This window comes from Solirhodobacter olei, assembly GCF_004010155.1.
GTDB classification, from domain to species: Bacteria; Pseudomonadota; Alphaproteobacteria; order Rhodobacterales; family Rhodobacteraceae; genus Solirhodobacter; species Solirhodobacter olei.
In genome coordinates this window covers 223,242-278,825 of the sequence record NZ_RRYH01000005.1, presented here as the reverse complement: position 1 = coordinate 278,825, position 55,584 = coordinate 223,242, and the positions used below count along the sequence as shown (strand labels likewise).

At 68.4% G+C, this 55,584-nt stretch carries 53 protein-coding genes and 1 pseudogene (2 of these 54 running past the window's edge); 19 read left to right on the top strand and 35 right to left on the bottom strand.

The window, feature by feature from the left end; genetic code table 11:
- Positions 1–426 carry the 5' portion of a helix-turn-helix domain-containing protein gene (locus tag EIP85_RS05485; protein WP_127901149.1) on the bottom strand. It extends 273 nt beyond the left edge of the window, so the window shows 426 of its 699 coding nt (coding positions 1–426); its start codon is at positions 424–426; its stop codon lies beyond the left edge, outside the window.
- A 246-nt stretch (positions 427–672) separates the two neighbouring features.
- Here EIP85_RS05485 and EIP85_RS05480 point away from each other — a divergent pair, with 246 nt between their 5' ends.
- From EIP85_RS05480 to EIP85_RS05450, 7 genes are read left to right on the top strand one after another with little or no spacing between them, the layout of a single operon-like run.
- The gene (locus tag EIP85_RS05480; RefSeq protein ID WP_127901148.1) at positions 673–3,402 is read left to right on the top strand and encodes a nitrate/nitrite transporter; all 2,730 of its coding nucleotides are present in this window, start codon (positions 673–675) and stop codon (positions 3,400–3,402) included.
- A 13-nt stretch (positions 3,403–3,415) separates the two neighbouring features.
- Positions 3,416–7,144, top strand: coding sequence for a nitrate reductase subunit alpha (locus EIP85_RS05475; RefSeq protein WP_127901147.1), 3,729 nt, complete (start codon positions 3,416–3,418; stop codon positions 7,142–7,144).
- A 1-nt stretch (position 7,145) separates the two neighbouring features.
- Positions 7,146–8,666, top strand: a complete 1,521-nt coding sequence (narH, locus tag EIP85_RS05470) for a nitrate reductase subunit beta (RefSeq protein ID WP_127901146.1) — start codon at positions 7,146–7,148, stop codon at positions 8,664–8,666.
- On the top strand, positions 8,663–9,373 hold the full coding sequence (gene narJ, locus EIP85_RS05465) for a nitrate reductase molybdenum cofactor assembly chaperone (protein WP_127901145.1): 711 nt from the start codon (positions 8,663–8,665) through the stop codon (positions 9,371–9,373). The genes narH and narJ overlap by 4 nt, the downstream gene beginning before the upstream one ends.
- 11 nt (positions 9,374–9,384) lie before the next feature.
- Complete coding sequence (gene narI, locus EIP85_RS05460) at positions 9,385–10,143, top strand: respiratory nitrate reductase subunit gamma (RefSeq protein ID WP_127901144.1); 759 nt, start codon at positions 9,385–9,387, stop codon at positions 10,141–10,143.
- Positions 10,144–10,148: 5 nt separating this feature from the next.
- The gene (locus tag EIP85_RS05455; protein WP_127901143.1) at positions 10,149–10,985 is read left to right on the top strand and encodes a peptidylprolyl isomerase; all 837 of its coding nucleotides are present in this window, start codon (positions 10,149–10,151) and stop codon (positions 10,983–10,985) included.
- A 25-nt stretch (positions 10,986–11,010) separates the two neighbouring features.
- Positions 11,011–11,532 (top strand): DUF2478 domain-containing protein, encoded by a 522-nt coding sequence (locus EIP85_RS05450; protein ID WP_127901142.1) that lies wholly within the window; start codon positions 11,011–11,013, stop codon positions 11,530–11,532.
- 245 nt (positions 11,533–11,777) lie between these two features.
- Here the strand turns inward: EIP85_RS05450 and EIP85_RS05445 are convergent.
- From EIP85_RS05445 to EIP85_RS05415, 7 genes and pseudogenes are all read right to left on the bottom strand, one after another.
- A pseudogene (locus tag EIP85_RS05445) lies at positions 11,778–12,632 on the bottom strand (aminomethyltransferase family protein); the annotation flags it as partial.
- Between the two features lie 295 nt (positions 12,633–12,927).
- Entirely contained in the window at positions 12,928–15,576 is a 2,649-nt protein-coding gene (locus tag EIP85_RS05440) for an ABC transporter permease (RefSeq protein ID WP_127901141.1), read from the bottom strand.
- Positions 15,573–16,250 (bottom strand): ABC transporter ATP-binding protein, encoded by a 678-nt coding sequence (locus EIP85_RS05435; RefSeq protein WP_127901140.1) that lies wholly within the window; start codon positions 16,248–16,250, stop codon positions 15,573–15,575. Before EIP85_RS05435 ends, EIP85_RS05440 begins: the two co-directional genes overlap by 4 nt.
- Complete coding sequence (locus tag EIP85_RS05430; RefSeq protein WP_127901139.1) at positions 16,243–16,905, bottom strand: ABC transporter ATP-binding protein; 663 nt, start codon at positions 16,903–16,905, stop codon at positions 16,243–16,245. Before EIP85_RS05430 ends, EIP85_RS05435 begins: the two co-directional genes overlap by 8 nt.
- Position 16,906: 1 nt before the next feature.
- The gene (locus tag EIP85_RS05425; RefSeq protein ID WP_206615467.1) at positions 16,907–17,509 is read right to left on the bottom strand and encodes a hypothetical protein; all 603 of its coding nucleotides are present in this window, start codon (positions 17,507–17,509) and stop codon (positions 16,907–16,909) included.
- 89 nt (positions 17,510–17,598) lie between these two features.
- A complete protein-coding gene (locus EIP85_RS05420) occupies positions 17,599–18,963 on the bottom strand; it encodes a sensor histidine kinase (protein WP_127901138.1) in 1,365 nt (454 codons plus the stop codon).
- Positions 18,950–19,627, bottom strand: coding sequence for a winged helix-turn-helix domain-containing protein (locus EIP85_RS05415; protein WP_127901137.1), 678 nt, complete (start codon positions 19,625–19,627; stop codon positions 18,950–18,952). The genes EIP85_RS05420 and EIP85_RS05415 overlap by 14 nt, the downstream gene beginning before the upstream one ends.
- A 283-nt stretch (positions 19,628–19,910) precedes the next feature.
- Here EIP85_RS05415 and EIP85_RS05410 point away from each other — a divergent pair, with 283 nt between their 5' ends.
- A complete protein-coding gene (locus EIP85_RS05410) occupies positions 19,911–20,084 on the top strand; it encodes a DUF1328 domain-containing protein (protein WP_127901136.1) in 174 nt (57 codons plus the stop codon).
- A gap of 59 nt (positions 20,085–20,143) precedes the next feature.
- Positions 20,144–20,335 (top strand): PLDc N-terminal domain-containing protein, encoded by a 192-nt coding sequence (locus EIP85_RS05405; RefSeq protein WP_127901135.1) that lies wholly within the window; start codon positions 20,144–20,146, stop codon positions 20,333–20,335.
- Positions 20,336–20,414: 79 nt separating this feature from the next.
- On the opposite strand, the gene EIP85_RS05400 is transcribed toward EIP85_RS05405, so the two are convergent.
- The 4 genes from EIP85_RS05400 to EIP85_RS23175 all read right to left on the bottom strand — a co-directional run bounded on the left by EIP85_RS05400 (position 20,415) and on the right by EIP85_RS23175 (position 23,369).
- Positions 20,415–20,612: a CsbD family protein gene (locus EIP85_RS05400; protein WP_127901134.1), complete on the bottom strand. Its 198-nt coding sequence runs from the start codon at positions 20,610–20,612 to the stop codon at positions 20,415–20,417.
- Positions 20,613–20,707: 95 nt separating this feature from the next.
- Positions 20,708–22,510: a sensor histidine kinase gene (locus EIP85_RS05395; RefSeq protein ID WP_127901133.1), complete on the bottom strand. Its 1,803-nt coding sequence runs from the start codon at positions 22,508–22,510 to the stop codon at positions 20,708–20,710.
- A complete protein-coding gene (locus tag EIP85_RS05390) occupies positions 22,510–23,118 on the bottom strand; it encodes an RNA polymerase sigma factor (protein WP_127901132.1) in 609 nt (202 codons plus the stop codon). The genes EIP85_RS05395 and EIP85_RS05390 overlap by 1 nt, the downstream gene beginning before the upstream one ends.
- A complete protein-coding gene (locus tag EIP85_RS23175; protein ID WP_241559897.1) occupies positions 23,115–23,369 on the bottom strand; it encodes a NepR family anti-sigma factor in 255 nt (84 codons plus the stop codon). Before EIP85_RS23175 ends, EIP85_RS05390 begins: the two co-directional genes overlap by 4 nt.
- On the opposite strand from EIP85_RS23175, the gene EIP85_RS05380 reads away from it, so the two are divergent.
- Positions 23,368–24,180 (top strand): response regulator, encoded by an 813-nt coding sequence (locus EIP85_RS05380; RefSeq protein WP_127901131.1) that lies wholly within the window; start codon positions 23,368–23,370, stop codon positions 24,178–24,180. The two genes, EIP85_RS23175 and EIP85_RS05380, sit on opposite strands and share 2 nt — an antisense overlap.
- A gap of 96 nt (positions 24,181–24,276) precedes the next feature.
- Here the strand turns inward: EIP85_RS05380 and EIP85_RS05375 are convergent, their stop codons facing one another.
- From EIP85_RS05375 to EIP85_RS05360, 4 genes are all read right to left on the bottom strand, one after another.
- On the bottom strand, positions 24,277–24,660 hold the full coding sequence (locus tag EIP85_RS05375; protein WP_127901130.1) for a hypothetical protein: 384 nt from the start codon (positions 24,658–24,660) through the stop codon (positions 24,277–24,279).
- Positions 24,661–24,851: 191 nt separating this feature from the next.
- Positions 24,852–26,567, bottom strand: coding sequence for a thiamine pyrophosphate-dependent enzyme (locus tag EIP85_RS05370; RefSeq protein ID WP_127901129.1), 1,716 nt, complete (start codon positions 26,565–26,567; stop codon positions 24,852–24,854).
- Positions 26,568–26,569: 2 nt separating this feature from the next.
- Positions 26,570–28,216 carry an FMN-binding glutamate synthase family protein gene (locus EIP85_RS05365; RefSeq protein WP_241559896.1) on the bottom strand — a complete coding sequence of 549 codons (1,647 nt, stop codon included), beginning with the start codon at positions 28,214–28,216 and terminating at the stop codon, positions 26,570–26,572.
- A gap of 128 nt (positions 28,217–28,344) precedes the next feature.
- The gene (locus tag EIP85_RS05360; protein WP_127901127.1) at positions 28,345–29,448 is read right to left on the bottom strand and encodes an NAD(P)/FAD-dependent oxidoreductase; all 1,104 of its coding nucleotides are present in this window, start codon (positions 29,446–29,448) and stop codon (positions 28,345–28,347) included.
- A 246-nt stretch (positions 29,449–29,694) separates the two neighbouring features.
- Here EIP85_RS05360 and EIP85_RS05355 point away from each other — a divergent pair, with 246 nt between their 5' ends.
- A complete protein-coding gene (locus EIP85_RS05355; RefSeq protein WP_127901126.1) occupies positions 29,695–30,954 on the top strand; it encodes an MFS transporter in 1,260 nt (419 codons plus the stop codon).
- Between the two features lie 99 nt (positions 30,955–31,053).
- Here the strand turns inward: EIP85_RS05355 and EIP85_RS05350 are convergent, their stop codons facing one another.
- The 12 genes from EIP85_RS05350 to EIP85_RS05295 form a co-directional block, all read right to left on the bottom strand.
- Positions 31,054–31,281 carry a sulfurtransferase TusA family protein gene (locus EIP85_RS05350; protein WP_127901125.1) on the bottom strand — a complete coding sequence of 76 codons (228 nt, stop codon included), beginning with the start codon at positions 31,279–31,281 and terminating at the stop codon, positions 31,054–31,056.
- Between the two features lie 23 nt (positions 31,282–31,304).
- On the bottom strand, positions 31,305–31,799 hold the full coding sequence (dsrE2, locus tag EIP85_RS05345; protein WP_206615465.1) for a sulfur carrier protein DsrE2: 495 nt from the start codon (positions 31,797–31,799) through the stop codon (positions 31,305–31,307).
- Positions 31,800–31,869: 70 nt separating this feature from the next.
- Entirely contained in the window at positions 31,870–32,307 is a 438-nt protein-coding gene (locus EIP85_RS05340; protein ID WP_127901124.1) for a biotin/lipoyl attachment domain-containing protein, read from the bottom strand.
- 16 nt (positions 32,308–32,323) lie between these two features.
- The gene (locus tag EIP85_RS05335) at positions 32,324–32,797 is read right to left on the bottom strand and encodes a hypothetical protein (protein WP_164871645.1); all 474 of its coding nucleotides are present in this window, start codon (positions 32,795–32,797) and stop codon (positions 32,324–32,326) included.
- Positions 32,794–33,723 (bottom strand): CoB--CoM heterodisulfide reductase iron-sulfur subunit B family protein, encoded by a 930-nt coding sequence (locus EIP85_RS05330; protein ID WP_241559895.1) that lies wholly within the window; start codon positions 33,721–33,723, stop codon positions 32,794–32,796. Before EIP85_RS05330 ends, EIP85_RS05335 begins: the two co-directional genes overlap by 4 nt.
- Positions 33,723–34,469 carry a 4Fe-4S dicluster domain-containing protein gene (locus EIP85_RS05325; RefSeq protein ID WP_127901122.1) on the bottom strand — a complete coding sequence of 249 codons (747 nt, stop codon included), beginning with the start codon at positions 34,467–34,469 and terminating at the stop codon, positions 33,723–33,725. The genes EIP85_RS05330 and EIP85_RS05325 overlap by 1 nt, the downstream gene beginning before the upstream one ends.
- A complete protein-coding gene (locus tag EIP85_RS05320) occupies positions 34,469–35,305 on the bottom strand; it encodes a hypothetical protein (protein ID WP_127901121.1) in 837 nt (278 codons plus the stop codon). The genes EIP85_RS05325 and EIP85_RS05320 overlap by 1 nt, the downstream gene beginning before the upstream one ends.
- Positions 35,306–35,346: 41 nt before the next feature.
- Complete coding sequence (locus EIP85_RS23390; protein WP_127901120.1) at positions 35,347–36,399, bottom strand: FAD-dependent oxidoreductase; 1,053 nt, start codon at positions 36,397–36,399, stop codon at positions 35,347–35,349.
- Complete coding sequence (locus EIP85_RS05310) at positions 36,396–37,766, bottom strand: heterodisulfide reductase-related iron-sulfur binding cluster (RefSeq protein ID WP_127901119.1); 1,371 nt, start codon at positions 37,764–37,766, stop codon at positions 36,396–36,398. Before EIP85_RS05310 ends, EIP85_RS23390 begins: the two co-directional genes overlap by 4 nt.
- Before the next feature lie 43 nt (positions 37,767–37,809).
- The gene (locus tag EIP85_RS05305; RefSeq protein ID WP_206615463.1) at positions 37,810–38,586 is read right to left on the bottom strand and encodes a 4Fe-4S dicluster domain-containing protein; all 777 of its coding nucleotides are present in this window, start codon (positions 38,584–38,586) and stop codon (positions 37,810–37,812) included.
- A 25-nt stretch (positions 38,587–38,611) separates the two neighbouring features.
- On the bottom strand, positions 38,612–38,998 hold the full coding sequence (locus EIP85_RS05300; protein WP_241559894.1) for a DsrE family protein: 387 nt from the start codon (positions 38,996–38,998) through the stop codon (positions 38,612–38,614).
- Between the two features lie 128 nt (positions 38,999–39,126).
- Complete coding sequence (locus tag EIP85_RS05295) at positions 39,127–39,828, bottom strand: type 1 glutamine amidotransferase family protein (protein WP_127901117.1); 702 nt, start codon at positions 39,826–39,828, stop codon at positions 39,127–39,129.
- Positions 39,829–40,055: 227 nt separating this feature from the next.
- Here EIP85_RS05295 and EIP85_RS05290 point away from each other — a divergent pair, with 227 nt between their 5' ends.
- From EIP85_RS05290 to EIP85_RS05270, 5 genes are all read left to right on the top strand, one after another.
- Complete coding sequence (locus EIP85_RS05290) at positions 40,056–41,177, top strand: acetoin utilization protein AcuC (protein WP_127901116.1); 1,122 nt, start codon at positions 40,056–40,058, stop codon at positions 41,175–41,177.
- A gap of 24 nt (positions 41,178–41,201) precedes the next feature.
- Positions 41,202–42,248, top strand: a complete 1,047-nt coding sequence (locus tag EIP85_RS05285) for a radical SAM protein (RefSeq protein ID WP_127901115.1) — start codon at positions 41,202–41,204, stop codon at positions 42,246–42,248.
- Between the two features lie 94 nt (positions 42,249–42,342).
- On the top strand, positions 42,343–43,458 hold the full coding sequence (locus EIP85_RS05280) for a geranylgeranyl reductase family protein (RefSeq protein ID WP_127901114.1): 1,116 nt from the start codon (positions 42,343–42,345) through the stop codon (positions 43,456–43,458).
- Positions 43,455–44,747 (top strand): radical SAM protein, encoded by a 1,293-nt coding sequence (locus EIP85_RS05275; RefSeq protein WP_206615461.1) that lies wholly within the window; start codon positions 43,455–43,457, stop codon positions 44,745–44,747. Before EIP85_RS05280 ends, EIP85_RS05275 begins: the two co-directional genes overlap by 4 nt.
- Positions 44,748–44,920: 173 nt before the next feature.
- Positions 44,921–46,006, top strand: a complete 1,086-nt coding sequence (locus tag EIP85_RS05270) for a lipoyl protein ligase domain-containing protein (protein ID WP_127901113.1) — start codon at positions 44,921–44,923, stop codon at positions 46,004–46,006.
- 34 nt (positions 46,007–46,040) lie between these two features.
- Here EIP85_RS05270 and EIP85_RS05265 read toward each other — a convergent pair whose 3' ends face one another.
- The 3 genes from EIP85_RS05265 to EIP85_RS05255 form a co-directional block, all read right to left on the bottom strand.
- Complete coding sequence (locus EIP85_RS05265; RefSeq protein ID WP_127901112.1) at positions 46,041–46,574, bottom strand: adenine phosphoribosyltransferase; 534 nt, start codon at positions 46,572–46,574, stop codon at positions 46,041–46,043.
- Between the two features lie 67 nt (positions 46,575–46,641).
- A complete protein-coding gene (locus tag EIP85_RS05260; protein WP_127901111.1) occupies positions 46,642–47,508 on the bottom strand; it encodes an S-methyl-5'-thioadenosine phosphorylase in 867 nt (288 codons plus the stop codon).
- Positions 47,509–47,617: 109 nt separating this feature from the next.
- A complete protein-coding gene (locus EIP85_RS05255; protein WP_127901110.1) occupies positions 47,618–48,586 on the bottom strand; it encodes a ketopantoate reductase family protein in 969 nt (322 codons plus the stop codon).
- 207 nt (positions 48,587–48,793) lie between these two features.
- Here EIP85_RS05255 and EIP85_RS05250 point away from each other — a divergent pair, with 207 nt between their 5' ends.
- The 3 genes from EIP85_RS05250 (at position 48,794) to EIP85_RS05240 (ending at position 52,707) form a co-directional block, all read left to right on the top strand.
- Entirely contained in the window at positions 48,794–50,608 is a 1,815-nt protein-coding gene (locus EIP85_RS05250) for a chloride channel protein (RefSeq protein WP_241559893.1), read from the top strand.
- Between the two features lie 161 nt (positions 50,609–50,769).
- Positions 50,770–50,994 carry a hypothetical protein gene (locus EIP85_RS05245; protein WP_127901109.1) on the top strand — a complete coding sequence of 75 codons (225 nt, stop codon included), beginning with the start codon at positions 50,770–50,772 and terminating at the stop codon, positions 50,992–50,994.
- 75 nt (positions 50,995–51,069) lie between these two features.
- A complete protein-coding gene (locus EIP85_RS05240; protein WP_127901108.1) occupies positions 51,070–52,707 on the top strand; it encodes an FMN-binding glutamate synthase family protein in 1,638 nt (545 codons plus the stop codon).
- Positions 52,708–52,851: 144 nt separating this feature from the next.
- Here the strand turns inward: EIP85_RS05240 and EIP85_RS05235 are convergent, their stop codons facing one another.
- The 4 genes from EIP85_RS05235 to puuE form a co-directional block, all read right to left on the bottom strand.
- Positions 52,852–53,856: an LLM class flavin-dependent oxidoreductase gene (locus tag EIP85_RS05235; RefSeq protein ID WP_127901107.1), complete on the bottom strand. Its 1,005-nt coding sequence runs from the start codon at positions 53,854–53,856 to the stop codon at positions 52,852–52,854.
- Between the two features lie 220 nt (positions 53,857–54,076).
- Positions 54,077–54,565, bottom strand: coding sequence for an ureidoglycolate lyase (locus EIP85_RS05230; protein ID WP_127901106.1), 489 nt, complete (start codon positions 54,563–54,565; stop codon positions 54,077–54,079).
- Between the two features lie 67 nt (positions 54,566–54,632).
- Entirely contained in the window at positions 54,633–55,475 is an 843-nt protein-coding gene (locus tag EIP85_RS05225; protein WP_127901105.1) for a bifunctional allantoicase/(S)-ureidoglycine aminohydrolase, read from the bottom strand.
- Positions 55,472–55,584 carry the 3' end of an allantoinase PuuE gene (puuE, locus tag EIP85_RS05220; RefSeq protein ID WP_127901104.1) on the bottom strand. 1,303 nt of this gene lie beyond the right edge of the window, so only the last 113 of its 1,416 coding nucleotides appear in the window; its start codon lies off the right edge, out of view — the gene reads right to left on this strand; it ends in the stop codon at positions 55,472–55,474. Before puuE ends, EIP85_RS05225 begins: the two co-directional genes overlap by 4 nt.

The window sequence follows — 55,584 nt, the reverse complement described above, 5'->3', positions numbered from 1 at the left end:
CTTGGTGTGCTTCACCACGCCCCTGTAGCGTTCGGCCAGTTCGGTCACCACGGCACGGGCGAAGGCCGGATCGGCGGCGAAGACATTGCGCACGTCCTGCGACGGGATCAGGACGATCCGGGATCGCAGGACCGTCCGGGCCGACATCAGGTAGGGCGCGTCGCGGACCGTGGCCGCGACGATGAAGGCGGCTACCGGGCTGACCGTTTCCATCACCGTCTCCCGCCCGTTCCAGGCGGCAAACATTTCGACCATCCCCTCAACGACGATATGCAGGAAATCGCTCGGATCGCCTTCGCGGATCAGCTCGACCTGAGGGGGGAAGGTCTGCAGATAGGCGCCGCGCATCAGCGCCTCGAAATGCGCCTCCTCGATCTCCCGGAACAGCGGGAGCTCTCGAATCTCCGGAAAATCTCGCGATAGCACGTCGGCCCCCAAGCCCTTGATTGACAATTATCAAGCCGACCTCACGAGCTTGTCAACCCTCCGATAAACGGATGTTGTCCGGGGCTTGACCGATGCTTTTGCCGCGCATGATGTTTTTTGCTAAGCCATTTATTTTACATGGTTTTATTCCATTTCTGATCCAAATCAAGTCCGCCCCCGGCGTTCCCGGCGAGTGAGGTGCCAGCTGGCCCGGCCTCCCCGGGCGGCCCTTACGGAGGGACGGACATGCATAACGCTGGCCAGATTCCACGCGCGGATCAGAACCGCGCCCTGGGACTGAGCACGATCGCCTTCACCATCTGCTTCGCAGTGTGGACGATCTTTTCCATCATCGGCATCGAGATAAAGAAGGAGCTGTCGCTCGACGAGCTGCAGTTCGGCATCCTGGTGGCGACGCCGGTCCTGACGGGCTCGGTCTCGCGCATCTTCCTCGGCATCCTGACCGAGCGCTTCGGCGGCCGGATCATCTTCACGCTTCAGATGCTGCTGACGGCGGCGGCGACATGGGCGCTGACCTACGTCTCGACCTATCCGATGTTCCTGGTGGCCGCGCTGGGCGTGGGCCTCGCCGGCGGGTCGTTCATCGTCGGCATCGCCTATGTCAGCCGCTGGTTCTCCGCCGCCCGGCAGGGTACCGCGCTCGGCATCTTCGGGGCGGGCAACGTCGGCGCCGCCCTGACGACCTTCGCGGCGCCCTTCGTCATGGTGGCGATGGGCTGGCATGGCGTGGCGCATGTCTGGGCGGGCGTGCTGACGGCAATGGCCGTGGCGTTCTTCCTTTTTGCGAAGGACGATCCGGAGCACCTCGCGCGCCGCAGCACTGGCGCCCGCGGCCCGAGCCTGGCCGAACAGCTGGCGCCGCTCAAGAACCTGCAGGTTTGGCGCTTCTCGCTCTACTATTTCTTCGTTTTCGGTGGCTTCGTCGCGCTCGCGCTCTGGACGCCGCACTACCTTGTCGCCGTCTACCACGTCGACATCCGGACCGCCGGCCTCGGCGCCGCGCTCTTCGGTCTCTCGGCCTCGATCTTCCGCGCCTATGGCGGGCATCTGAGCGACCGGTTCGGCGCGCGGGCGGTGATGTACTGGAGCCTCGGCTTCGGCGCGCTCCTTCTGTTCATGCTGTCCTACCCGTCGACGGATTACGTGATCCACGGCGCGACCGGGCCGATCTCCTTCTCGACCCGGATCGACCTGGTGCCGTTCCTGCTGGTGCTGTTCGTGCTCGGCTTCTTCATGAGCCTGGGCAAGGCGGCGGTCTACAAGCACATCCCGGTCTACTATCCCGATCACGTGGGCGCGGTCGGCGGCCTCGTCGGGATGATCGGTGGGCTTGGTGGCTTCGTCCTGCCGATCCTCTTCGGCGCGGCGCTGGACCTGACCGGCATCTACACCTCCTGCTTCGCGATCATGTTCCTGATCGTAGGTACGGCGCTCGTCTGGATGCACTTCTCGATCCGCGCGATGGAGCGTAAGGCGCACGGGACGGAGCTCTCGGCCCTGCCGGAGCTGCCGGAGATGCAACCGATCCATACCGCCGAGACGGCCGAGGCGATGGGCCACGGGGCGCTGGCCGACTGGCAGCCCGAGGATCCGGTCTTCTGGCAGGCGAAGGGCCGACGGATCGCCCGGCGCAACCTCTGGGTCTCGATCCCGGCGCTGCTTCTGGCCTTCTGCGTCTGGATGGTCTGGTCGGTCGTCGTCGCCAAGCTGCCGGCCATCGGTTTCGACTTCACGCCGGGGCAGCTGTTCTGGCTGGCGGCGCTGCCGGGGCTTTCGGGCGCGACGCTGAGGATCTTCTACAGCTTCATGGTTCCGATCTTCGGCGGCAGGTTGTGGACGACCCTCTCCACCGCTTCGCTGCTGCTGCCGGCTATCGGCATCGGCTACGCGGTGCAGAACCCGGCGACGCCCTACGTCATCTTCCTGGTCCTCGCGCTGCTCTGCGGCTTCGGTGGCGGCAACTTCGCCTCGTCGATGGCCAACATCGCGTTCTTCTTCCCGAAGGCGGAGAAGGGCAACGCGCTGGCGCTCAACGCGGGCCTCGGCAACCTCGGCGTCTCGGTGATGCAGTTCCTCGTCCCGATCGTCATCACTGCCGGCGTCTTCGGCACGATGGGCGGCGCACCGCAGACGCTGACAAAGGGCGGCGAACTGTTCATGCAGAACGCGGGCTTCATCTGGGTGCCGTTCATCCTGATCTCGACCGTCGCGGCCTGGCTGGGGATGGACGACATCGCGGATGCGAAGGCGAGCTTTGCCGAGCAGGCGATCATCTTCTCGCGCCGCGACAACTGGATCATGTCGATCCTCTACACCGGCACCTTCGGCAGCTTCATCGGCTACTCGGCGGGCTTCCCGCTGCTGACGAAGCTGATGTTCCCCGACGTGAACGCGCTGCAGTTCGTCTTCCTCGGCCCGCTCGTCGGCGCGCTGAGCCGCGCGGGCACCGGCTGGATCTCCGACCGGTTCGGCGGCGGGCGGGTCACCTTCTGGACCTTCCTCGGGATGATCGCGGCCACCGCCTCGGTGATCTTCTTCCTTGGCATCCGGACGCAGCCCGGCGCCTTCTGGGGCTTCTTCAGCTCCTTCATGGCGCTGTTCTTCCTGACCGGGGTGGGCAACGCCTCCACCTTCCAGATGATCCCGATCATCATGGGGCGCGAGATCCCGAAGCTGATGCCGAACCTCACCGGCGCCGCCCGCCAGCGGCAGGTGGAACGCGAAAGCGCGGCCATCATCGCCTTCACCAGCGCGATCGCGGCCTATGGGGCGTTCTTCATCCCGAAGGCCTACGGATCGTCGCTGGCCATGACCGGCTCGCCGGTGGGCGCGCTCTGGGCCTTCCTCGGCTTCTACGTGCTCTGCCTGGTGCTGACCTGGGCCTTCTACACGCGGCGCGGCGGGCTGCTGCACGACATCGAGCGCGGGCGCGGCCTCGCGACCCCGGCACAATGAGAAAGGAAACGCGATGAGCCATCTTCTGGACCGGCTGAACTTCTTCCAGTCGAAGGAACTGGAGCAGTTCGCCGACGGCCATGGCCAGGTAACGCGCGAGAGCCGCGCCTGGGAGGAGACCTACCGCTCGCGCTGGCGGCACGACAAGATCGTCCGCTCCACCCACGGGGTGAACTGCACCGGCTCCTGCTCGTGGAAGATCTACGTGAAGTCCGGGATCGTCACCTGGGAGACCCAGCAGACCGACTACCCGCGGACGCGGGTGGGCCTGCCCAACCACGAGCCGCGCGGCTGCGCGCGGGGGGCGAGCTACAGCTGGTATCTCTACTCCGCAAACCGGGTGAAGACGCCGCTGATCCGCGGCCGGCTGCTGAAGCTCTGGCGCGAGGAGCGAAAGACGAAATCGCCGGTCGCAGCCTGGGCCGCGATCCAGGCCGACCCGGCGAAGCGGGCAAGCTATACGAAGATCCGGGGCAAGGGCGGCCTGGTCCGTGCGAGCTGGCAGGAGGCGACCGAGATCGTCGCCGCCGCCAATGCCCATACCGCGAAGACCTGGGGGCCGGATCGGATCTTCGGCTTCTCGCCGATCCCCGCGATGTCGATGGTCTCCTATGCCGCCGGCGCGCGCTACCTGAGCCTTCTGGGCGGCACGTGTCTGTCGTTCTACGACTGGTACTGCGACCTGCCGCCGGCCTCGCCCCAGACCTGGGGCGAGCAGACCGACGTTCCCGAAAGCGCGGACTGGTATAACGCCGGCTACCTGATCCTCTGGGGCTCCAACGTGCCGCAGACGCGGACGCCGGATGCGCATTTCTACACCGAGGCGCGCTATCGCGGCACCAAGTCCACGGTCATCAGCCCTGACTATTCGGAGGCGGCGAAGTTCGGCGACCTCTGGCTGAATCCCAAGGCCGGGACCGACGCCGCGCTCGGCATTGCCTTCGGCCACGTGATCCTGCGGGAGTTCCACCTCGACCGGCAGGCCGAGTATTTCGAGAACTACTGCCGCAAGTATTCCGACATGCCGATGCTCGTCCGTCTTGACGAGCAGGACGGCCGCCTCGTCCCCGGCCGTTTCCTGCGCGCCGCCGACCTCGACGGCACGCTGGGCGAGACCAACAACCCCGACTGGAAGACGCTCGCCTTCAACGAAGGCACCGGTGAACTCGTCGCGCCGAACGGCTCTGTCGGCTTCCGGTGGAGCGAGAAGGGCAAGTGGAACCTGGAGGAAAAGGCCGCGGGCAGGGAGGCGCGGCTGCGGATGACGCTGGTCGGCGACACCGACCATGACCAGGTCGTCGGCGTCGATTTCCCCTATTTCGGCGGCAAGGCCACGGCGGCCTTCACCACCGGCGACACCCGCCCGGATGTGCTGACCCGCAACATCCCCGCCCGCCGCATCGCCACGAAGGATGGCGAGGCGCTTGTCACCACCGTCTTCGACCTCTTCTGCGCCAACTACGGGCTCGACCGCGGCCTCGGCGGCGACTGGGTGACGGACGACTTCAACGCCGACGTGCCGGGCACCCCGAAATGGGCGGAGAAGATCACCGGCGTGCCGGCGGACCGGATCATCCACGTCGCCCGAGAGTTCGCGGAGAACGCTGAGAAGACCCAGGGCAAGTCTATGGTGATCATCGGCGCCGGGATGAACCACTGGTACCACATGGACATGAATTACCGTGCCGTCATCAACATGCTGGTGATGTGCGGCTGCGTTGGCCAGTCCGGCGGAGGCTGGTCGCACTACGTGGGGCAGGAGAAGCTTCGCCCGCAGACCGGCTGGCTGCCGCTCGCCTTCGCGCTGGATTGGAGCCGGCCGCCGCGGCAGATGAATGGCACATCGGCCTTCTATGCCCATGCCGACCAGTGGCGCTACGAGACGGTGACGGCGGATGAGATTCTCTCGCCCACCGCGCCCAAGGGCGATTGGAACGTCAGCCTGATCGACTACAACATCCGCGCCGAGCGGATGGGCTGGCTGCCCTCTGCGCCGCAGCTAAAGACCAACCCGCTGGAGGTGGCCAGGGCCGCGAAGGCGGCGGGGCAGGAGGTGAAAGACTACGTGGCGGCCGGGCTGAAGTCGGGTTCGCTGCAGATGTCCTGCGAGGATCCCGACGCGCCGGAGAACTGGCCGCGGAACCTCTTCGTCTGGCGGTCGAACCTGCTTGGCTCCTCCGGCAAGGGGCACGAGTATTTCCTGCGCCACCTGCTTGGCACCGACAACGGGGTGCTCGGGAAGGACCTCGGGCAGGAGGGCCGGCAGAAGCCGAAGGAAGCCGCCTGGCATGATGCGGCGCCGGAGGGAAAGCTGGACCTCCTCGTGACGCTCGATTTCCGGATGAGCACGACGGCGGTCTATTCCGACATCGTGCTGCCGACGGCGAGCTGGTACGAGAAGAACGACCTCAACACCTCGGACATGCACCCGTTTATCCACCCGCTGCAGGCGGCGGTGGACCCGGCCTACGAAAGCCGGTCGGACTGGGAGATCTTCAAGACCATCGCGAAGACCTTCCAGGAGGTCGCGCCCGAGGTGCTGGGCAAGGAGACCGACGTGGTCGCCCTGCCGATCCAGCATGACACCGTGGGCGAGTTGGCCCAGGGCGAGGTGCGGGACTGGAAGGCCGGCGAGTGCGAGCTGATCCCCGGCACGACCGCGCCGGCCTACATCGCCGTCGAACGCGACTACGGCGCGATCTACGACCGCTTCGTGGCGCTCGGGCCGCTGATGGACAAGCTCGGCAACGGCGGCAAGGGCATCGGCTGGAAGACCCAAGCCGAGGTCGAGGCGCTCCGCAAGCTCAACGGCGAATGGCTCGACGGGCCGGCCAAGGGCTGCGCCAAGATCGTCTCCGACATCGACGCGACCGAGGTCATCCTGATGCTCGCGCCGGAGACCAACGGCGAGGTCGCCGTGAGGGCCTGGGACGCCCTCGGCCAGACGACGGGGCGTGACCACAAGCACCTCGCCGAGGCGAAGGAAGACGAGAAGATCCGCTTCCGCGACATCGCCGCCCAGCCGAGGAAGATCATCTCCTCCCCCACCTGGTCGGGGATCGAGAGCGAGACGGTCTGCTACAACGCGGGCTATACCAACGTCCACGAGCTGATCCCGTGGCGGACGCTGACCGGACGCCAGCAGCTTTACCAGGACCACCTTTGGATGCGGGCCTTCGGCGAGGGGTTCGTGGCATGGCGGCCTCCGGTGGACCTCAAGACCATCACCGCCGAGGTGAACCGCGACGCGAAGGAAGATACGCCGCACGTCGTGCTGAACTTCATCACGCCGCACCAGAAATGGGGCATCCACTCCACCTACACCGACAACCTGCTGATGCTCACGCTGAACCGCGGCGGGCCGGTGGTGTGGATTTCGGAAAATGACGCCGCCAGGGCGGGGATCGCCGACAACGACTGGATCGAGCTTTACAACGCCAACGGCGCGCTGACGGCGCGGGCAGTGGTGAGCCAGCGGATCAAGGACGGCACCACCTTCATGTACCACGCGCAGGAGAAGATCGTGAATACCCCCGGCTCGGAGAGGACCGGCAAGCGGGGCGGCATCCACAACTCCGTCACCCGCGCGGTGCTGAAGCCCACCCACATGATCGGCGGCTACGCCCAGCTGGCCTACGGGTTCAACTATTACGGCACCGTCGGCTCCAACCGGGACGAGTTCGTGATCGTCCGCAAGATGCAGAACGTGGACTGGCTGGACCGGCCGGCGAAGGAGGCCTGAGATGAGGATACGCGCACAGATCGGCATGGTGCTGAACCTCGACAAATGCATCGGCTGTCACACCTGCTCGGTCACCTGCAAAAACGTGTGGACCAGCCGTGATGGCGTCGAATACGCCTGGTTCAACAACGTCGAGACCAAGCCCGGCACCGGCTATCCCACCGACTGGGAGAACCAGAAGCGCTGGAACGGCGGCTGGGTCCGCACGAAGTCCGGCAAGCTTCAGCCCCGGCAGGGCGCCAAGTGGCGGATCCTTGCGAACATCTTCGCCAACCCCGACCTGCCGGAGATCGACGACTACTACGAGCCGTTCGACTACGACTACGACCACCTGAAATCGGCCCCCGAGATGGAGGCCTTCCCGACCGCGCGCCCGCGTTCGAAGATTACCGGCGAGCGGATCGAGAAGATCGAGAAGGGACCGAACTGGGAGGAGATCCTGGGCGGCGAGTTCTCGAAACGCTCGCAGGACTACAATTTCGAGGGCGTGCAGAAGGAGATCTACGGGGAATACGAGAACACCTTCATGATGTATCTCCCCCGGCTCTGTGAGCACTGCCTGAACCCGGCCTGCGCCGCCTCCTGCCCCTCGGGCGCTATCTACAAGCGCGAGGAGGACGGCATCGTCCTGATCGACCAGGAGAAGTGCCGCGGCTGGCGGATGTGCGTTTCGGGCTGCCCCTACAAGAAGGTCTACTACAACTGGTCTACGGGCAAGTCGGAGAAATGCACCCTCTGCTATCCGCGGATCGAGAGCGGCAACCCGACCGTCTGTTCGGAAACCTGCGTCGGCCGGATTCGCTACCTCGGCGTGATGCTCTATGACGCCGACAGGATCGAGACCGCGGCCAACGCGCCGACCGAGCAGGAGCTCTACGACGCCCAGCTTGGCGTCTTCCTCGACCCGAATGACCCGGAGGTGATCGCCGAGGCGCGGGCACAGGGCATTCCCGAGGACTGGCTCCGCGCGGCCAAGGCCAGCCCGATCTGGAAGATGGCGATGGAGTGGAAGGTCGCCTTCCCGCTGCATCCCGAATACCGGACGCTGCCGATGGTCTGGTACATCCCGCCGCTGTCGCCGATCCAGAACGCGGCAGAGGCGGGCAAGCTTGGCGCGAACGGCATGCCCGACGTGAAGAGCCTGCGCATCCCGGTCCGCTACCTCGCCAACATGCTGACGGCGGGCGACGAGGCGCCGGTCGTCTCGGCACTGGAGCGGATGATGGCGATGCGGGCCTACATGCGCGCCAAGACAGTGGACGGGGTGATCGACGAGGGCATCGCAGCCCGCGCCGGCCTGTCCGGCCGGGTGATCGAGGAGATGTACAAGGTCATGGCGTTGGCGGATTACGAGGACCGCTTCGTCATCCCCACCACCCACCGCGAGCAGGTGGAGAACGCCTACGACATTCGCACCGGCGAAGGCTTCACCGATTGCAACGGCTGCTCCACCGGCATGTCGAAGGGCTCGCTCTTCGGCAAGCAGAAGCGGCCCCTGAACATGGCGGAGGCGATGAAATGAGCGTGGTCATCCGGGATCGCACGCTGAAGGCCCTGTCGCTTGTCCTCAGCTACCCCACGGCCGAGCTGCAGCAGGCCATGTCCGAGATCGGCGGGGCGCTGGCCGCCGAGACCCGGCTGACCGGCCAGGCTAGGCGCGAGCTGCGCCCGCTTGTCGAGGCGCTGGGGCAGGGGGACCTCTACGAGCTGCAGGAACGCTACGTCGCGCTTTTCGACCGCTCGCGCACGCTCTCGCTCAATCTCTTCGAGCATATCCACGGCGAAAGCCGCGACCGCGGCGGCGCAATGGTCGACCTGCTGGAGATGTACCGCGCCGGCGGCTTCGAGCCGACAGGTTGGGAGCTGCCGGACCACCTGCCGCTGCTGCTGGAGTTCCTGGCTACGCGCTCCGAAGCCGAGGCGCGGGACACGCTGGCGGAGGCCGCGCATATCCTCGAGGCATTGGACGCCCGGCTCACCCGGCGCGAGAGCGCCTATGCCGCCGTCTTCGCCGCGCTGCTGCAGATCGCCGGCCCCGCCGCTGACCGCGAGGCGGTGGCGGAGCTGGTTGCCGAGCCGGAGACCGACCCCGACGACCTCGCCGCGCTCGACGCGGTGTGGGAAGAGACGGAGGTCACCTTCGGCCCCGACCCCAATGCCGGCTGTCCGGCGAGCCGCGACATGCTCGCCCGGATGGACATTCCCGTAACCCCCGCGCCCGCGGCATGACGGAGGCGGACATGCACAACTTCATCTTCGGCATCTATCCCTACATCGCGCTTTCGGTGCTGCTGATCGGCTCGGTCGCGCGCTATGAACGCGACCCCTTCACCTGGAAGAGCTCCTCGTCGCAGCTCCTCAGGCGGCGCCAGCTCATCCTCGGCTCGATCCTGTTCCACGTCGGCGTGCTGACGATCTTCGTCGGCCACTTCTTCGGCCTGCTGACCCCGCTCTGGCTGCTGGAGGCGCTGCACATTCCGCACGAGGCCAAGCAGATCCTCGCCATGGCCGTCGGCGGTGTCGCGGGCGTCATGGCGCTGGCGGGCGGGGCAATCCTGATCCACCGCCGGCTTTACGATCCGCGCATCCGCGCCACCTCGAACCCGATGGACATCCTGATCCTGGCGCTGCTTCTGGTGCAGATCACCCTCGGCCTCTCCACCATCTTCGTCTCCGCCCAACATATCGACGGAACCGAGATGGTGAAGTTCATGCGCTGGGCGCAGGGCATCTTCACCCTCGACCCGAACGCGGCGAGCTACACGGCCGGCGCGTCGCCGATCTTCCAGGCGCATATCTTCCTGGGCCTGACGATATTCATCCTGTTCCCGTTCTCGCGCCTCGTTCACATGCTCTCGGCTCCCGTCCGCTACCTCTGGCGGCCGGGCTACCAGATCGTGCGCTCGCGCCGGACGGTGCCGCTTGCCGCCCGCCCCGATGCTTCGCGGCCCAAGGCGCACAGGGCGGCGGTCCGCCCCGCTGCGAAACCGGCGGAGTGACTGTCATGGGTGCCGCATTCTTTCCCGAAGTGACCGTCAACGGCGAGGTGGTGCCGCAGGCGCTCATCGCCGCCGAGGCGCAGAACCATCCCGCGCCGCGGGAGAAGCCGGGTCTGGCCTGGCGCGCCGCCGCGCGGGCGCTTGCCGTCCGTGCCCTCCTTCTGCAGGAGGCGCGGCGGCGCGGTCTCGTGGCCGAGCCCGAGGCGCTGGGCGCCGGACTGCATGAGACCGAGGAGGAGGCGCTGATCCGCGCCCTCGTCGAGGCCGAGGCCGCCGCCCCGACGGAGGGCGAGATCCACGCCGCCTGGGCCCGCGACCCTTCGCGCTTCCGCTCCGCGCCCCTCTGGGAGGTCTCGCACATCCTCTGCGCCTGCGACCCACAGGACGAGGCGGCCCGCGCCGCGGCGCAGGCCCGGGCCCAAGCGCTGGCCGCGCGGCTCTCGGCCGAACCGGGGGCCTTCGCCGGCCTTGCGGCAAAGGAAAGCGACTGCGGGTCGCGCAGCGCCGGCGGCGCGCTGGGCCAGCTTGGCCCGGGCGACACCGTGCCAGAGTTCGAGGCCGCGCTGCGGCGGCTCGCTGAGGGCGAACTGACGGCCGAACCGGTGCTGACCCGCCACGGCTGGCACCTGATCCGGCTCGACGCACAGGCCGAGGGGCGAGAGCTGCCATTCGAGGTCGTCCGCCCGCGTCTTGCCGAGGCGCTGGAGAAGGCCGCCTGGGCCCGCGCGGCGCGCGATCTGGTCGCCCGGCTCGTGGCGGCGGCAGAGGTTCGCGGGGTCGACGGGCTCTCCGTCTCTTCGGGCAGTGACGAAGCCGCGCCACGACCCAGCGCAAGCAACTGACATCCGGCAGGGAAGGACCGCCCCCATGAAGATCGCCTGCACCAAGTCCCCCGGCCGGGGCGACACCGACCTCCTGCTCTCCCGGCTCGCCGAGCGGCTGGAGGCGCGGGGCCTGCGCCTTTGCGGAACGGTGCAGACCAATTCCGAACGGGCCGACAGCGGCCCCTGCGACATGGACGTGAAGGTGCTGCCCGATGGTCCGGTGATCCGCATCTCGCAGGCCCTGGGCCGGGCGTCCCGCGGGTGCCGTCTCGATCCGCAGGCGCTTGAGACGGCGGTCGGGCTGACCGAAGCGCGGGTCGGCGGTGCCGACGTCCTCATCGTCAACAAGTTCGGCAAGCATGAGGCAGAGGGGCGGGGCTTTCGCGCCGTGATCGCCGAGGCGCTGGGCCGGGGTATCCCTGTGCTGGTGGGGCTGAACGGGTTGAACGAGCCTGCGTTCGAAGCGTTCACCGAAGGTGTGGCCACGCAGCTGGAGCCGGATCTTGATACCCTTTGCGCCTGGGTCTGCGATGCCGCGGACTGTGCCCTCGCGGCCGGGGGCTGAAGATCGGGAACGCAGGCGGGGCCGGTGACGCGGCGGCCCCCTACCAACCGGGAGCCGTCCGCAAGGGCATGGTCTGGCCGCTGCCGCGGTCGGCCGCAGTGCGCCCCAACCCGGCCCCCAACCCCGCCGCTGACCGCTACGCGATGAAGGGCAGTCCGGTCAGTTCTACCCGGCGCGCCGTCGGGCAGAGCGATTGTCAGCCCGGTCGCATCGTCGCCGATCCCGGCACGCACCAGCCCCACGCCGATCGTCCGGTCAAGGCGGTGTGACCAGGCGATCTCGCTCACGAAGCCCACAAGCTCTTCCCCCCGTCGCAGATCGACCGGATGGCCGGGGGGCAGGGGCGCCCCCTCGACGAAAAGCCCGGTCCGGCGCCGTGCCGGGCCGGTTGCCGCCTGCGCGGTCAGGGCAGCGCGTCCGATGAAGTCGTGCCCCGCTTCGAGGTCGATCAGCGGCCCGAAGCCCATCTCGTAGGGCGTCACGGGCCGGTCCTGCACCCGCATGTCGGCCCCGTAGGAGATCAGCCCGCTTTCGAGACGCTCTATGTCGTTGGGGGCGCCCGGCCCGATGCCGAAGGGCGCGCCCGCCGCCTTCACCCGGTCCCAGAGCTCGACGCCGCGGCAGCGGTCCTGAAGGTAAAGCTCATAGCCCCCCTGCTTCGACCAGCCCGACCGCGCCAGCACCAAGGGAATGTCCCCCAGCGCGGTCTGGCGGAAGCCGAAATACTTCAACTCGCGCACCCAGTCCCCGAAGAGCGCGGCCGCCACGCCCACCGCCTTCGGCCCCTGGATCGCCAGCGGCGAGACGTCGGGTTCCCGAACCGCAACGTCGAGCCCGGCGCCGCGGGCGACGGCCAGCGCCCAAAGGTGGATGTCGCTGTCGGCGACCGACAGCCAGTAGCGGTCCTCGGCCAGCTTCAGAAGGACGGGATCGTTGATGAGCCATCCGTCATGGTCGCAGAGCGGCACGTAGCGCCCCTGGCCGATCCGCGTCGTCGCCAGGTTGCGTGGCGTCAGCATCTGGGCCAGGCGCCCCGCATCGGGGCCTGCCAGCTCGACCTGCCGCTGCGCGGCCACGTCCCACATCGCCACGCCGTTCATCAGCCGGTCGTATTCGCCATCGGGGTCTCCGAAGTGGCCGGGGATGTACATGTGGTTGTAGACCGAGAAGCTGCGCACCCCATCGCGCAGCGTGGCGTCGAAATAGGCCGACTTGCGGATGTTCGGCCCGATGGCGATCTCGAATGCCATGATGTGTTCTCCTGCTGGCGTTGCGCGATGGGCTATCACGCGCGCCGCGCCTTCGCACCCGGTATCGGTCGGGGCGAAGGGCCCGGGCGCGTCAGGCAGGGCGCGCCCGGGCTTGGGGGGGCGGGATGGGTGCCGCCCCCCGCCCTCAAAGCTCTCGCAGCATCTCGGTGACCTGCTTGCGCTCGCCCGCATGGGTCAGCCGGACCGCCGCGATGACGGAGGCCCCGACCGCGAGGAGCATCGCCCCGATATAGGCCAGCGGCAGGATCAGCGTCTCCGGCGGCGGGTCGAAGACCCCGGTCAGCAGTTTCACCAGCATCCAGGCCACGATCGTGCCGATCAGAAGGCCCAGCAGGCTGCCGAGCCAGAACACCAGCCCGCCCTCGGCCCAGAGAAACGCCCTGAGCTGACGCGGCCTGGCGCCGATCGCGGTGAGGATCGCGAAGGCGCGCCGCCGGTCATTGAAGCCGAGCGCCAGCATCAGCCCGGCGGAGGCTGCCGCCATCAGCACAGCGAAGGCGAGTTCGATCGTGGTCAGGCTGGCGAGGTTCACCGAGGTGAGGCTGGAGCCGATGATATGCGTCACGCTTCCGATATCCTTCACCGTGAGACCGGGCTGGCCGGCGAGCCTGGTGCCGATCGCCCGGGCAAGCGCTGCCGAATCCCCGCTGGCACGGACCAGCAGATCCTCTGCCGCCGGATCCGCCGTCATCTTGGCGACATAGGACGCATTGGCGACAAGGAAGCTGTCCTTCGGTGCCGTGGGGAATTCGCGGGCAACGCCGATGAAATGGAAGGGCACCGTGTGGTACTGGTGGTCCTTCGCATTCATCAGCCGCAAATTGATGCGGTCGCCGAGGGAAAGCTGGAAGTCCTTGACCGTTTCCTCGGACACGAGGACGCCATCGGGCGTGCTTTTCAGCCGCTCCATGATCCGGCGGGCGCTAGCGCCGCGGAAATAGGCGTTCGACAGGTGCGTGGCCTGGTTGATCGTGGCCGGGTTGATGCCGAAGAGGTCCTGCAGGTCGGTGCCGACATAGGCGTAGCGGTGCTGCATGGGCACGATGGCGCGGATGCCGGGAAGGTCCTTGATCGCGTCGCGCTGGGGGCTGGCCGGATGCGCCATGGTGCCGAAGACGGTGACGTCGGCCCCGTTGGTGAGTTCGGCATCGACGCGGGCCTGGCCGGCATAGGTGGCGTTGAAGATCGCCGTGGAGGTGCCGAAGGCGATGGCCAGCGCCGTCATCGCGACGCCAAGCGTGATCCGGCGGCGCTGATGGGTCAGCGCGCGGCGGACGACCGGGGCCAGCGGGCCCGAGGTGGCGATCGTGATCCACCGCACGGGGCCAAGGCCGCGGGCCAGCGCGACCGAGACGATCCGGCCCAGGAAGAGCGCGGAGCCCGCCCAGAACAGCGTCGGCGCGATGAAGGCCTTGTAGTCGACCGAGGTCGCCGGCACGCCCTCGGGGGCCAGCACGATCTGGTAGCCCGTGTTGGCCGTCTGCCAGAACAGAAGGCCAGCCGCGGCCAGAAGGAGCAGGTCGAGCCAGGCGCGCTGCCACCACGGGGTGTCGGGCCGTCCGACCGATCGCCGGTCGCCGGTGACGTCCCGGCGAAGCGCGCGGGCCACCGGCAACAGCAGGACGGCGAACGCCAGGGCAAAGCCCGCAGCCAGCGCGCCGAGGCCGGAGCCAAGGGCCGCGCCGGCGGAGAAGGATGGAAGCGCCAGCCGGGCGAAGCCCGCGGCGGCGGCCAGCGCGATGGCCCCGCCCGCGACGGCCGCAAGGATCGGCTCGACCGCGGCGAGGCCGAGGATCCGGCGCGACGTCGCGCCGCGGATGCGCAGAAGCGCCCGGTCTGCCCGCCGCCGGTCCGCCCCGCTGGCGCCGACGCCCGCGGTGACGGCGGCGGCGATGGCGATCCCCGGCAGTCCAAGGAACAGGAACAGGACCATCGCGTAAAGCGAGTCGCCCCGCACGGCATCGAGACGCGCCCCGAGGTTATTGGCGACCAGCGCCTGTCCGGCCACCCGCGCCTCCAGGTTATGGGCGGCGGCGGTGACATCGGTGAAGGCAGCCGTCGGCTGCGACGGCAGCCGGCCGTGTTCGAGGCGAACGTGAAACTGGGTACGCGTGGTGCCGGGCCGTGCGGCCGACTGCGCATCGAAGACCTGGTGCCACTGCGCGCTGGGAAGGAGCAGCACGTTGTCCGGCGGGGCCTGGGGCTTGGCCTGCTTCGGCAGGCCGATGCCCTGGAACAGGGAATCGGCATCCGGCAGGTCGACCACGCCGGTGACGGTCACGCTGACCGGGGTCAGCCCGGGACGCAGGATCGAGACCTGGTCGCCGGGCCCGACATGCAGGTTTGATGCAGTCTGCTGCGCGATCAGGACCCCTTTTAGCGACCCCGAGAGAAGGCGGATTTCCTTCGGAAAATCAGCCTGGTAGAGCGCGCCGATGCCAAGGGCCTTGCCCGGTCCGGTGGTCTGTACCGTCTGGCCGGTGGTGGCCTGGAAACCGGCCGTGCCGGCATAAAGCACCTTGTCGACCGTCGTGACCGGCGCGGCCTTGTCGATCGCGGTCCGGATGGCGGCAAGATCTGCGCCGGGGACGGCTTCCACCTGCCAGTCGATCGGAACGCCTGCGACGGCGCGCGATGTCATCGAGGCCGAACTGCCGACGAGGAAGAAGCCGAGCACCGCGATCAGCGCGACAGTGAGGGCGATGCCGAGGGTGGTCCCGGCCACCCGGGCGAAGCGATGCCGGAACAGGCCGGCGAGCCAGAGGCGCATCATGCGGTTTCTCCGTCGGATTGGGAGCGAACGAAAAGGGAGCCGTGGTCGATCATCCAGACCCGGCTCATCCGGCCTGCGACCGCCGGATCATGGGTGGCCAGCACAAGCGCGGTGCCGGCCTCGGCGGCAATCTCGAAGACGGTGTCGAGGAAGCGCTGCGCGGTAGCGCTGTCGAGCTGGCCGGTGGGCTCGTCGGCCAGGACCATCTCCGGCGCGATGGACAGGGCGCGGGCCATCGACACCCGTTGCGCCTGGCCGCCCGAAAGCTCCTCGGGAAGCTTGGTGGCAAGTTCCTCGATGCCGAAGCGTGCAAGCAGGTCCATCGCCTTCGCGCGCGCGCCCTCACCGCGACCTGCCAGCAGCAGCGGCAGGGCGATATTGTCGGCGACGTCAAGCGGCGGGAACAGGCTCGGCGATTGAAAGACGACTTGGACGCGGGCCGGCATCAGCACGTCGCGGATACCCAGGAGCGGCCATGTGACCGTGCCGCGGCTTGGCGCGGTCAGCCCGGCCAGGATGTGAAGCAGGGTCGACTTGCCGCTTCCGGACGGGCCGGCGACGGCAATCCGGTCGCCGGGCAGCACCCTGCAGGAGATGTCACGAAGAACTTCGGGCGCTTCGCCACCGTCGTAAGTTTTCGCGATGTTCTCGGCCTCGACGAGTGAATCAAGCATGCTGAATCTTTCCATCTTGCAGGCGGATGATGCGGTCGGCCCGGCGCGCCAGCGCCTCGCTATGCGTGGCGATGAGGGTAGCCAGCCCGTCGTTCCTGCGGGATTCGAACTGCGCGATCAGCCGGCCCTCGGTGGCGGCGTCGACCTCTGCCGTGGGCTCGTCGGCGATCAGGATTGGCGGGTCGGCGGCAAGGGTCACGGCAAGTCCGGCGCGTGCGGTCTCGCCGCCCGAAAGCCGGGCGGGCGTCGCTGTGGCACGATGGGCAAGGCCTACGCCAAGAAGCAGGCGCGAGCTGCGTTCGGCGTCGAACTTGCCTGCCATCTGCATCTGGAAGCGAAGGTTCTCTGCCACCGTGAGATGGGGGAAGAGATTGCCCGACTGCATCAGGATGCCGAGGGCGCGGCTCCGCAGACGGGTCTTCTCCGCCTCTGGCCGGCGGGACATGCGGGCGTCTTCCACCGTGACGTGCCCGGCGTCGGGCTCGTCGAGTCCGGTAAGGCAGTTCAGAAGGGTCGACTTCCCGCTGCCCGAGGGGCCCATGACAGCGACGATCTCCCCCGGCTTCAGGGTCAGGCTGACGCCACGCAGCGCCGCCGTCTCCTCGTCGCCCACGTGATAGAAGCGGTAGAGCTCATGTGCTTCGAGAACCGCCATGTCACCGCCACCGGAAGGAGCGCGACATCAGACGCCACTGGTCGACATTGTCCGAGCCGTAGGGGGCGGTGAGGTCGAGCGCGGCGCGTTTCCCGCCCTTGAAGAAGAGGTAGCGATTGGCCTCGAGCCGCACCTGTTTCGAAGTCACCGGGTTCGGTTCGGAGTTCACGGCATAGGCGATCCGGACGGCGTTTCCGCCGGGCAGGTGGACCGCGGAGACCGCGCTGACCTTGACCGCGCGGCCGGCCTTTATCATCGCCGGGACATAGGCCGATTTCACCCAGGCGACGGTCGGCGCGGTGGCGGTCGGCTCCACGTTGACCGCGACGGCGTCGAGCTTGGCGGCGAATTGCACGTCGGCACCGGCCTCGCGGCGGGCCCAGCCCTCGGGCACCTTCAGGGAATAGCCGCCAGCGGCGCTGTGGTAGGTGATGAAGACCTGCGTGTCCGGAATGTCGCCCGGAGGGTTCCTTTCCGGGGCCACGGCCTTCTCCGCCTGGGCGGGAAGGGCGGCCACGAGGGGCGAGACGCCGACCGATGCGATTGCCGCGGCGAGAAGGGCGGTGCGGCCCATGCGGCGGGGCGGGTTCTGCGGCTTGGTCATGGGGTTCTCCTTGCTTCCATGCAAGGCCATATGGAGAACCGGATTGGCCGGGGCTTTGCGCAGGACTTACATCTCTGTAAGTGCCGGCCTCAGGACTGCGGGGAGGGCCGAAAGACGATCCGCACCGCCAGGCCCGGTGCCGCGTCGTCCAGCCGGAGGTCGGCGTCGTGCAACTCTGCGACGGCCCTGACAAGGCTCAGGCCGAGGCCCGAGCCGGGCGTGGTCCGGCTGCGCTGGAGCCGGTAGAGCCGCTGCAGTACAAACGACCGCTCTTCCTCCGGAATGCCGGGGCCGTCATCGGCGACGAGGACGATGATCTGCTGCCCCGAGCGTTCAAGGCTCGCCCGAATGGTTGTGCCGGCCGGGCAGTGGCGGATCGAGTTCTCGATCAGGTTCGCGACGCACTGCACGAGAAGTTCGGCGTCGCCCCGGACCCAGGCGGGCCGGTCCAGTCCGGAAGACACAAGCACCATCCCTGCGTCTTCGGCGACGTCTTCATAGACCTCCACGACGGAGGCCAGCAGGTTCGAGAGGTCGACCGCTGCAAACCGCTCCCGTCGGGCCCCGGCCTCGATCTGCGCAATCCGGAGCAGGGCGGAAAACGTATCGCCTATGGCGTCGCTTTCCTGCAGCGCCGCCTCCAGCACGGCGCGGGGGTCCTCGCCCCGCTCCACGGCCTCAAGCGCCTCGGACACGCGCATCCTGAGACGGTTGAGCGGGGTTCTGAGGTCATGCGCGATATTGGCGCTGACCTGCCGCATCCCGTCGACCACCGTGGCAAGACGCGCCAGCGTGCCGTTGACCTGGCGGGACACGCGGTCGATGTCGTCGTCCGCGGCGCTGAGCGGAAGCCGCGCGGCCAGATCGCCATCGGCGACGCGGTCGAGCGTGCGCTTCACCACGGCGAGCCTGCGGCGCACCCGCATCGCGATGAACCCACCGCCGCCGATGGCTGCAAGCAGCGCGAACAGCGACGACCAGAGCATCGCGGTCTGGATCGTCTCGCGCAGGGCATCGACGTCGGAGTAGTCGAGCCCGACAAGCAGCTCGTCCGCGCCGATCCTGCCGACCCGCACGCGGAACGGCACGTCGCCAGAGCGGCCGAAGACACTCGGGTTCTGGTCGGACCACCCCAGGGGCAGCGTGACGGGGGGGATATTGCCGGCAAGCACCGCCCCGTGCGGCCCGCGCAGCTGGTAGACGCCGCTGTTGTCGCGCGCGGCTTCGATCTGGGCATTGACCGCCTCGACCAGATCCGGTGGCGATCCCTGGTCCGTGTTGGCCGAGATCAGGGCGAAGATGTCGTTAATGCGCTGGTCCTGACGCCGCATCAGCTCCGACCGCATGAGACCGTAGGTGGTCGCCGCAGCCAGCAGATAGGCCACCACCACAAGGAGCGTGATCGCCAGCGCCAGGCGGACCGGCGTTCTGCGAAGAAAGCTATCGCGGAGCACGGAGGCTGTATCCGGCGTTCTTGATCGTCTGCAGAAGCGCGACCGGGAAGGGCTTGTCGATCTTCGCGCGCAGGCGGCTGATATGGGTCTCCACCACGGTAGTCTTCGGGTCGAAATGGAAATCCCACACCCGTTCCAGAAGCATCGTGCGGGTCACCACGCGCCCCGCGTTGCGCATCAGAACCTCGAGCAGCGTGAATTCCTTCGGCAGCAGGTCCAGCTCCTGTCCGGCCCGCCGCGCCGTGCGGCGGACGAGGTCGAGTTCCAGATCCGCCACCTTCAGCAGGGTCTGCACCTGCTGCAGGGGCGGGCGCCGGGCGAGGGCGTTCACGCGGGCCATCAGCTCGGCAAAGGCGAAAGGCTTCACCAGGTAGTCGTCCCCGCCCGCCTCCAGCCCCTCGACCCGATCATCGACGCCTCCGACGGCTGTCAGGAACAGGACCGGCGTCCGGTTGCCGGCCCCCCTGAGAGCCCGGACCATCGAGAGCCCGTCGAGGCCCGGCAACATGCGGTCCGCGATGACGAGGTCGTAATCTTCCCGCGCCGCGTGAAACAGGCCGTCCTGGCCATCGGCGAGGTGGTCGCAGACGTGCCCCGCCTCGCGCAGGCCGCGCACGACGAATGCGGCGGTCCCCGCGTCATCTTCGACCAGCAATATACGCATCGTCCTCTCGTCTGCACCGGGCCCTGTGACCTTGACCCGAAGGCAGGGTCGTTCGGCAGGGCCATACATAGACATCCGATCCCGCCTTCGTATCTTACTTATTTGTAAATCGCGATGCGGGGGCAGGTTCCGGTCGTCCCGATGCCGCCCTCGGGCCCGCGTGGGGCAGGATCCCGCCCGCCGAGGGGTCTGCATGGAACCGGCGCCCGGGGACCCGCGTTTTCCTCTCAGACGCAAGGGCGCGGTCCCCGGGGCCGTGCGTCATCAAGAGAAGGAGACAGACATGCTTGGTTGGGCTCTGACGTTCCTCATCATCGCGCTGATTGCGGCGGCCATGGGCTTTGGCGGTATCGCCGGGGCCTCGGCCGGGATCGCGCAGATCCTGTTCGTGCTTTTCCTCATCCTGTTCGTGGTCGCCATGGTCGTACGGGCGCTGCGGGGCACACCGCCGCTTTGATCCACGGCACCGCGCGGACTTCCCCCTGACCCCCTCCCTTCGCCAAGAAAGGAACGGACATGATCGCTCTCAGCGGTATCGGCAGCCTCATCATCCTGGTGCTCGACATCTGGGCGCTGGTCTCCATCCTCGGCTCGGCGCAGCCGGTGACGACAAAGCTCCTCTGGGCGCTGGTGGTTCTGCTGCTGCCGGTGCTCGGCCTGCTGCTGTGGCTGCTGCTGGGCGCGCGCGGGGCCGCCGCGCGGATGTGAGGGCGTGCGCCGGTCAGGATACGAAAGAAGGGGCGCCGCGCGGCGCCCCTTTTGCATGTCGGCCCTGCAGGGGGCCGGGTCAGAGCGAGGCGATCCAGTCGTCGACCGCCTTCTCGGCCTCGGCGCGGGCCTTGCCGTAGCGTTCCTGGATCTTCCCGACGAGCATGTCTCGGCGGCCGTCGACGCTGTCGATGTCGTCATCGGTCAGATCGCCCCACTTGGCGCGGGCCTGGCCCTTCACCTGCTTCCAGTTGCCTTCGACCTGGTCCCAATTCATCGCGGTCCCCTTTCATGGCTTTCCGTTGCGTTCGGAAAGGAAACGCGGGCGGCGCGGCTTCGGTTCCCCGTGAACACGGCGCGGCGGGCCCGCGGTCAGCCCGCGCCTTCGTCCGCTTCCCCATCCTCGGCGCCCAAGTCGCCCGGGGCCGGTTCGCCCGCGTCCCTGCGGGCCTCGGCATCGCTCAGGGGCGTCACGGTAAACCGCAGCTCCAGCCGGTAGCGGCCGTCCTCGCGCCGGGTGGTGAGTTCGCCGCCAAGCTGACGCGCGAAGGCGTTGATGAGCTGCGAGCCGAAGCCACTGCTTTCCGCCTCGTCCGGCGGCGGCGCATCGGGGGCGAGGCTGTTGGAGAGGCGCAAAACCGCGCTCTCCTCCCCGTCGCGGAGGAGAGAAACGCTGAGTTCCGGCACACCGTCTGCGCTGCCGCCGTATTTCATCGCGTTGGTCAGCGCCTCGGTCAGCAGCAGCGACAGCGGCACCGCCTGGTCGGGCGTCAGCATGAGGTCCGCGAAATCGGTCTTTACCTTGAACCTCCGGCCCGGCCCGGTCGAGAAGCTGACCACCTGGCCGACGATGTCGCGCAGCAGTTCGTCGGCATGGACATCGGTGACGCCGGTGGTCTGGTAGAGCCCGCGATGGATGGTGGCGAGGCTCATCACCCGGTCCTGCAGGTTCTTCATCATCGCCTTCACATGGCCCGAGGTCTCGCGCCGCATCTGCATGTTCATGATCGAGGCGATGAGCTGCAGGTTGTTCTTGATGCGGTGGTGGACCTCGCGCAGCAGCACCTCCTTCTGGTGGACGGCGTTCTCCAGCTCGGCCTCGTCGCGCAGGATGGTTTCCGTCATCCGGGTGAAGTTGTCCTCGAGGTCGCGGATCTCCAGGGGCGCGCGGTCGCGGCCGCCGGGCGGGACGAGGCGGCTGCCGCTGGCGAAGGCGCGGATGTTGTGGCGCAGGCGGCGGACGTGGCGCAGCACGAGGCTCTCGGCCGCCATCCAGGCAGCGAAGAGGCTGACGATCGCCATCAGCGCGGGCAGCACCACCGGGGGCAGGCGGTTGATCATGCCGACGCGGGCGGCTGTCTCGGGCCAGGAGCTGAGCGCGTAGAGCTTGCCGACGACGATCGGCACCACCGCGAAGATCCGGCGGTGGCCGTCCTGCGCCCAGGAGGTGAAGGCGGTGGATTTCACACCCGCAAGTGCGCTCAGCGCCCCGGAGAGCGGCAGGTATGGGCGGTCCTGGTCGATCCCGTTGGTGGAGGTCAGCACGTTGCCCTTGCCGTCGAAGGTGAAGAGCCGCAGGTGCGGATTGCCTGAAGCCGCCGCCGCCCCGGCAAGCGCGGCTTCCAGCGCATGCTGCGGGATCGAGAGCGAGACGATGCCCACGCGATGGCCGAGACCGTCGATGACGGGATAGATCACCGAGAGCACCGCGACGCCCGAGACGGCGCCCATGGTACTGACCTCGAAGCTGGTCCTGGGGGTCTTGATCGCGCTCAGGAACCCGTCGTCGTGGCTGAAGTCGTAGCTTTTGCCGTCGCCCGAGCAGGTCACCTTGCCGCTGTCGGGGACGAAGGCGACGAGCGAGTAGAACGGGTTGTTTCGGGCGAAACGAGCCATGACCTCGCGGCATTGCGCCGCGTCCCCGGCGACCTCGGCGATGGTCGAGGCCAGGGTCTTCGCCGCACCCTGCGCGCGCAGGATATGCTGCAGCACCGGCGCCGCGACGCGAACGGTGTTGCCCAGGATCGCGGCCTCGGACCGCGACTGAGCCTCGCGCGCCAGGCTGACTGTCTGCACCGCCGAAAGCACCGCCAGCGGCAGCAGCGCCAGCGCCAGCAGAAAGGTGATGCGGAAGCCCAGCCGGTCGGTCAGCCGGCGCAGGTGACGGGCGGGCATCAGGCGGCCTGGATCGCAGATCCGCTGATCACCGCCAGCGTCGCTCCCCCCGCGTCGGCCAGCACGTCCTCGCCCGCGTCGAGGCCCATCAGTTCGGCCAGCCGGGCGCGGGCGCGATTGGCGCGGCTTTTCACAGTGCCGCGGGCGACGCCCATCATCTTGGCCGCCTCCTCATAGGAAAACCCCTCGGCGCCGACGAGGACCAGCACCTCGCGGTGCTCGGGGCTGAGCTCGCTGAAGGCACGGGTGAATTCGCCGAAGGCGAGGCGGGCATCATGAGCAGGCTTCTCGACCAGCGCCGCGGCATGGACGCCGCCGCTGTCCTGCACCTCGCGCCGGTGTTTGCGGCGTTCGGAGTAGAAGGCGTTGCGCAGGATGGTAAAGAGCCAGGCCTTCAGGTTGGTGCCGGGTTCGAACTTGTCGATATTGGTCCAGGCCTTGACCAGCGTGTCCTGCACCAGATCGTCGGCAGAGGCATCCTCGCGCGTCAGGCTGAGGGCGAAGGCGCGCAGCGAGGCCAGATGCTCGGGCAGTTCGTCGCGCGGGTCGGCGGCGGGCGCCGGCGCCGTCTTCGCCGCCGCCGTCTTGGCGTCGCGGGGGGATGTCACTTGGTCGCCTCCTTCTGGCGCAACTCCTCGAGGAGCTGGCGGAAACGGTCGGGAACGTCCCGTTCCAGCTCTTTCTCATAGGCGCGCTTGAGGTTCTCGTCGATCTGGCGGCGCAGATTAGACCGTTCCGGCTCCTTGCTCATCTTCACCCGCATCTCGCTTTTTTCCGCCCATTGCGCATCATGCACGGAACCGAACGCGGCTGGCCAGCGTTTGGTTCCCGAAAAAAGTTTCGCAGCGGAGGTCACCATGAGTTCTGACGCCCCCCAGGATATCGCAAGCGGGATCGCGGCAAACCTGCCCTATCTGCGGCGCTACGCCCGTGCCCTGACCGGCAGCCAGCAGGCGGGCGACCGCTATGCCGCCGCGACGCTGGAGGCGATCCTCTCCGACGACAGCGTGCTGGGCGGGGCGGAGACGCCGAAGCTGGGGCTTTTCCGCGCCTTCCACGCGGTCTGGTCCAGCGCCGGCGGCATGGTCTCCGAGGCGCCGGACGATGCGGTCTCGCGGCGCGCGCAACGGCGGCTTTCGGCGCTGACAGAGAACACCCGCGAGGCGCTTCTGCTGCACAAGATCGAGGGCTTCCCGTTCGAGGAGATCGCCGCGATCATGCAGGTTGACGCCGAAGAGGCGGCCGAACTGGTCGAGATCGCGCTGCGCGAGATGGAAGGCGCGCTGGCCGGCAAGGTGCTGGTGATCGAGGACGAGGCGATCATCGCGATGGATATCTCCTCGATCATCGAGGAGATGGGCCACACCGTCACCGGCAATGCCCGCACGCGGGCCGAAGCGGTGCGGCTGGCCCGCGCCGAACGGCCCGACCTGATCCTCGCCGACATCCAGCTGGCGGACAATTCCTCCGGCATCGATGCGGTGAAGGACATCCTGGCGGACGTTCCCGACGTGCCGGTGGTCTTCGTCACCGCCTTCCCGGAGCGTCTTCTGACCGGCGAACGGCCGGAACCGGCCTTCCTGATCTCGAAACCCTATTCGGAGGACCAGATCTGGTCGGCGGTCAGCCAGGCGATGTTCTTCTCCTCTACCGAGACGCTTGCGGCCTGACCTGACCCAACCTGTACCTCCGACGGTCGGACGCAATGGTAACCCCCGGGGGCCAAACGGCACCCGGGGGTTGCTCTCGTTCGGGGCCGGGCGGTTTCAGGCCACCGAGGGGCGAAGCGGGTTGCGCAGATGCGCGATCAGCGCGTCGCGTCCGAAGGGGCGCTGCAGCACCGGCCAGGGGGTCGCCCCGCCCTCTTCCGCCGCGTCGCCCAGCAGCACCACCGCGCCGCCGCGCAGCGTGATGCCCTTCGCCAGATCGGAGCCGTCGAACCCGGCCGGATCCGCCGCCACGAAGGCCTGCGTCAGCACGCGAAGCCCCTTCAGCGCCGCCATCGCCTCCGCCTCGTCGGCAAAGACGTGCACGCCCGCCCCGGGGGCGATCTCGCGGATCGTCTCGGCGATATCCATTGCGACGAGCACGTCGTCCAGCAGGACGAGATAGGCCGGAACTAGGCTGTCGGCGGAGCCGTCCATCAGCATCCGGTCCTCGCGAATCAAGCAGTGCGCCACCGGGCGCCGTCGCGCGACGATGGGACCGTTCGCCAAGATCCGCAATTATCAACGGCATAGCGGGCCGGAAGGAGAGCGGGATCACGCCGGCCCTCGGCCAGGCTCCGCCACCCCCGGCCCGGGCGCCGCCGGGGGGCGGGCCGGCGGAGCCGCCGGGAGCTTCAGCGCAGGAAGTTGTTGCGCAGAAGCTCCACCACCTCGCCGGGGCGGCCGTCGAGCACGGCGCGCAGGCCGAACATGGCGGTGCCGATCACCTGGCCGGCCTCGACCTTGGGCGGCATCACCAGCTCCATCCGGTTGACCTTCACGTCCAGCAGCGCGGGCCCCTCGGTGGCAAGCCAGTCGCGCATCTTGCCCTCGAGGTCGCTGGCCTGCTCCACCCGGAAACCCTCCATTCCGATGGTTCGGGCGAGGGCCGCGAAATCGGGGTTCTGCAGGCCGGTGAAGCTGTCGAGCAGCCCCTCCACCCGCTGCTCCATCTCGACGAAGCCGAGAGAGCCGTTGTTGAAGATGAGGAGCTTCGCCGGGATCTTCTCCTGTACCAGCGTCAGCAGGTCGCCCATCAGCATGGTCATGCCGCCATCGCCGCAGAGCGCCACCACCGGGCGGTCTGGATAGGCGAGCTGGATGCCGAGGGCCTGCGGGTAGGCATTGGCCATGGTCCCGTGCAGCAGCGAGGTGAGGAACCGCCGCCCGCCCCCGGCCGACAGGTGCCTGAGCAGCCAGACCATGGGCGAGCCGCCGTCGGCGGTGAAGATCGCGTCATCCGGGGCGAGCCGGTCCAGCATGTTGGCCACCGCCTGCGGGTGGATCAGCCCGGGGTCGTCTTCCGCGCCCTCCTCGCGGTAGCTGGCGAGGTCCTTTTCGTATTGCGCCTGTGCGCGGTCGAGATGCTTGCCCGGCGTGCGTTGCTTCAGCCGCGGGATCAGCGCGTCGATCGTCGCGCCTACGTCGCCGACCAGGCCGAGATCCACCGGCGCGCGGCGGCCGAGGTGGGTGGCGTCGATGTCGATCTGCGCGATCTGCGCCTTCTCGGGGTAGAACTGGCTATAGGCGAAATCGGTCCCGAGGCAGAGCAGCAGGTCGCAATCGGCCACCGCCTCCATCCCGGCCTTGTTGCCAAGAATGCCGGTCATGCCGACGTTCCAGGGGTTGGCCGGCTCGATGAACTCCTTGGCGCGGGTGGTGTGCACGACGGGCGCGCCGAGGTGTTCGGCCAGCGCCTTCACCCGGTCCTCAGCCCCGCGCGCGCCGATCCCGGCATAGAGCGTCACCCGCCCGGCGTCCTCGATCATCGCGGCCAGCGCGTCCAGCTCGTCCTCGGCGGGGCGCACCACCGGGCGGGGGCGCGTGACGCGCCAGTCGGTGGCGTCGGCCGAGGTCTCCTTGAACATGTCGCCGTTGACGACGACCACGGCCACGCCCCGCTTCGCCAGCGCCGCCTGGCAGGCCATGGCGGTGATGCGTCGGGCCTGGTCGGGGTGGCTGATCTGCTCGCAGAAGACAGAGGTCTGTTCGTAGATCTTCTTCTGGTCGACCTCCTGCGGGAAGCCGAGACCGGCCTCCACCCGGTCGACGTTGGAGGCGATCAGCAGAACAGGTGCGCCGTTGCGGTGGCTCTCGAAGATGCCGTTGACGAAATGAAGCGAGCCGGGCCCGCAGGTGCCGGAGCAGACGGAAAGTTCCCCTGTCATGTAGCTTTCGCCGCCGGCGGCGAGCGCGCCGACTTCCTCGTGGCGGACATGGACCCAGTCCAGGTCCGAGCGGCGGACGGCATCGGTGAAGTGATTGATCGTATCCCCGACGATGCCGTAGACGCGCTTCGCGCCGGCTTTCGCGATGGTATCCGCGACAATCTCCGAAACGGTGCTGGCCATGCTCATGCCTCCTTGCCTTGGGTGTTGTAGACGGTGCTGGCGCGGGCTTTCTCGAGTGCGACGCGGGGGGCGAAGCTGTCGGCATCGGCCGCCTCCCACCAGTTCGCGTAGATCGTGCTGCCGGGATCCTCCAGCAGGATCCCCTCGGGCAGGAACGGGTAGATCGTGTCGACCGTGCGCGCTTGGGTGACGCCGATGCGGTGGACGAGGTGATGCGGCGCAAGGTCCTTCGGATGGGTCAGCCCGGCGGCGGCGACGATATCGGCCAGCGCGTCCAGCGTCTTGCCGTGGAAGCGCGCGGCGCGTTCGCCCTGCACCTCGGGGATCAGCCCGCGCTGGCGGCTCGGGTCCTGGGTGGTCACGCCGGTGGGGCAGGTGCCCAGATGGCAGCGCTGCGCCTGGATGCAGCCGATCGAGAACATGAAGGCCCGCGCCGCGTTGCACCAGTCGGCCCCGAGCGCCAGGTTATGCGCCAGCCCGAAACCGGAATAGACCTTGCCCGAGGCCGCGAGCCGCACCTTGTCGCGCACGCCCGCGCCGACCAGCGCGTTGCGCATCAGGATCAGCCCGTCGATCAGCGGCATGCCGACGCTGTCGGACAGCTCCAGCGGCGCCGCGCCGGTGCCGCCTTCGCCGCCGTCGACGACGATGAAATCGGGGTAGATGCCGGTCTTGCGCATCGCCTTGACCATGGCGAAGGCCTCGTGCGGCTGGCCGATGCACAGCTTCAGCCCCACCGGCTTGCCACCGGACAGCTCGCGCATGCGGGCGGCGAATTCCATCATCTCGTTCGGGGTGGAGAATTCCTTGTGCCCGCGCGGGCTGAGGCAGTCCTGATGCGCCGGAACCTTGCGGACCCGCGCGATCTCCTCCGTCACCTTGGCGGCGGGCAGCAGTCCGCCGTGGCCCGGCTTGGCGCCCTGGCTCAGCTTGATCTCGGTCATCTTGACCACGTCGCGCTGCGCCTCGTCGCGGAAGAGGTCCGGATCGAAGCGGCCGTTGTCGTCGCGCGCCCCGAAATAGCCCGAGCCAAGCTCCCAGACGATGTCTCCGCCGCCCTTGAGGTGATAGGGCGAAAGCCCGCCCTCACCGGTGTCGTGGTAGAAGCCGCCTGCCTTGGCGCCGCGGTTCAGTGCCTCGATCGCGCGGGCGGAAAGCGCGCCGAAGCTCATCGCCGAAATGTTCAGGACCGAGGCCTCGTAGGGCTGCGAACATTGATCGTTGCCGACGCGGACGCGCGGGCGCATCTCCGGGTCGTCGGCGGGGGCGATGGAATGGCTCAGCCAGTGGTATTCCTCCGCCTGGCTGTCACGCTCGGTGCCGAAAGGATGGGTGTCGGTCTCGCCGCGCGCGCGGGCATGAACGAGGTTGCGGGCCTCGTAGGAGAAGGGTTTCCCCTCCAGGTCGCCCTCGACGATATAGGCGCGCAGAAAGGGCCGCAGGTCGTAGAAGAACCAGCGCAGATGCGCCGCCACCGGGTAGTTGCGCGTGATCGTCCAGCGCCGCTGCAGCACGTCGTATAGGCCGAGCGCCACGATCGGCAGGGTCAGAACGAGGACCAGCAGCCACCAGGAGTGCAGGAAGACGAGGGCAAGGATACTCAGAACAGCCGCCGTGATCGGCACGATTGCCCTCAGCATCAAACTCATCCGTCCCTCCATTCTCGTTTCGGTCGCGGCGCAGGGCGCGCGGCTGCGAGGACCTAACGAACGGGCGGGCGGGATAGTTCCCCAGGGTCGGGTCACGCCTCTGTGAGTATGGGCGGGGCCCGCGCCGGTCAGCCCGCCGGTGCGTAGGGGGCGAGGTCGACCTCCGCCGTCTCTCCGCTGGCCAAACGGGCAAGCTGGCGCCCGGCGAAGGGGCCGATCGTCAGCCCCGAGGCACCAAGGCCGTTGCCGACGATCAACCCCTCCACCCCCGGCACGGCCCCGAGGATCGGGCGGAAATCCGGCCCGGCGGGGCGGAAACCGATGCGGGTCTCGATCAGGCTGGCCCCGGCGAGGCCGGGGGCGTGGCGCAGGGCGGCACTCAGCACCTCGTGCTGGCCGGCGGCGGTCACGCGATAGTCGAAGCCCGCGCCGTCCTCGCGCGTGGCGCCCACGACGACGCGGCTGTCGTCGAACGCCAGCAGGTAATGGCTCGCCATCGGCAAGAGCACCGACCAGCGCGAGGTGTCGACCCCGGGCAGGCCGAAATGCAGGATCTGGCCGCGCTGAGGTACCACCGGATGGGTAATGCCGAGCGGGGCGAGGATTTCGGCCGCCCATGCCCCGGCCGTGACGATGGTGCAGTCGCTGGCGATCTCCCGCTGCCGGCCGTCGAAGACGCGGGCGCGGCCCCGGTCGAGGTCCAGCGTGGCGTGGTCGCGGCGGATCTCCGCCCCGAAGGCGCTGGCGGCGCGCAGCAGCGCCGGGGCCAGCTGGCGGGCGTTCACCCGCGCGGCGCCGGGCACGAAGAAGGCCTTGTAGGCCGGGTTGATCGGCGGGAAGCGGGCCTGGGCGCCGGCCGGCGGAACCTCGTGGAAGCCGCCCGACTCCGGGGCCTCTGCGGTGCGGACGGCGAGGCGTTCGCCGGCGGCCTCGTACTCGGCCGGATCCTCGGACGTGACCAGCGCGCCGGTCATCCGGTACCCGACATCGGCCTCTCCCCGTGCCGCGAGATCGCCGATCAGCTCTGCATAGTAGCGGGTGCCCGCCGCATAGATCCGGTACCAGTCGGGGTCCGTCGCCGTGGTGGCCCAGGGGCAGACGATGCCAGCCCCGGCCTCTGTCGCCTTGCCCGTGTGGGCATGGTCAATGACCGTCACCGCGTGCCCCGCACGGGCGAGGTGGAACGCGGTGCTGGCGCCAAGGATGCCGGCGCCGACGATTGTGATCTTCATGTCCCGGCCCCCCGCGGCGCTTTCCCCTGCGCCGGACAGGGCGGCGCGCGGCGATCATGGCGGGATCGGGCGGCGGATGGTAGGGGCAGGACGCCCGCCTGCCACGGATCCGGCGGCGGGTGCATCCTCTCCGATGCGAGGCGCGGCGCAGGCACTCGGGGACGTGAACGCCCCGCGGCAAGGATTGGCCGAGAGGGGCCGAACGGTCCCTTCCAACCCGGGCACTCGCGCTGCTATGGTCCCGTCATGCTTGTGAATCTCGTCCCGATCAGCGCCCTTCTCTTCGGCTCCGCCCTCCTCATGTTCGCAGGCGGGGTCAATGGCCTCATCCTGCCGGTGCGCGGCAGCCTGGAGGGATTCTCCGCCTTTTCGCTGGGCCTTCTCGGCACCGGCTGGGCCATCGGCTATGTCGCCGGCTGCCTTTCGGTGCCGCGACTGGTGCGACGGGTCGGGCATATCCGATCCTTCACCGCGCTCGCGGCGCTGGCGGCAATCTCGATCCTGATGTCGTTGCTCTTGATAACGCCCTATGCCTGGATCCCGCTGCGCGCGCTCTCGGGGTTCTGCTTCGCGGGCGCGGCGATGATCGTGGAGAGCTGGCTGAACGAGCGGACGGAGCAGACCGCGCGCGGGCGGATCTTCGGGCTCTACACCATGATCAACCTCGGCGCCTCGACGCTGGGACAGCTCTCGCTGACGCTCGGCCGGGCCGAGGCGGATACGTTCTTCGTGCTGGGCGCGATCGTCTATTGCTTCGCGCTGGTGCCGCTGGCGATCTCGTCCTCCGCCTCGCCGAAGCCGCTGGTGGCGGTGAAGCTCGACGTCAAGGCGCTGTGGCGGAACTCGCCGGTGGCGGTTTTCGGCATCCTGATGGTGGGGATGTCGAACGGCGCCTTCGGTACGCTCTCGGCGGTCTATGCCGGCAAGGTCGGGCTGCTGGTCAGCGGCGTGGCGCTCTTCGTCTCCGTCCCGATCATTGCGGGGGCTGCGGCGCAGATCCCGGTGGGGACGCTGTCGGACCGCCTCGACCGGCGGAAGGTGCTGATCGGGCTGGCGGTGCTGGCGGCGGCGTCGGATGTGCTGTTCCTGCTGCTGATGCCGGGGTCGGAGACGATCAACCTGGCACTGGTCGCGGTCTTCGGCGCGCCGGTCTTCGCGATGTATCCGGTGATCGTGGCCCATGCCAACGACCATGCGGCGCCGGGGGCCTTCATCCAGACCAGCGGCGGGCTTCTGATGGTCTACGGCATCGGCTCGATCATCGGGCCGCTCCTGGCCGGCTGGGGGATGTCGGTGGCCGGTGCGCGGGGGCTCTTCGCCGTCACGCTGACCGCGCATGTGCTGATCGTGCTCTTCGCGCTCTGGCGGATGCGGGTGCGCGCGGCGGTGCCCGAGGATCAGAAGGGCAGCTTCCAGGTCTCCGCCCCGGGCCGCACGATCACGCCCGAGACGGCGGCGCTGGCCGAGCCGGAGGAGGAAACCGAGCAACGGGAAGAGGCCGCCTGAGGGCGGCCCCGGCCCGAGACAGCGTCGCGCAGCGACGCCGGTCCAGCGCCCACCCGCGGACGGGTGCCGGCCCTCTCCCGGAGCGGGCCGCGGCGCCGGTCAGGCGGTATGCTTGATCAGGAACGTGTAAACCCCGCCGTCCTGCGCGTGCTCCATCAGCTCATTGCCGGTGGTGCGGCAGAAGGCCTCGAAATCCTTCACCGAACCGGGGTCGGTCGCAAGGATCTGCAGCGTGGCGCCGGTCGGCATGTCCTTCAGCGCTTTCTTGGCGCGCAGGATGGGCAGCGGGCAGTTCAGCCCCTTAGCATCGAGAACCTGGTCGGCCATGTTTTGTTTCCTCCTGCTCGCGGTCAGACGTAAAGATTGATGTCGCTGCGCGCGGCGACGTCGACCCAGCTCGCAGCACCCCCGAGCACCGGGCCGTCGATCATGTCCTCGCGCTTGTATTCGAAGAGATCCATGGTCATCTGGCAGGCGATCATCTGCACGTCGGCCTCGATCGCCAGCTCGCGCAGCTCCTCGATCGAGGCGACGCCCTTCTTCTTGATCATGTTCTTCATCATCGTGGTGGTCAGCGCCGTCGCCCCCGGCATCGCCGCCAGGATGTTCGGCATTGCCATGTGCCCGCCGCCCATCGGCATCTCCATCGCCGCGTTGCCGAGCGGGTTGATCTTCAGGTTCAGGTCCTTCTTCAGAAGCTGAAGCCCGTAGAAGGTGAAGAACATGGTCGTCTCGATCCCCATCGCCGCCGCCGTGGTGGCGAGGATGAACGGCGGATAGGCCCAGTCCAGCGTCCCCTTGGTGACGATGATCGTCATCGATTTGGCGTTGGTTTCGTCCAGCATCACTACCTCCAGCCGGCCCTGCCGGCGCTGCAATCGACGGCCGGCGCCCGTGCCGGCCGGGAACGTCCCGTCAGCCGCAGCCCGCGAAGGCGTCGGCCTCCATCTTGGCCTCGTAGGGCCCGGCCACGGCCGTGCCCGGGGTCAGGCCTGCCACGGCGCCCGGGTCGGTCGGGCGCACCTTCACCATCCAGCCCGCGCCGTAGGTATCGGAATTGGCGAGGCTGGGGGTTTCGGCGAGCGTGTCGTTGGTCGCCACGATCTCGGCATCGAAGCCGAGCTTGGCGGGGCCGACCCACTTGCCGGACTCCACCGTCGCGCAGCTCTTGCCGGCCTTGATCTCCTTGCCCGCCTTCTTGGCGGTGAAGGCAACGAGCTGCCCGGCCATGCCGGTCGCGATCATGGTCATGCCGACGGTGTAGGTGCCGTCGCCCTCGTCGCGGTACCAAAGATTGTTCTCCACGTCGTAGAGCAGCTCATCGGGAAGGTTGCAGCCACGTACCACGGGCATCGGGGGCCTCCATCGCTCAGGCGGTTTCCGGTTCGGTATCGATCGTCTCGCCCCGGCGGATCGGCCGGGAAGAGCAGCAGAAGTCCCCCAGCCCCGCCTCTTTCAGCTTGCCGCCGATGAAGAGAGCGAGGTGGAGCGCGACCATGGCGCCAAGCCGGATCCGGCGGGCGATATCGCCCGCGTCGGGTTCGGCGAGGATCAGGTTGCGGTGATAGACGAGTTCGCGGCAGGTCTCGCGGCAGGCGTTGAAGCTCGGGTTGCCGCGCGCGCCCTGGCGGTGGAGCGCGAGCAGGCGGAAGCCCTCGTGCGTCTCCTCGGTGGGGGGCTCGCCCCGGGCGTCGAGCCAGGCCTCCAGCACCGCCTCTCCCATCGCCAGAAGATCGTCGGCCAGCCGCACGGCGTCGCGCGCCAGCGCGTCGTCGGGCCTGGCCGCGAGCGCGTCCAGCCGGGTCTCGATCTCGTCGATGGTCAGGCGGTCCATGTCGCTCACCCCAGCCCTTTCTCCCGCAGAAGCGGGCGCGCGTCCGAGAAGTTCTCGTTCACGCCCACGGTCTTTGCCGACAGCCCCAGGGCCATGCCCAGAAGCTGGGTGAAATAGAGGATCTTGATATTCGTCTTGCGGCCCAGAACCTTCTCGGCCCGGATCTGGTGCATCTCCAGCCCGGTGTGGCAGGTCGGGCATTCGGTGGCGACGACATCTGCGCCGCAGGCCTCGGCGGCCGTCAGGATGTTGAGGACGAGCTTCGTCGAAGTGTCGCTGTCCGACAGCGTATGCGCCCCGCCGCAGCAGGCGGTCTTCAGCGGGAAATCGACGTTCTCGGCGCCCGCGGCGGCCAGGATGTCGTCCATGAAATGCGGCTTTGCGGTGCTTTCCGAGCCCGGGCCCTGGTCCTTCTCGGGGAAGATGTGGCGCGGGCGGGTGTACATGCAGCCGTAGTAGTTGGCGATCTTCAGACCCTTCAGCGAGTTCTTCACCCGCGCGCGGATGCCGTCCTCGCCGATCGAGCGCTTGATCCAGTCGAGCGCGTGGATCGTCTCCACCTGGCCGGCCTCGTAGGTCTTGTGCCCGGCCTTCTGGCTGAGCCGGCTGTTGACCTCCTTGGAACCCGCGTCATGGGCGAGGTCGTATTCCGCCTTCTTGAGGTTGTGATAGCAGCCGTTGCAGGGCGCCATCACCGTGTCGAAGCCCATCTGTTCGGTGATCGAGAGGTTGCGGGCCGACAGGTAGGTTTGGATCTTCGGGTCGACGTTCTTGACCTCCATCGCCCCGCAGCAGTTCCAGTTCTTCAGCTCCACCAGGTCCAGCCCCAGCGCCTTGCCGACGGCCTTGGTCGAGCGGTTGTAGGCATGGCCCGACCCCTCGAGCGCGCAGCCGGGATAATAGGCGACCTTCTTGTGCTTCATGTCCTGCGCCATCACTTCGCTCCCTTCGCGCCAAGGCCAAGCGCCTTGCGGTTCTGCGCCTCGACCTCTTCGGCGTATTCGTTGATCGCGTCGCGGGCGCGGCCCCAGCCGCGGGTCCGGTCCGGCCGGATCGTCGCGATGCCGAGCTTGATCAGGTAGGCCAGCGGGAACCGCTTCACGAGCCCGAGGACCATCGCGACGAGCCAGGGCTGGTTCAGCGGCTGCCCGGTGCGCTTGAAGAAGTCGCGCAGCACGAGCCCGTCCTCGATCCGGCCGGTTTTGATGACCTGCCCGGCAAACACCTCGTCGAACAGCATCGAGGGCGATTTCGGCGTGTGGCCCTTCAGCTCCAGCCAATGCGCGGTGGCCTTCATCACGCCCTCGGGCACCACGTCGCGCGGGCAGGCGTAGGTGCATTTGTTGCAGCTGACGCATTGCCAGATGATGTCCTTGTCGCGCAGCAGCTCATCCTCCATCCCCAGCCGGATCAGGTAGATCCAGTAGCGGGGGTTGAACTCCGGGTTCACCGCGTTGACCGTGCAGGCGTTGGTGCAGGATCCGCATTGCCAGCAGCGGTGGATGTTCTCCCCGCCCGGCAGCGCCGCGATCTCCTCCTGCAGCGCCTCGTTGTAATCGGTCACCGCGCGGCTTTCGATGAAAGTCGACCAGTGGCCGGAGACGTCCATCCCCTCGATGACGAGATTTTCCTGTTCGCGCAGGTTCTCGGGCCGGATCAGGGATTTCTCGTGAATGGGCATCAGTGGGTCTCCTGGCGGGGGATCGCCTTCGGGGTGCCTAGGACATGGGCGGTGCCGTCGATCAGCTTCAGCCGCGTGCGGCCGGTCTCGGTGTCCACCGCGTCGAGGCCGAGCATCCGGCGCGTGTGCAGCATCGGGTCGGCGGCGGTGGCGAATTCGGCGCGCATCAGGCTGCCGCCGCGGTCGTTGATGTAATCGGCGTAGACATGCGCCATCAGCAGGTCGCTGTAGAAGGGCAGGTCGCGAAAGACGCCTTCGGAGGTCAGGAACTCCTCCAGTTCCGAGGCGAGCGTGCGGAAGGCCAGCGCGTCGTCGGCCACCTCGATCGTTGCGGTGGCGACGTCCTCGGCGAACCAGATCTCGCGCAGCACGCCGGTCTTCACCTTTGCGTCCCAGATCCAGCGGCACATCAGCGGGTAGCGGTCCGGCGCGATGAAATGCAGCACCTCTGCGCCGAGGTCGCGGACCCAGCGATGCGCCTTGTCCTGCGGGAAGCGCGCGGTGAACTGCGCCAGCCGCGCGTCTGCGGTTCCGGTGTCGGACCAGCCCGCCAGCAGCGCCTCCAGCCGCATCCGCAGCGCCTCGAATCCCGCCTCGCCCAGGTAGGTGCCGACCTTGCGGCGCACGGGCGTAATGAACGCGGCGAGGTCGAGGAACTCGGTCTCGGTCAGCTGGCCGACGCGGCCCTTGCCGAGGAGCTCCTCGAAAAGCGAGGCCTTAAGCGTCAGCGCCATCACGTAGCGCTCGATCCCGCCCGTGGGCTCGGCCGATTTCACCAGGTGCTCGAAGGCGCGCCGCAGGGTCGGGCCGGACAGGTCCAGCACGGGCGGCGCCACCGGCGCCCCCGCAGTCTCCGCCCTGCGCCCCAGCCCGAACATCACTCTGCCGCCGCGCTCACCGCGCCGGCCGCGAAGTTCAGCGCCGCGATAGCCGCGGCACTTCCCTGCGCGATCGAGTCGTCGATCGTCTCCGGCCCCGAGGCGGCGCCGGCCACGAAGACGCCGGGCCGCGAGGTCTGGCAGAGCGTGGTGTAGGTGTTGGCGCGCCCGATGTAGCCGTACTTGTTCAGGTCTACCCCGAAGACCGACGAAAGCGTCATGTTGTCGACGTTCGGGTCCATGCCCACGGCGTGGACCACCATGTCGAAGGGGATCGAGATTGGCCGCTTGACCAGCGTGTCCTCGCCCTTCACCAGCAGCCGTTTGCCGTCCGAGGTGACCTCGGCGATGCGGGCCTTGATGTACTTGACCTTATATTCCTCCTGGCTGCCCCAGTAGAATTCGCCCTCGTAGAGGCCGAAGGTCCGGATATCCATGTAGTAGATGTAGACGTTGGAATTCGGCAGCTCCTCGCGGATTTCCATGGCGAGGTTGGAGGAGACGGTGCAGCAGATCTTCGAGCACCATTCCCGCCCGATCTGCCGGTCGCGCGAGCCGACGCAGAGCAGGATCGCCACGCGGTCGGGCTTCCTGCCGTCCGACGGGCAGCGCACCCCCCGGCCGGAGGAGATCATCTGTTCAACCTGCGTCGTCGTCACCACGTCCGGGTAGGTGCCAAAGCCCCACTCCGGCTTGTTGACGCTGTCGAAATGGGTGAAGCCCGTGGTCAGGATCGTGCTGGCCGCCGAGATATTGCCGCCGTCCTTCAAGGTGGCGGTGAAGGCGCCGGGTTCCCCGCTGAAGGCCTGCACCTGCGTGTTCAGGCGGACCTCGACATTCGGATTCTCGACGACGCGCTTGACCATGGCGCCGATCGCGTCGGCCGCCCATTCATGGCTCGGCACCAGCCGGGCATAGCCCGAAAGGATCGGCGCGCCGCCAAGACGGTCCTCCTTCTCCACGAGGATCACCTTCCGCCCGGCGGAGGCCGCGGCATGGGCGGCGGACAACCCGGCGGGCCCCCCGCCGACGATCAGGATAGGCTCGCTCACTTCTCCGCTCCTGCAAGGGACTTGGGTTTGACGTAGCCGGGGCCAGAGGTGATGGCCCGCTTCGGGTCGTAAAGGGTCTCGATCCGCCCGGCCTTGACCTCTTCCAGATAGGCCTCGAACTCCGCCTTCTTGGCCTCCCAGTCGATGCCCATCTTTTCCAGAAGCTTCTCGAAGGGGGAGGCGTGCCAGTGGAGTTGCGCCAGCTTGTAGGGATGCGCGCCGCAGACCAGCGCGGCGAACTGGCAATCGGCCATCACCGGCAGCTCGTAGACCTTGTCGACCGCGCGGCCGATCCACTGGTTCTTGTCCAGCGTTGTGATGCAGCCGGTGTCATGGCCGATCATCGCGTCGGATTTCGCCTCCTCCACCGCGACCTTGATCTTGCGGTCGATGGCGAAGGACCGGGTGAATTCCCGCTCGCCGATGATATGGCGGAAGCCGAAGCCGCAGCAGTCGTACCAGGTGGAATAGTCGATCACCTGGGTGCCGAGCGTCTGCAGAAGGCCGGTGGTCACCGCCACGCGGTTCCCGTCCAGCACGGTGTCGTCGTAGATCACGTCCTCCGGCACCATCTTGTAGACGTGGCAGGCCGGGTGGACGGTGGTTCGGATGTGGGAGACGTCGATTTCCTGGAAATCCTTGATCCGGTGGCGCATCACGTGCAGCCATTCGGAGTAGTGGACGACCTCCTCCGGGATCAGCAGCTTGCCGTCGATCAGCCGGCCGAGCTTGCCGAGGATCTTCGTCACCTCCTCGCGCAGCTCTGCCGAATGCACCAGGAAATGCCGCATCTCCTTGTAGTTGCCGAAGGAGGTGCCGCAATGGACGAGCGGGTAATAGGTCCCCTCCGGCAGGCCCTGCGCCTTGGCGGAGACATAGGCCTGGTGGAAGTTCCTCAGGAACACCGCCGCCAGCGAGACCACGTTGCCGATGCCCGAGCCATGGTAGTTCCACGCCGTGCACGAGGTCTGGTCGGTCTCGTCGAGGTAGTTGAGCTCCATCTTGTTCATCAGCCAGAGGACCGACGACGGATAGCCCGGGATGTTCCCGCACTGGCCGCAGGACTTGTGGTGCCAGAGGTTCGTGGTCGGGATCTTCTTGTCCCAGCCGTAAAGCGTCTTGGCCATGATCGGCTTGTGCTGCTCGCCGATCCGGTGGACCAGGATCTGGCCCTCCTTCTCCAGCTGCCACATCGCGTCGCGGACGTCTTCCTTGCGCTCCTTGGAGGTCAGCAGCGCCCGCTTGTCGATCTTCGCCTCGACCCAGTCGGTGGCGCGGCGCGCCTCCGCTGCCGAGAGGTTGCTGGGCTGCCAGTCGGCGCCGAAGCCGCTGAATGCGCCGCTCTTGCCATTGGTTTCGGATGCCATGTCGCGTCCTCCTTCAGGTGCGCCCCGGCCGGGGGCCGGGGGCCTATTCGTCGTCGCCGTCCGTATCGTCGTCCTCGTCGTCGTCGTCCTGCTCGTCGAGCCAGTCTTCCCACTCCTCGCGCTTCTCCTCCATCACGTCGGAGACCACGTCGAAGAGGTTTTCATCAACGATTTCAAGTTGATCCAGGACGCCGGTCGCCTCCCAGATGGTGTAGAGCTCGACCGAGGTCTTCAGGTTGACCTCCCAGGCCGTGTCCAGCGTGTGCATGGTCGGCATCGGGATCGCCTTGCGCAGGATCGCCAGCGGCGCGTCGACCTTGGCGACGTTCGGACCCCAGTCGGGGAACGCCTCCTTGGTGATCATGTTGGGCGCCAGCTGGTTGCCGGTGGAGACGACCTTCAGAAGCACGCGGCTGAACGGCCGCAGCACCTCCTTGGCGCTTTCCATCCCGTGCTTGATCGCCACCTCTCGCATGATCATGACGAGGCCGCCGGGCGAGTTCTCGAACGGGCAGCGGGCGGCGCAGGTGTAGCACTGGGCGCAGGCCCAGATCTTCTCCTGCATCGCGTCGTAGATGCCCTCGAGGTTCTCCGTCCACAGCAGCTGCACGATCTCGCGGGGGCTGTAGTCGTAGTAATGCGCCGAGGGGCAGGTGGCGGTGCAGATGCCGCAGTTCAGGCAGCCGTGGATCTCGGACGCATAGACCGCATGGGTGCGGATATCGTCGAAGATCTCCTCCAGTTCCTCGTAAGGCACCACCGGCTTCTCCGACACAGGATCGGAGATCTGCGGATTGGTCGTCTGCACATGGGCGTTCATCTTCGCCTCCCCGCGAAAATGGGCGTCAGTAGGTCAACACCTTCGCGTCGTCGTCTTCCATGATGTCCTCGATCACCTTGGCACCGCCGACGATGCCCTCGCATTCGGGGATCAGGTCGTCCGCGGTCATGTCGAAGAGGTCGAGATTGGGCGAGCAGCAGTAGAACTTCGCGCCTGCGTCATGCGCGTCCTTGATGAAGTCATAGACGGTCTTGGGCGAGCCGGGCTTGACCACGAGTTTCTCGGCCACGCCCTTCTTCATCAGCTGTCCCGCGGTGGCGGTGCAGATGACCTCCACCTCGTAATCCATCGCCGCGGCGACGGTGGCCTGGAAGAAGGGCGCGCCCAGCTCCTCGCCGTTGCGGGGGTCTGTATTGACCATCACGATGATCAGTTTGCTCGCCACGTTCATCCTCCCAGGGCCATCGCGGGGCCGTTCCTCCCAGAACGGTGTGGTCCCGCACAGTCATCTTCAGTCACGTTAGATGCAAGAATTCGAATATGCAATATCGTTAATCTTTCCGCCCGCCGGTTCTCCGCTCAGGCCATTTCCTCCATCCAGCCGGTATGCGCCGCGAGGCCGACCATCAGCCCGCTGAGCACCTCGGCGATCTCGCCCTGGGCCACGGCGAGCGCCTGCAGCGGCGTCGCGCAATCCTCTGGCGTGTCAGCGAATTCCATGATCAGGTCCTCCGCCATGCCGCGCTTCATGCCGGGATGGCCGAGGAACCCAAGGCTGTTGTCCCCGATCCCGAAAACGAGCGGCGCGCCGTCCTGACCGCGGGCCAGAATCGTCGCCTCCGCGGGCAGGGCAGGGGCGTCGCGCAGATAGCAGGCGAGGGGGAACACCTCCGGCATCTGCCCGCCGAGTCGGCCCGCCCCGGTCGCCTGCGCCGATTCTAGCGTGAAGCGCAGCGGCGCCTCCTCTGCCCCGCCCCCGGCCGCGATGGACAGAAGCACCGCGCCGAGTTCGAACCCCACCACCGGCAGTCCGGCAGACAGGAACGCACGCGTCAGCCGCAGTTCATGCCCGAGGCTCGGCAGGATATGGCCCGAGACCACGCCGTAAGGACCGCCGCCCAGCAGCATCAGCCCGTCATAGCCCTCGGCCGAGGCCGGCAGGGTGCCGCCGGAGGTGAAGGGCCGCTTGTAATGGAAGCGGATGTTGCGGCCTTCCAGATGGTCCTCCAGCAGGCCGAGATACTCGGCCTCGGTGTGCTGGATCACGCAGATTGTCTTCATTGCGCCTTCGCTTCGGCTCCAGGGACAGCCCAAAGGATCGGCTCGCGGCGGGCCCCTGTCAACGAAACATTCTAATTTGGGTATGAATCCGGCGAGCCTTGGCCGGTGGCGTGTCGGGGTCGAAAGGAAAGATTTGCGGTCGTATCCAAAAATTGGAATATTATGATTCGAATGGGTGGCCGTGCCGCCGGGGCGTCCCCGGTCACGCGCCGCCCGAAGAGGCCCGGATGCACGCCCAGTTCATCAGCTCCGAGATCTACCGCGCCACCGGGTACCGGGGGAATCATCCCCTCGCCATCCAGCGCGTCGGCGCGGTGCTGGATCTCGCGGACCATCTCGGCTGGCTGCCCGGCGGCTATGTCCAAAGCCACCGCGCCAGCCGCGAGGAGCTTCTGGCCTTTCACGCCCCGGACTACATCGACGCCATCGTGGCGGCAGAGGCGACCCGCCGCGTCAGTGACGAGGCCCGCGCGCGCTTCCGGATCGGCACGCTGGAGAACCCGGTGTTCCCGGGCCTCTACGAGCGCGCCGGCACCTCGGTCGGCGGTTCGGTCCAGGCGGCGCGGATCGCGGCGCGGGGCGGGGTCGCCTATCACCCCTCGGGCGGCACCCATCACGGCATGCCGGCCCATGCCTCCGGCTTCTGCTTCTTCAACGACCCGGTCTTCGCCATTCTGACGCTCTTGGACGAGGGGATGTCCCGCGTCCTCTACGTCGATCTCGACGCCCATCACGGCGATGGGGTGGAGGCGGCCTTTGCCGATGAGGCGCGGGTGATGACCGTCTCGATCCACGAGGAGAACCGCTGGCCCTTCACTGGCCGCCTTGGCGACCGCGCGGGCGGCAACGCCCGCAACCTGCCGGTGCCCGGGCGGATGAACGACAGCGAATTCGGCCTGCTGATGGCGCGCGCCGTGCTGCCACTCGCCCAGGGCTTCGCGCCGGAGGCGGTAGTGATCACCTGCGGCGCAGACCCGCTCGCGGGCGATCCGCTCTCCTCGCTGGAGCTTTCGAACGTGGCGCTCTGGGATGCGGTGGTGGCGCTCGCCCGGATCGCGCCCTCTACCGTCGTTCTCGGCGGCGGCGGCTACAATCCCTGGACCGTGGCGCGCTGCTGGACCGGGCTCTGGGGCCGCCTCGCCGGATACGAGATCCCGGCGGCCCTGCCCGGGGAAAGCCGCCGGTTGCTGGAGAGCTTCGACTGCGACCTCGTCGACGAAGAGGACAGGCTGCCGCGCTGGACCACCACGCTCGCCGATCCCCGGAACGATGGCCCGGTGCGCGAGCGCTTCCACGAGATCGCCGAGGCGGTGCTGGCGCCCGAGAGGAATGCTGAACACGTGGCCTGACCGGCCACGGAAGGGAGGAATGGAATGTCCGACTGGTTAGGCCGCCTCGGCGCGATCGAGGAGCTGGAGGACGCGGAATTCGACGCGGGCCTGGTGGCAGAGATGGAACGTCTCGGCCCCGGGATGATCGCCCGCCCGCTGCGGTTTTCAACGCCGACCTTCAAGGAATACGACACGGCCGACCTGAAGGGCTGCGGCAAGAACTCCTTCCCGGCCTTCTCGATCACCGCGGGGGGCTGCGCGCTCGACTGCGACCATTGCCAGGCGAAGATCCTGGAGCCGATGATTCCCGCGACGAAGCCCGAGATGCTGGACCAGAAGGTCCGCGACCTGATCCTGCTGCAGGGGCTGCAGGGGTTCCTTCTCTCCGGCGGCTCCAACCGCCGAAACGAGATCCGCTACGAGCGCTACTACCCCGTCATCGAGGGGCTCAAGCGCGACTTTCCGGATCTGAAGATCGCCATCCACACCGCCCTGACCGACGAGGCCGGGGCCAGGCGGATGGAGGCGGCGGGCGTCGACACCGCCATGATGGACGTGATCGGCTCGGAGGAGACGATCCGGCAGGTCTACCACCTCGACCGCCCGGTGGAGGATTTCGAGGCCACGCTCGCCGCGCTGACCGCGACGAGGATGGAGGTCTCGCCCCACATCGTCATCGGCCTGCATTATGGCGCGCTGAAGGGCGAGGCGCGCGCGCTCGACATCGTCTCGCGCTACCCGGTCAACGCGCTGGTGCTGGTGGTCATCATGCCGTTCTATGCGAAGCCAGGGACGTTCAGGACCCCCGCGACCTCGGACGTCGGGCGCATATTCCTGGAGGCGCGGCAGCGGCTGGGCGACCGGCAGCTTCTGCTGGGCTGCGCGCGGCCCGCCGGGATGCACAAGCGGGTGACGGATGCCTATGCGGTGATGGCGGGTCTCGACGGCATCGCGTTTCCGGCGGAGGGCGCGGTGCAGGTGGCCCAGGCCACGGGGCGCGACTGGCACCAGGAACACGCCTGCTGCTCGATCAAGATCGGCGCCAGCCTCGGCAAGGGCGTCGGCAACCTGCGGACCTGCGCAGCATGACCGGGGGGGCGACCATAGGCGCGTCCGTGACGCTTCCCCGCCCGGCGCTCGCCCGGTCAGGCGCCGCCCTCGTCGCCTCCGGCGAGGCCACGCCATGACTGCGCCCCGCCCCATCGACGTTCTCGTCGCGGGCCTCGGCCCCGCCGGGGCCGCAGCGGCGGCTGCCGCGGCCGAGGCTGGCGCCACCGTGCTTGCCGTCGACCGCCGCGCCCGGCCGGGCCTGCCCGTCCAATGCGCCGAGTTCGTCCCGATGATGCTCGGGATGGACACCGCCGCCGTCTCCGCCGCCCGCATCCAGGACATCGCGACGATGGAGACCTATCTGCGCGAGGCCGCCCCCGACACCACGCCCGAATTCCGCGGCCACATGATCGACCGCGCCGGTTTCGACGCAGCCCTCGTCGCGGCCGCCCGCGCCGCCGGCGCCGACTGCCGCTTCGCCACGCCGATCCGCGCCATCGGCCCCGACGGCACGGTAGGCCTCGCCGATGGCAGCAGCTACCGGCCCCGGGTTCTGATCGGGGCCGACGGCCCGCGCTCGCCCACCGGCCGGGCGCTGGGCCTCGTCAACACCGAGCTGGTCGAGACGCGCCAGATCACCCTTGACCTGCTCGTGCCGCACGCGGCGACCGACATCTTCCTGCGCCCCGAGATCGAGGGCGGCTACGGCTGGCTCTTCCCCAAGGGCAAGCTCTGCAACCTCGGCCTCGGCATCGCGCCCGCCCGGAAGGGCCGCCTCAAGACGCTGCTGTCCGAGCTGCATGTGGAACTCCTCTGCGCCCGCCGCGTCGGTCCGACCATCCACGCCACGACCGGAGGCGCGATCCCCGTCGGCGGGATCATCGGACTCTCCGGCCGGCTGGGCGCCACCACGGCGCTGCTGGCGGGCGACGCGGCGGGGCTCGTCAACCCGGTCACCGGGGCGGGGATCAACGCCGCCGTTCTCTCCGGCCGCATGGCCGGACGCGCCGCCGCCGCGCAGCTTGCCGGCGATGCCGGCGCCGCCGCCGATTACGACGAGGAGGCCCGCGACCTCTTCGGCCCCTCCATCGCCCTCGCCCTCCGCCGGAGGCAGGAGCTGATGGCCGCCTATGCCGGCGCGAGCCGCCCGAGCGACGCCGCGCTCCGCCGTGGCTGGATCGCCTATTCCGATTACTGGGACCGGACCCCGGCTCCCGCCGAGACGAGGGAGGAGAAGGAACCCGCATGACCTGCCTGAAACCCGAGGGAGCACTGCCTGGCCGCACCGGCGCCAATGGCCAGGATTTCAACGCCTATGACCTGATGGAGCCGCGCGCGCCCGGCCGCACGCCCGCGCCCTTCCGGAACGGCAAGCCGGTGAAGGACGCCGACATCGCCCCCCACGGCCTCTACCGCCCGGATTACCGGGTGATGACGCCCCACATGCGCTCGCCCGACTACGTCCAGATGTCGACCGCCGCCGCGATCACGCTGGGCCTCGTCGAGGGGCAGATGCACCGCTGTTCCTGCACGCGCTGCCTGAACCTGCTCCTGACCTACCCCGAAGGCTGCCGCGCCAACTGCGCCTATTGCGGCCTCGCCCGGCACCGCGAGGCGGAACGCAACTACGCAGACCGCAACTTCATCCGCGTCGACTGGCCCGCCGTGTCGATGGACGAGATCGTGGACCGCGTCGCCGCCGACGTGGCGGGGACGCCCTTCCACCGCATGTGCATCTCGATGATCACCCACCCGAATTCCGACGACGACACGGTGACGGTGCTGAAGAAATGGGTCGAGCGCATCGACCCCGACGCGATCCCGATCTCCATCCTGTCGAACCCGACGACAATGGCGCGCCGCGACGTGCAGATCTTGCGCGACATGGGCTCCGACATCTTCACCGTGGCGCTCGACGCGGCCACGCCCGAGCTCTTCGACCGCACCCGCGGCAAGGGCGTGCAGTCGCCCCATACCTGGAAGAAGTATTGGGAGATCATGCTCGACGCCCGCGACATCTTCGGCCCGAAGAAATTCGGCGCCCATATCATCGTCGGCATGGGCGAGACCGAATACGAGGTGATGAAGGTCGTGCAGGACCTCGTCGACCTCGGCGGGCATTCCCACATGTTCTGCTTCTTCCCCGAGAAGGGCAGCCTGATGGACCATCTGCCCGCCACACCCCGCGACCAGTGGCGGCGGGTGCAGCTTGCCCGCTACCTCGTCGATTACTGCGGGGTGAACATCGCCCAGATGAGGTTCGACGAGAACGGCCGCATCGTGGATTTCGGCCTGCCCGAATCCGAGCTTTCCACCATCATCGACGCCGGCATCGCCTTCCGCACCTCCGGCTGCCCGGGCAAGTTCGCCGATGATATCTCCGCCTGCGACCGGCCCTATGGCGACAGCCCGCCCTCGAACATCGCAAGCTACCCCTTCGCGCTGAAGGACGTTGATATCCGCAAGGTCAGAAGTCAGCTCGACATGCTGCGCCCGGGCGAGACCTACGAGGACGGCGAGGAGTTCGACCTGCTGTGACGCTGGCGCGGCCTCACCGCCCAGCCGGCCCGGTGGCCCAAAGGCCGCCGGGCAGCGACATCGACGCCGGGATCGCCTACGCTTGCGCTCCGGCAATGCGCCCTGCGCGTCCGTCCACCGGTCGGCCGCTGATGCAGGGCGCGGCGCCCCACGGATAGGGAGGAACAAGAGCCATGACCCCGTTCCGCATCATCGACACCGGCGTCCGCCCCTGCCGCGAGCAGATGGCCTTCGACCAGGCGCTGATCGAGTGCCACAAGGCGGGCGTGATCCCCGACACGCTGCGTTTCCTGACCTTCCCGCCCTCCGTCCTCGTCGGCCGCCATCAGGCGATCAGCCAGGAGCTGCACCTTCCCGCCTGCCGCGCGGCCGGTGTCGGCATCGGCCGCCGCATCACCGGCGGCGGCGCGCTCTACCTCGACGAGGGGCAATTCGGCTGGGAGCTGGTCTTCTCGAAGAAAAGCCTGGGCCTGACCACCCTGGGCGAGGTCGCCCGCGCGCTTTGCGAGGCCTGCGCGGCGGGGCTTTCGAAGCTCGGCCCCGCCGTCCGCTACCGCCCCCGCAACGACCTGGAGGTCGAGGGCCGCAAGATCGGCGGCACCGGCGGCTTCTTCGACGGGGACACGATCTTCTACCAGGGCACCGTGCTGGTGGAGATGAACGGGGCGAAGATGGCCTCGCTTCTGAACATCCCCGCCGCCAAGCTCGCCAAGCGCGGCCAGACCAGCGCGGCGCAGCGGGTGGTGACGCTGGCCGAGCTTTTCGGCGGCACCCCGCCGCCGCTCGCCGAGATCAAGCAGGCGGTGATCGAAGGCTTCGCCGAGGCCCTCGGCATCGCCCCCGAATGGGGCGCGATCACGGAAGCGGAGGAAGAGACCGCCCGCCGCCTCTTCGACGAAGAGATCGGCCAGGACGAGTTCGTCTATTCGATCGACGACCCCGCCCACCCTTCGGATGTCCGCTCCGGCGGCTTCACCGGGCAGGGCGGTCGCATCGCCGCGCATGTCCGCCTCGAAGGCCCGCGCCAGAACCGGATCCGCGAGATCGTCATCACGGGCGACTTCTTCGTCACGCCCCCGGCGACGATCCTGAACCTGGAAGCCGCCCTGCGCGGCGTTCCGGTGGCGGAGCTGGAGGCCGAGGTCGACCGCTTCTTTGCCGCGGCCAGCGTGGGCCTTCTGACCGCAGCACCGGCGGATTTCGCCCGCGCCATCCGCAATGCGATCGAGGGCGCGGAGGCCTACGAGCCCGCGGGCTGACGCGGGAAGGGGGCGAAAGGGAGGGGGAGGGGCTTCAGAGCCCCTCGAACTCGCAGAGCGCGTGAACCGGCATGCCCATCGCTTCCAGCCGCTTGCGCCCGCCGAGCTCGGGCAGGTCGATGATGAAGGCGCAGCCCACCACCTCGGCGCCAAGACGCTCGATCAGCCGGATCCCGGCCTCCGCCGTGCCGCCGGTGGCCAGGAGGTCGTCGACCAGCAGCACCCGCTCGCTGGCATGCAGCGCGTCGTCATGCAGCTCCATGATCGCCTCGCCGTATTCCAGCTTGTAGTCCTGCGCGATGGTGGCGCCGGGCAGCTTGCCCTTCTTGCGGATCGGCACGAAGCCGCGCGACAGCTGGTGGGCGATGGCGCCGCCCAGGATGAAGCCCCGCGCCTCCAGCGCCGCGACCTTGTCGATCCGCGCCCCGGCATAGGGGTTGATCAGCTGGTCGATCGCCATCCGGAACCCGCGCGGATCGGCGAAGAGCGTGGTCACGTCCCGGAACAGGATCCCCTCATGCGGGAAATCGGGGATGGTGCGGATGTAATCCTTGACGGTCTTCTGCATGGCGGGCCTTTCGGGCTGGGGCGCCCGCCTCGTTAGCACGAGCCGGAAAAGCCCGGCAAGCGCCCGCTCAGAGTACCCGGCCCGCCACCGCGTCGAGCCTGGCCAGAAGCGCGGGATCGCGCTTGCCGGGCGCGGTCATGATCGCGTGATCAAGCGCGTGATCGCAGCCGTCGGGGCAGGGCGCGTGCGCCCCCAGATGCGCCGGAAGCCCTGCGACCAGCGCGCGCGCCTTGTCGGCATTGCCGGTCAGCGTCTCGATTACCTTCGCCACGTCGACCGCGTCATGACCCGGGTGCCAGCAGTCGAAATCAGTCACCATGGCGACCGACGCGTAGCAGAGCTCCGCCTCGCGGGCGAGCTTCGCCTCCGGCATGTTGGTCATCCCGATCACGTCGGCGCCCCACTGTTCGCGGTACATCCGGCTTTCGGCGAGGGTGGAGAACTGCGGCCCCTCCATGGCAAGGTAGGTGCCGCCGTCATGCACGGTGATCCCGGCCTCCAGCGCCGCCGAGAGGCAGCCGGCCGAGAGCCGCGGGCAAGTCGGATGGGCGAAGCCTACATGCGCGACGCAGCCGGCCCCGAAGAAGCTCTTCTCCCGCGCGAAGGTGCGGTCGATGAACTGGTCGACGATGACGAAATCCCCCGGCGCCATCGCCTCGCGGAACGACCCGCAGGCCGAGACGGAGACGAGATCGGTCACCCCGATCCGCTTCATCGCGTCGATATTGGCCCGGTAGGGGATCGTGCTTGGCGAATGCACATGGCCGCGGCCATGTCGCGGCAGGAAGGCCAGCATCACACCGCCCAGCCGGCCGGTCAGGATCTCGTCCGAGGGCGCGCCCCAGGGCGTTTCCACGGCCTGCCAGCGCGCCTCCTCGAGGCCCGGGATGTCGTAGATGCCCGAGCCGCCGATGATGCCGATCCTGCGTTCCATACATCCTCTCCGCTGCGCTGCCGCGGAGTCTAGGACGAATGGCCGGGGTTCGAAAAGGGGCGATCTGGCCGAGCGGGCCACACGTCTGGCGTGACGTGCGCGCGGGCGTTCAGCCCGCCATCGCGGCCTCGAACTCCGCCAGCGGGACCGACCCCGGCGCGCGGCCCTCGCGCGCCATCCGCGCGGCCAGCGCCGTAAGCCAGGCATTGGCCGGAGCGGGCACGCCGTGCAGCGCCGCCAGAAGCGCGATCTCGCCGTTGAGGTAATCCGTCTCCACCGATCCGGTCCCGCGCGCGAGGCTCTGGGTGGTAGAGCTTCCGGCCCGGTCGAGCCCCTCGATCTCGACGATCTTCATCAGCGCATCGCGGCGCGGATCGGCGGCGCCGACATCCTTCCAGGCGATCCCGGCGGCGGCCAGCACGGCGGCGGCCTCCTCGCGCAGGCGCGGGCGAATGGCCTTAGCCTCGGGGCTGCTCCCGAACGCGGCCTCGGTGATATTGCCGAGGTTCATCAGCAGTTTTCCGTACTTGCTCGCCATCACGTCGGGCACCGCGAAGGCGGCGAAGCCGGCCGCCTCCAGCGCCTCGGCCATGGCCCTGTCGGCATCGTCGAGGCCCGAGGGATAGCGGCCGAGATCGAAGATGCCCGGCTTGGGCGTGCCGAAGACGGCCACCTCGCCGGGGACGAGGAACTGCGCCGGCATCATCACCGTCATGCCGTGAACATTCGGGAAATAGCGCAGCGCGAGGCGTTCGTTCTCCACCCCGTTCTGCGCGCAGAAGACCGGCTGTTCGCTCAGCCCGGCCGCGCGCAGCTGTGCGAGCGCGCCGAGCGTGTCCTGCGTCTTCACAGCGAGGATGACGGCATCGTCGGGGCGCAGCGTGAGCGCCTCGGGGCTGGCGACGCAGTCGAAACGGGCCTGCCTGTCGCCGGAGGGCATGCGGATCCTCAGGCCCCGGGCCGAGATCGCTTCGCGCTGGGCGCCGCGGGCGATGCCCACCACCTCGCGGCCGGCAAGTGCCAGAAGGCCCGCCATGGCGCCGCCGATCGCTCCGGTTCCGTGGACGATGATGCGCATGATGTCCCTCCGTTCTGCCGCGCGGCGACACTAGGGCGATCGCTGCGGGGCGGAAAGGGGGGGATGGACGGCCCTCCTTTCCGCGCCGGAGGGCGCCATCCCGCGCATGACGCCAAAATGTTTCAGCTCTGCGCGGTATTGTGGCTTGCCAAGCATGGGGTTGCATTCGTATCTCGGAATACGAACTCCCGCCTCCCGGGTCTTGCCATGACGATGACTTCGCGGCCGCTCAATCCGTCCCTGTCGCGCCGCGTGCTGCGCGCCGGGCTGCTGCGCTATACCGAACTGCGGCGGACGGTGCGAAACCGCGAGTTCATCCTGATCGTGGTCTCGGCCATCGTCGGCGGCTTCGTCGGCCTCGTCACGATCGGCCTGCGCGACATCGTGATGGCGCTTCACGCGCTCGACTTCAACCTGTTCTTCGGCGAGCACCTCTCCGCCCAGACCGATGTCGACTACCTGCGCCTTGCGCTGGTGCCGGCGCTGGGCGGGCTGGCCCTCGGCGGGATAACGCTTCTGCTGCAGAAGCTCCGGCCCACCGAGATCATCGACCCCGTCGAGGCCAACGCGCTTTACGGCGGCCAGCTCAGCTTCCGCGACTCGGCGCGGCTGACCGGGCTGACCGTGATCTCCAACGCCTGCGGCGCCTCGGTCGGGATGGAGGCGGGCTACAGCCAGTTCGGGGCCGGCATCTTCGCCTCGGTGGGCGAATATTTCCACCTCCGCCGCGAGGACCAGCGCACAATGGTCACCTCCGGCGCCGCCGCCGCCATCGCCGCGGCCTTCAACGCGCCGCTGGCGGGCGCCTTCTACGGCTTCGAGCTGATCCATTCGAGCTACACGACCAAGATGCTGGCGCCGGTGCTGGCGGCCTGCCTCTCCGCCGTGCTGGTGGTGCGCAACCTGCGCACCGACGCGCCGCTCTTCGATGTCTTCGGCGCTTTTCCGGTGCCGCATATGTACTACCTGCTCTTCGCGCTCCTGGGCTTCGCGGCGGCCGGCGTCGGCATCCTGACGATGTGGCTCGCGACCTCGGTCGAGCGTATCCTGAAGGCCTCGAAGCTGCCCGCCTGGGCGCGCCCGGCCATCGGCGGCGTGGCGCTGAGCCTGCTGGCCTTCGGCTCGCCCCAGGTGCTCGGCTCCGGCCATGGCGCGATCCAGTGGCACCTGCAGACGCAATGGACGCTGATCCCGCTGCTGCTGCTACTCGCCGGCAAGGTGCTCGGCTCGGCGATCTCGCTCGGGGCGAGCTTCCGGGGCGGGTTGTTCTCCTCGTCGCTCTTCATCGGGCTGCTGCTCGGCGCGGCCTTCGTCAACACGCTGGGTATGTTCGATCCCGCCTTCCTGTCCGAACGCACCGCCTTCCTGCTGGTCGGCATGGGCGCGACCGGGGCCGCGATCATCGGCGCGCCCTTCACCATGGTCTTCCTGGTGCTGGAATCGACCGGCGATTTCCTGATCACCTTCGCCACGCTGATGGGCGTGCTGATCGCCTCCACCACGGTGCGGCTGACCTTCGGCTACTCCTTCTCGACCTGGCGCTTCCACCTGCGCGGGCTGCCGCTCCGGGGCGGGCACGACATCGGCTGGATCACCGAGATGACCGCCGGCCGGCTGATGCGCTCGGACGTGCGCACCGTTCCGGTCGCCACCCCCCTCGGCAAACTGCGCGAACTGGTGCCGCTGGGCAGCCATAAATGGGCCGTCGCGGTGAACGGCGGCGGCGAATATGCCGGCATGATCGACATCGCGGCCGTCCACGACCCCGACATCACCGAGATGGTGCCCCATCTCGTCGCCGCCGACCTGACCACCTGCCGCGGCTGCTACGTGCTGCCGGGCGACGACATCCGCACCATCCTGCGCAAGTTCGGCGAGGCCCGGGCCGAGACGCTGCCCGTCGTCGCCTCCGCCACCGCGCCGCGGGTGCTGGGCTCGCTGTCCGAGGCCTTTGCCCTGAAGCGCTACACCCAGGAGCTGGAACGCCGCCGCAACGACGAGCTGGGTATGCCCGGGCTCTAAGCCGCCGATGCGGGGCGGGGGCCACGGCGGAACCCCGCCCGTGGCACTGCGGGGCGCGGGCTCCGGCTTGAAACGCGGCGGCGGTTGGGACTAATGGGCGGCATTCTCCGGCGCGGGTCCAGCCGTGCCGGACCCCCTGAATTCGGACACTCCGACCGCGCATGATCCTCGGCGCTCTTATTCTTGCCCTGCTCGCGGGCCTCGCGCTCGGCCTTCTTGCGCTGGCCCTCGGCGCGGCCGTCGCGGCCGCGATCGGCCTCGGCTGGGGTGGCGGGATGCTGGTGCTGCTGGCCGTGGTCGCGCTGCAGATCCACCGCGGCCTGCGCCGCACCGGCCAGCCCCCCCGCCCGCTGGCCGGGGCCGGCGCCCGCGGGCCGGGGTCTTAACCGCCCGTTTCCCAGCTTGCGCTTCCCGCCGCGGCGCTCCTAAGCTCGCGCGAACGAGAAACGGGGGAGGCGGCCATGCGGGCTCTGCGCTATCCATTCGAGCTGCGCTTCCTGCCGCTGACCCTGGCTGTCACGGGAACGCTGGTCTTCGCGGCCCTCGCCGCTTTCACCCGGACCCTGCCGGACCTCTTCGGCCTGTTGGCCCTGGTCTTCCTGGCCCTCGCGGCGCTCGGGCTGCGCGACCTCTTCCAGACCCGCCACGCGATCCTCAGGAACTACCCACTCGCCGCCCATGCCCGCTTCCTGATGGAGAAGGTGCGCCCCGAGATCCGCCAGTATTTCCTGGAAAGCGACAAGGACGGCGCGCCCTTCCCCCGCGACAAGCGCGCCATCGTCTACCAGCGCGCCAAAGAGGCGCTCGACAAGCGGCCCTTCGGCACCCAGTACGACGTCTACGGCGAGCGCTTCGAATGGCTGCACCATTCGCTCGCGCCGAAGCCGCAGGCCCCGGTCGAGGCGCTGCGGGTCACTATCGGCCACACCGGCCCCTGCACGCAGCCCTATTCGGCTTCGGTGCTGAACATCTCCGCCATGTCCTACGGCGCGCTCTCGGCGAACGCGGTGCGCGCGCTCAATCGCGGCGCGAAGATGGGCGGCTTCGCCCATGACACCGGCGAGGGCGGCGTCTCGCCCTATCACCGGGAGGGTGGCGGAGACCTGATCTGGGAGATCGGCTCGGGCTATTTCGGCTGCCGCGGCAAGGGCGGCACCTTCGAAGAGGAGGTCTTCGCCCGAACCGCCTCGGCCGAGCAGATCAGGATGGTGGAGCTGAAGCTTTCCCAGGGCGCCAAGCCCGGCCATGGCGGCGTGCTGCCCGCGGCCAAGATCACGCCGGAGATCGCCGCGATCCGCGGTGTGCCGATGGGCGAAGACTGCATCTCGCCCTCCGCTCATTCCGCCTTTTCGACGCCGATCGAGCTGCTGGAGATGGTGGCGAAGATGCGCATGCTCTCAGGCGGCAAGCCGGCGGGCTTCAAGCTCTGCATCGGCCACCCGTGGGAGTTCCTGGCGATCTGCAAGGCGATGGTGGAGACCGGCCTGACGCCGGATTTCATCGTCATCGACGGCAAGGAGGGCGGCACCGGCGCAGCGCCCCTGGAGTTCATGGACCATATCGGCATGCCGCTGCGTGACGGGCTGAGCTTTGCCCATAACGCGCTGGTCGGCGTCGGGCTGCGCGACCGGATCCGGCTGGGCGCCTCGGGCAAGATCGTCACCGCGTTCGACATGGCCCGCGTCATGGCGCTGGGGGCGGACTGGTGCAACGCGGCGCGCGGCTTCATGTTCGCGTTGGGCTGCATCCAGGCGCAGTCCTGCCACACCGGGCAATGCCCGACCGGCGTGACCTCGCCGGACCCGGCCCGCCAGCGCGCGCTGGTGGTGCCGGACAAGGCCGAGCGGGTGAAGAACTTCCACCGCAACACGCTGCATGCGCTGGCCGAACTGATCGCCGCCGCGGGGCTGGAGCATCCGGCAGAGCTGCGGCCGCACCACTTCCTGCGCCGCGGCCCGAACGAGCAGGCGGTGAGCTATGCCGAGCATTACCAGATGCTCGCCCCCGGTCAGCTGATTGCAGAGCCCGCCTCCGCCGGCCGCTTCGCCGATCCCTGGCGGGTCGCCCGCGCCGACAGCTTCGCCCGCCACGAGGCCTAGGCCCCGGCCCGGCAAACCAAAGGGGTTCGTTACGCCATAAACGGACAGACCTCGGCCTCCGTCGACCCCCTCCCGCAGTCGGGCGCTGGCCCTCCTCACCGCGAGAGCGCGTAGGGTGCGCATTCATTGCGCACCCCACCCGGTTCAGGCCTCGGCGGTTGCCCCGAGGGTCTGCATCGCCTCCGCCGCGATCTCGAAGCTGCGCTTGCGGGCCCCGAAATCGTGGATGTTGCCCGTCAGGATCACCTCGTCGGGCCGATACCGCGCGATCAGCGCGCCCAGTTCCCGGCGCACCGTCTCCGGCCCGCCCGTGGCCGAGCAGCTCAGGGCTTCGCCCACCTGCGCGGCCATCACCGGGCCGATCAGCTCCTCCACCCCCTCGACCGGGCGCGGCAGCTTGCCCGGCCGGCCGGAACGCAGATTGGCGAAGGCCTGCATGCTGGAGCTTTTCAGGAAAACGCCCTCGGCATCGGTCTCGCCCGCGAAGACATTCGCCGCCAGCATGAAATAGGGCGCCGCGAGTTTGGCCGACGGCCGGAAGGTGCGGCGGTAGACATCGATCGCCTGCTCCAGCGCCTGCGGCGCGAAATGGGAGGCGAAGGCATAGGGCAGCCCCAGGTAAGCGGCGAGCTGTGCGCCGTAGAGGCTCGATCCGAGGATCCAGACCGGCACATGCGTCCCCGCGCCGGGATGGGCCGTCACCTTCTGACCCGGCTCCGCATCGCCCAGAAAGCCCATCAATTCCACCACGTCCTCCGGGAACCGGTCCGCCCCGTCCATGCCGCGCCGGAGCGCCCGGGCCGTCAGCATGTCGGTTCCCGGCGCGCGGCCAAGGCCGAGGTCGATGCGCCCCGGGTAAAGCGTCGCCAGCGTCCCGAAGGCCTCCGCGACCATCAGGGGCGAATGGTTCGGCAGCATCACCCCGCCAGAGCCGACGCGGATCTTCTCCGTCGCGCCGGCGACATGGCCGATCACCACCGCCGTCGCGGCCGAGGCGATGCCCGGCATGTTGTGATGCTCCGCCAGCCAGAAGCGATTGTAGCCGAGCGCCTCGGCATGCCGCGCCAGGGCCACAGAATTGGCAAGCGCGTCCGCCGTTTCCGCGCCCACGGGCACCGGCGCGAGATCGAGGATCGAATAGGGGATCATGGCCTCTCCTTGGATGTCCCAAGGGATATGGCGCTCGACGGGCCGAGGAAAAGGCCATTTGCCCGAAAGCGGCCCTGTCCGCCGGCGGGATGCGGTGCGAAAGCGGTGCAAAAGCGGTGCTTTAACGGTATTTGGTTTTTCGAGCTGCACCAATGGTTTGCGCAGATTTTGGCAGCCAGGCACGCGCTTCGGGAACGCCCCGCTAAGATCCCGGTAAGGTTCAGCCCGTCACTGTCCAGGGCCGGTCGAACCAGTGCTCCTCGAGGTTCGGCGTCGGGCCGATCCGGTCCACCACCGCGAAAAGCCCCGGCGCATGAAGCGGCGTCAGCACGCCGTGCCATGTCCCGCGGTGCAGGTTGATCCCCTGTCCCGCCCGGGTCAGGAACGCCACCGGCTGCCCCGGCGCGCCCCCCTCGTCCGACGCCACGATGACGAGGAACGGATCGAGCGACATCGGCAGGAAGGCCTGCGATCCCTCGGGATGCCGCTCCACCATCTCCAGCCGGTAGGGCAGGGCGCGGGGTTCCGCCCGGAACAGGCTGATCCCGGCCCGGCCGCCCGGCCCGAAGTCGAGCCGCGCCCGATCGTGCCAGCGCCCGCAAAGGCCCTGGTTGATCAGCTTGTCATAGGGCCCCGAGGTGTCGAGCACGTCGCCGAAAGGGGCGAAGGCCTCGGCGGTCAGGGGGGGTGCGGCGATCTCCCGGCTCATGCCGCGAAGACGGGGGCGCTGCCCCCGCACCCCCGGGATATTTCCGGACGGAAGGCGTGCAGGGGCCTCATTTCATTGCCCCGAAGGCGCCCGGGCCGCGAAGCTTGGCGTGGCGGTTCACGTCCTTGTAAAGCAGGTACCGGAACGGACCGGGGCCGGCGGCGTAGCAGGCCTGTGGGCAATAGGCCCTGAGCCACATGAAATCGCCGGCCTCCACTTCCACCCAGTCCTGATTGAGCTTGTAGACGGCCTTGCCCTCCAGCACGTAGAGCCCGTGCTCCATCACATGCGTCTCCTCGAAGGGGATGACACCGCCGGGCTGGAAGGTGACGATGTTCACATGCATGTCGTGTCGCAGGTCGTCCGGCTCGACGAAGCGGGTGGTGGCCCAGCGGCCCTCCGTATCGGGCATCGCGGTCGGGGCGACCTCGGCATCGGAGGTCACGAAGGCCTCCGGCGCGGGCAGGCCGGGCGCGGGCTCGAAGAGCTTGCGGACCCAGTGGAACCGCGCGGCCTCCGCGCCCCGGTTCCAGAGCCGCCAGGGGCAGCCCGCCGGAATATAGGCATAACCGCCGGCCTTAAGGGTGTGGTCCTTCCCGTCGAGGGTCAGCTGGGCCTCGCCCTCGGTGACGAAGAGGACGCATTCCGCCCCCGCCTCCGGTTCCGGCGCGTCCGATCCGCCGCCGGGGGCGACCTCCATCACATACTGGCTGAAGGTCTCGGAAAAGCCGGACATCGGCCGCGCGATCAGCCAGAGGCGCGTCTTCGTCCAGCCCGGCAGGCAGGAGGTCACGATATCGGAGAAGACGCCCTTCGGGATGAAGGCATAGGCCTCGGTGAAGACGGCGCGGCCGGTCATCAGGCTTGTCTGCGGCGGAAGCCCGCCCCTGGGCGCGTAATAGCCGGTCATTTCAACATGTCCTTGAGCCGCAGCGCGGCGATGCGTTCGACCTGGGCGCAGGCTTCGGCCAGCTCCGTCTCTCGGTCGTTGCCGAAGCGGCGCTCGAAGGCGGCGAGGA

Bases quoted from the DNA above. Each gene is read 5' to 3' on its own strand.
- EIP85_RS05480 (WP_127901148.1), top strand. From the start codon at position 673: ATGCATAACGCTGGCCAGATTCCACGCGCGGATCAGAACCGCGCCCTG.
- EIP85_RS05475 (WP_127901147.1), top strand. From the start codon at position 3,416: ATGAGCCATCTTCTGGACCGGCTGAACTTCTTCCAGTCGAAGGAACTG.
- narH (WP_127901146.1), top strand. From the start codon at position 7,146: ATGAGGATACGCGCACAGATCGGCATGGTGCTGAACCTCGACAAATGC.
- narJ (WP_127901145.1), top strand. From the start codon at position 8,663: ATGAGCGTGGTCATCCGGGATCGCACGCTGAAGGCCCTGTCGCTTGTC.
- narI (WP_127901144.1), top strand. From the start codon at position 9,385: ATGCACAACTTCATCTTCGGCATCTATCCCTACATCGCGCTTTCGGTG.
- EIP85_RS05455 (WP_127901143.1), top strand. From the start codon at position 10,149: ATGGGTGCCGCATTCTTTCCCGAAGTGACCGTCAACGGCGAGGTGGTG.
- EIP85_RS05450 (WP_127901142.1), top strand. From the start codon at position 11,011: ATGAAGATCGCCTGCACCAAGTCCCCCGGCCGGGGCGACACCGACCTC.
- EIP85_RS05440 (WP_127901141.1), bottom strand. From the start codon at position 15,576: ATGATGCGCCTCTGGCTCGCCGGCCTGTTCCGGCATCGCTTCGCCCGG.
- EIP85_RS05435 (WP_127901140.1), bottom strand. From the start codon at position 16,250: ATGCTTGATTCACTCGTCGAGGCCGAGAACATCGCGAAAACTTACGAC.
- EIP85_RS05430 (WP_127901139.1), bottom strand. From the start codon at position 16,905: ATGGCGGTTCTCGAAGCACATGAGCTCTACCGCTTCTATCACGTGGGC.
- EIP85_RS05425 (WP_206615467.1), bottom strand. From the start codon at position 17,509: ATGACCAAGCCGCAGAACCCGCCCCGCCGCATGGGCCGCACCGCCCTT.
- EIP85_RS05415 (WP_127901137.1), bottom strand. From the start codon at position 19,627: ATGCGTATATTGCTGGTCGAAGATGACGCGGGGACCGCCGCATTCGTC.
- EIP85_RS05410 (WP_127901136.1), top strand. From the start codon at position 19,911: ATGCTTGGTTGGGCTCTGACGTTCCTCATCATCGCGCTGATTGCGGCG.
- EIP85_RS05405 (WP_127901135.1), top strand. From the start codon at position 20,144: ATGATCGCTCTCAGCGGTATCGGCAGCCTCATCATCCTGGTGCTCGAC.
- EIP85_RS05400 (WP_127901134.1), bottom strand. From the start codon at position 20,612: ATGAATTGGGACCAGGTCGAAGGCAACTGGAAGCAGGTGAAGGGCCAG.
- EIP85_RS05395 (WP_127901133.1), bottom strand. From the start codon at position 22,510: ATGCCCGCCCGTCACCTGCGCCGGCTGACCGACCGGCTGGGCTTCCGC.
- EIP85_RS05380 (WP_127901131.1), top strand. From the start codon at position 23,368: ATGAGTTCTGACGCCCCCCAGGATATCGCAAGCGGGATCGCGGCAAAC.
- EIP85_RS23175 (WP_241559897.1), bottom strand. From the start codon at position 23,369: ATGGTGACCTCCGCTGCGAAACTTTTTTCGGGAACCAAACGCTGGCCA.
- EIP85_RS05375 (WP_127901130.1), bottom strand. From the start codon at position 24,660: ATGCTGATGGACGGCTCCGCCGACAGCCTAGTTCCGGCCTATCTCGTC.
- EIP85_RS05370 (WP_127901129.1), bottom strand. From the start codon at position 26,567: ATGGCCAGCACCGTTTCGGAGATTGTCGCGGATACCATCGCGAAAGCC.
- EIP85_RS05365 (WP_241559896.1), bottom strand. From the start codon at position 28,216: ATGAGTTTGATGCTGAGGGCAATCGTGCCGATCACGGCGGCTGTTCTG.
- EIP85_RS05360 (WP_127901127.1), bottom strand. From the start codon at position 29,448: ATGAAGATCACAATCGTCGGCGCCGGCATCCTTGGCGCCAGCACCGCG.
- EIP85_RS05355 (WP_127901126.1), top strand. From the start codon at position 29,695: ATGCTTGTGAATCTCGTCCCGATCAGCGCCCTTCTCTTCGGCTCCGCC.
- EIP85_RS05350 (WP_127901125.1), bottom strand. From the start codon at position 31,281: ATGGCCGACCAGGTTCTCGATGCTAAGGGGCTGAACTGCCCGCTGCCC.
- dsrE2 (WP_206615465.1), bottom strand. From the start codon at position 31,799: ATGCTGGACGAAACCAACGCCAAATCGATGACGATCATCGTCACCAAG.
- EIP85_RS05340 (WP_127901124.1), bottom strand. From the start codon at position 32,307: ATGCCCGTGGTACGTGGCTGCAACCTTCCCGATGAGCTGCTCTACGAC.
- EIP85_RS05330 (WP_241559895.1), bottom strand. From the start codon at position 33,723: ATGGCGCAGGACATGAAGCACAAGAAGGTCGCCTATTATCCCGGCTGC.
- EIP85_RS05325 (WP_127901122.1), bottom strand. From the start codon at position 34,469: ATGCCCATTCACGAGAAATCCCTGATCCGGCCCGAGAACCTGCGCGAA.
- EIP85_RS05310 (WP_127901119.1), bottom strand. From the start codon at position 37,766: ATGGCATCCGAAACCAATGGCAAGAGCGGCGCATTCAGCGGCTTCGGC.
- EIP85_RS05305 (WP_206615463.1), bottom strand. From the start codon at position 38,586: ATGAACGCCCATGTGCAGACGACCAATCCGCAGATCTCCGATCCTGTG.
- EIP85_RS05300 (WP_241559894.1), bottom strand. From the start codon at position 38,998: ATGAACGTGGCGAGCAAACTGATCATCGTGATGGTCAATACAGACCCC.
- EIP85_RS05295 (WP_127901117.1), bottom strand. From the start codon at position 39,828: ATGAAGACAATCTGCGTGATCCAGCACACCGAGGCCGAGTATCTCGGC.
- EIP85_RS05290 (WP_127901116.1), top strand. From the start codon at position 40,056: ATGCACGCCCAGTTCATCAGCTCCGAGATCTACCGCGCCACCGGGTAC.
- EIP85_RS05285 (WP_127901115.1), top strand. From the start codon at position 41,202: ATGTCCGACTGGTTAGGCCGCCTCGGCGCGATCGAGGAGCTGGAGGAC.
- EIP85_RS05280 (WP_127901114.1), top strand. From the start codon at position 42,343: ATGACTGCGCCCCGCCCCATCGACGTTCTCGTCGCGGGCCTCGGCCCC.
- EIP85_RS05275 (WP_206615461.1), top strand. From the start codon at position 43,455: ATGACCTGCCTGAAACCCGAGGGAGCACTGCCTGGCCGCACCGGCGCC.
- EIP85_RS05270 (WP_127901113.1), top strand. From the start codon at position 44,921: ATGACCCCGTTCCGCATCATCGACACCGGCGTCCGCCCCTGCCGCGAG.
- EIP85_RS05265 (WP_127901112.1), bottom strand. From the start codon at position 46,574: ATGCAGAAGACCGTCAAGGATTACATCCGCACCATCCCCGATTTCCCG.
- EIP85_RS05260 (WP_127901111.1), bottom strand. From the start codon at position 47,508: ATGGAACGCAGGATCGGCATCATCGGCGGCTCGGGCATCTACGACATC.
- EIP85_RS05255 (WP_127901110.1), bottom strand. From the start codon at position 48,586: ATGCGCATCATCGTCCACGGAACCGGAGCGATCGGCGGCGCCATGGCG.
- EIP85_RS05250 (WP_241559893.1), top strand. From the start codon at position 48,794: ATGACGATGACTTCGCGGCCGCTCAATCCGTCCCTGTCGCGCCGCGTG.
- EIP85_RS05245 (WP_127901109.1), top strand. From the start codon at position 50,770: ATGATCCTCGGCGCTCTTATTCTTGCCCTGCTCGCGGGCCTCGCGCTC.
- EIP85_RS05240 (WP_127901108.1), top strand. From the start codon at position 51,070: ATGCGGGCTCTGCGCTATCCATTCGAGCTGCGCTTCCTGCCGCTGACC.
- EIP85_RS05235 (WP_127901107.1), bottom strand. From the start codon at position 53,856: ATGATCCCCTATTCGATCCTCGATCTCGCGCCGGTGCCCGTGGGCGCG.
- EIP85_RS05230 (WP_127901106.1), bottom strand. From the start codon at position 54,565: ATGAGCCGGGAGATCGCCGCACCCCCCCTGACCGCCGAGGCCTTCGCC.
- EIP85_RS05225 (WP_127901105.1), bottom strand. From the start codon at position 55,475: ATGACCGGCTATTACGCGCCCAGGGGCGGGCTTCCGCCGCAGACAAGC.